Below are 56,304 nucleotides of genomic sequence, written 5' to 3' on the forward strand. Positions count from 1 at the left end.
CCCGCCGCCCCCCCCCCCGCGGGCGGGGGGGGGGGGCGGGGTACCCCCCCCCGCCGCCCGACCCGGCCGCGTTCGTGCGTATCGGCGTGCGTATCGGCGGCTGCCGGTCGCGCGCCGGTCAGCCCGTGATGGAGTCCAGTTGCTCCGCCGCCGGGCGCAGGGCCCACAGGTCGCCGCCCGGTGGCTCCTCCAGCGAGCGGACGGCCCGCTGCGCCTGCCGGTCGCCCGCGTCGGCGGCCGCGTGCACCACGTCGGTTGCCGCGTACCGGTGGAACTCAAGCTCCGGATGCGGCCAGGCGCCAGCCGCCGTCGCGGCGGGCAGCAGGTAGTCCACCGCCTTGAACAGGCTCTGTCCGTCGGGGCCCCGGTACTTCCACAGGTTCACGCCGACGTGCTCGCCGATGGCCGCGAGCCGGGTGTAGGCGACCAGGTCGAAGGTCGAGTAGTGCCAACTGCGCGTCCGCGCCAGTTCCTGGGGCTGGCTGCCGTCGGCGGCGATCTGCGGGGCGATGCGCGTGCTCCCCGCGTTCAGGACCGTTCGCCGGGCCAGTTTCCGGTCGCCGGTCGCGTAGGCGAGGGCGGCGACCTGCATGTCGTAGAAGGTGCCGTGGTTGTTCGCCGCGGCGGCCTCCTGCTTGCCGAAGTCGCTGTTCCTGAGCCAGTCGAGGAAGCCGGTGTTCCACCTCGCCATGCCGGAGCGGTCCGTCCTCGTCCAGCCGGTGGCGCCGGTGTCCAGGATGGCGAGTGCGTCGAGAACGCTGGTGTAGGACTGTGAGAAGTCGATGATGCCGATGGCGCGGCCGTCGTACTTGCAGGGGATGAACTGCGCGTGGTTCAGGTTCGGGTTCATCCTCGTGTCGGGGTCGAGAAACCAGGTGCGCAGGATCTGCCCGGCCTTTTCGGCGTACCGCTTCTCGCCGGTGTAGTACCAGGCGAGGGAGAGGTCGTACGCGGAGTCGAAGACCTTCTCGACGTCCTGGCGGTCGGTGCCGGTGTCGACCTCGGGGTTGCGTTCTCCGTCGCGCTGCACATACGGGCAGCCCCACGGGTTGTCGGCGGTCGGCGACGTGGAGGGCCACCAGTACGGGGCCTGACTGAGGTAGTCGTGGATGTCGCCACCGGGGGCCGGCCTGGGTTTGTCGACGACCGTCCAGGGGCCCTGGTTCAGCCATGTGTCGGCGCGGGCCGTCAACGCCCGGGCGGCTCGGCGCAGTCGCTGGTCGCCGTGGTCCAGGCGGATTTTTGCCTGTTGCAGTCGGGCGCCGTCGAGGACGGCGGTGTCCGGGGCTCTGGGCACCGGGTGCGCCGCCCCCGCCGAGGCGGTGGGTACGACAGCCCCGGCGATGAACGCGGCCAGGGCCGCCAGGAGGACACCCAACCGGTGGCGAGCGTTCATGGGTCAGCTCCGATCATGTAGGTGACTTCAGGAGGCCCGCCGCAACGGCAGGACAGCGGGCCGGGATCGTCCGCCGTCCCGCCGTTACGGCAGCCCCCGTTACGGCAGGCCCCAGGCCGCACCCGGTTCGCTGACGGCGACGGGCGCGATGACGAGGTCGGGCCGTGAGCCGGAGTGGACGAGCACCTCACGGCCCTTGGGCAGGTCGATGGAGAGGGTGCCGTCGCCCAGGTCGCGGGTGCGGGCCGGCGTGCCGTCGTCCAGCAGCACGGTGAGGCGCCCACTGAGGCCGTGGCGGAGTTCGAGGGGCTCGCCCGCCAGGCTCCTGATCCGGATGAACCGGGTCACCCCCGCCTTGCGGACGGCGCTGACCAGGAAGGCACCCTGGGTACGGAAGTCGTGCAGGGTGAGGTCGGCCCAGGCGGTCGGGACGGCCGGGAAGACGCGGATCACGCCGCCCCAGCTCTGGCAGAACATGTCGTGCAGGGATTGGGAGGCGGACAGCGGGGTCTCGATGACCGGGCCGGCCTCGGTGTAGTGCGTGTTGGGGCGGCAGGGGTACCGGGTGGTGGTGTCGAAGAACTTCCGCAGATACGTGATCGAGGTGTCGCCGTCGCCGGTCATCGCGTACATCGAGGCGGCCCCGGTGTAGCTGTAGCCCCGGTGGGCACCGGTCACCGCGTGCCAGCGGGTCACCGACTTCGTGATCAGTTCGCGGTTCTCCGGCTGGTCCCAGTTGACGAGGTACAGCGGATACACCATCAGCATGTGCGAATAGTGCCGGTGCGACACCGCGTACGGGGTGTCCGCGCCGATCATGAAGCCGTTGTCGTCGACCGGGTACGGCGTGAGCTTGGCCAGCACCTCCTGCCAACGCGGGGTCAACTCATCCTCGATGTCGAGGAGTTCGGCGGACTCGATGAGTGTCTGGCAGCCCCAGCGGATGAGAGCCAGGTCGTAGTTGGTGTCCTGCGGCGGCACGACGGGGTATTCGGGCGAGAGGGTGCTCGGCAGGTGGAGCTTTCCGTCGCTGCCCGGGGTGAGGAAGTGCAGGTAGTAGTTGATGGCCCGGCGCAGCACCGGGAAGATCGTGTCGCGCAGCAGTGACTTGTCCATGGAGTGGCGGTAGGACAGCCACACGTTGTGCAGCGCCCAGGTGAGGTCGCCGGTCTCGGCGCCGGTGCCCGGCCGCCCGACGCCGCGGTTGGCGAACATGTCGGAGCTGCGGCCGACGCCGGCGCTGTCGGAGCGGTAGGCGGCGGGCACGTTGGCGGTGAGCTGTTCCTGGTTCTGCCGCAGCGTGGTGGCGAGCGAGTCGAGTTCCGGGTGGTTGGACCCGTGGATGAGCCAGTACTCCAGCTGGACATTGAGGTTCCACCAGACCGCGGGCCAGGGCGTGGGCTCCAGCCACGGCCCGGAGGTGGCCATGACGGGGCCGCCCGCACGGCTGGCGGAGGCGACCTTGTAGAGCTGGATCCAGTGGAAACTCTGCAGCCGCTGGTCGGGGAACGAGACGAAGCTCTTGCGGTAGAACTCGTGCCACCAGCGGGTGTGCTTTCGTCTGAGGGCGCCGTACGACGTCGTGCGCCTGAGGTTGCGCAGCGAGTCGGCCTCGGCGGCGGTGTCGGAGGGCGAGCTGTGTCCGACGCTGAGCAGCAGCTCGTCCCCGGTGCGGCGGTACGCGGTGGCGGTCTGGCCGCCGCCGGTGAGGGACTGGAGCACCTGCTCGGTACCGTCGGCCTTGGTCCGAGTGGTCCAGGGCGGGTTGGCGGTGTAGTCGGCGGGCGGGGCCTCGCTCACGCGCCGGGGACTGATGGCCTCTTCGGGATGGAACGTCCAGGTGACCTGTTCGCCGCCCTTGGCCGTCACACGGGCGGCGAACACCTCGTCGTGGATGAGGGCGCTGAGGGTGAGCGTGCCCGCGGTCGTGGTGACGGTGCCGGTGAGTTCGGCGTTCCACAGGCTCAGCCGCCAGTCGACGGCCGTGATGGTGCCGACCGGGTCGAGCGTGAGGCGTCCGACGGGCAGTCGGCAGGTGCCCCAGCCGCTGCCGAACTCGGGCCGGTGGTCCTGGACGCGGCCGTGCTGGACGGTGAAGCGGATCCGGTTGGTGCCCGGCTCCTGGTAGATCATGCTGCCGAGCTGCCCGTCGCCGAGGAACGGGCCTTCGTACCAGAGGGTGGGCAGCTTGGTCCACAGCAGGTCCTGGCCGCGTAAAAAGCGTTCCCAGGCACCGTCGGTGGTCATCGTGTCGCGGAGTTTCCAGGGGCGTTTGCCGCCCCCGGCGACCGACTTGGTGCCGGCTGACGGTACTGACTGCGCGGGCTGTTCGGCGTGGGCGGTACCGGGCAGGGCCGCCGCGGCCGCTCCGCCCATCGCGGTGCCGAGTACGGCTCGGCGGGGCATCGGCGGGCGCTTCTGCTGTGAGGTCATTATCGTCCTCCAGGCCTGACGGATCGTCGATACATCGGGTGTATTGAGGAACCTAGGGACGCTACGTGCACCTGTCAATGATGTTGACGACCGTGAAGTCCGGTCCTGATTGGGCTATTTGTGAGCGGACCAGGTCTACGCGCTCGCGCCATGCCCACGTCAGCAACCTTGGCTGAAGTCCTTGACTCCTCCGATGTATTGAGGTTCTCTGCATCGCGCTCAGCTACCGCACCCCTTCACCTCTCCCTCACCCCTTCCCTCCCTCGCTCCCGCATCGGAAAGGACCACACGATGAACAGGAGAACCCTCTTACAGGCCGGGGCCGGCCTGCTGGCCGGTAGCGCCGCACTCGCCCTGCCCCGGTCCCCGCTCGCCGGCACGGCATCGGCCGTGTCGGCCGCCGACCCGACCGACGGCTGGACGCAGACCTCCTTCACGTACAGCTGGCAGAAACCCTGGAACCTGGACCTGAGCGACCGGCACAGCTCCGCCGGCGGCGTCGACCGCATGTGGGTGTACGCCACCGACGAGCCGTTCGAGGAGGACAGCTCCACCGACCCGCGCACCGAGATGCGCTGGAAGAACGACTACAAGACCGGCAACCGCATGTGGGACGCCGACGTCTACCTCCCGTCCGGCACCGACGGCGCTTCCTTCGTCCAGATCCTGCGGGGCGTCCACCCCTCGGGCACCCCCGCCACCGACATCATGCTCAACGTCTACAACACGGGCGGTGGCACCGTGCGGCGCTACGACGGCACGGTGCTCAAGACAGGGGCGTACAACAGCTGGTTCAACGTGAAGATCGCACACCAGGCGACCAGCGGGACCGGGACCATCAAGGTCTACTTCGACGACTCCCTCGTCCTGACGGTCGACGACCGGGGCCCCGCCACGCGCTACTTCAAGAACGGTGTGTACAACCACGGTTCCGGTCGCGTCGAGGCCCGTTTCCGCAACATCCGCTACTGGACGAGGTGACCGCGCTCCTGACGTCCGTCATCGGCGACGAGATCCGCTTCGGCGGCTCCGGCGGCTCCGGCGGAATCAGCGGAATCAAGGGCACGGTCGGCTCCATCCCTGTGGCCCCTGCCCCCTAGTGTGCAGCCCTAGGTGTGCAGCCCAAGCGGCTTTGCGGCCAGGTACATGCACACCCGGGGCCAGCGGTCCAGGCCGTGCTCGGCCTCCGCGGCACGGATCCTCCGTAGACCCGGGGTGAGTTCGCGCTCGCCCAGGACGCGGAAGCCGAGGCGCTCGTAGTAGGGCGCGTTCCAGGGAACCTCCGCGAAGGTAGTCAGCGTGAGACCGGTCAGACCCTGCCTGCGTGCGCGCTCGGCCGCGTACGTGATCAGGGTCCGACCCACTCCCTGGTGCGCGGCGTCCGGATGGACGGAGACCTGCTCGATGTGGAAGGCGCCGTCCAGGAGCTCACCGATCAGGTATGCGACGGGCCGGCCGGCGGCGTCGTCGGCGACCCAGGCATGGCCCGCTTTCCGGAAGCGCTCCAGAAGGCCGAGCGCGGGGGGCTCGTCGTCGGCGATCTCCGGCATCCCGAAGATGCGGAACGGCTCGCCCGCGGCACGTTCGATGTCCTGGAGCACGGGAAGGTCGGCGGAAGTGGCCGCTCTGACGGTCATACGGTCAAGTATGCGTCCCCTGGAACGAGTTGGGGCGGTCAGGCGCCGTCCGCCACGAGTTCGTCGGCGAGGCTGTTCGCCGGCTGCGGGGTGCCGGTGAGGTCCAGCACGAAGAGCGGGACGCCCAGCGAGTCGGCGCAGGCGCGGGCGTCCCGCTCGTAGCCGGCCAGCGAGAAGTAGACACAGCCCGCGGATTCCGTCATCGCCGTCAGCCACAGGCACTCCACGTCCCGGAGGGAGGCCGGGCGCACGGTCGGATCCACCTGGGCGATGATTCCGCGGGCCGCGAGACCGATCCCGGTGGGCGGCCGCTGGTCGGCCCGCCGGATGTCCCGGTACCCGAGCCAGCGCAGATAGAGCGCGGCGGCGGTCACGGCGTCCCGGGCCGTCCGGATGGTCACCGGCTGGAACGCGGCGCGGGGTGCCGGTTCGGTACGGGGGAGCGGAACGGCAGCGGGGAGGCGCTGGCGCCGGGGCCTGGGCGGCGGATGATGACCCGCCTCCTCAAGTGCGGCCTCCGAGTCCTCTGCACCGGAATCGGGACCCGAATCGGGGCCGGGGTCTGGGCCGGGGCCGAGGTCGGGATCGGCGGCGCCGACGGAGGCGGGCGGTGCGTCGTGGGCGCCCCGGCTCGTGTCGCTGTCGCTGCCGCTGCCGGCTCCCGGGCCGGCGTCTGTGCCGGGCTCGTCGCGCCCGGCCTCTACCACCGGTACTCGCAGCACCGTCCCGCACGGGCAGCCGAGTTCCGGCCGAGGCCACTGGTCCGCGCGTCCGCAGGCCACGCAGGTAATCGTCACCCAGCCCTCGTCCCAGGTGTGGTGGGTGACGGACTCGGGGCGTGCCCGCGGGTCGAGGACGGGTGCGACCGGCGCGCCGCACGCGCACGGATACGTCGGCGCCGCATAGACATGCTCGCGCCGACAGGCCGGACACCTCACCGGCACGCTCTCGGGCATGACCTCTCCAGAACACATGAACACGTGACACCGACATCGAAACGAACACAGAGACCAACTGAGGCACAGAAACCAAAACAGGCGCCGACACCACACGGGGACGGCCCCTCCATCGTCCTCCGGAACACCGCCCTCCGGCAGTCGATCGGTCGGACACCCCGCGATCGCTCCGTCCGCGCGCCGGCTTCCCGCTCTTGACGCCCTCCGGCCCCCCACTTACATTGCTTCCAGATAGTAGAAGTTACTTTCCGTATGGTGGAATTACGGCACGGAGTTCGAAGCTCTCCGCGGGGCGCGACGGAGGGACCGAATCCGACAGTCGACGGCTGACAGCTGCCAGCTGATCGCCGAAGCCGAAGTCGAAGCAGGAGTGCCCAATGGCTCGTATGACCGCTGCCCGCGCGGCAGTTGAGATCCTCAAGCGTGAGGGCGTCACCAACGCGTTCGGTGTTCCGGGCGCGGCGATCAACCCCTTCTACGCGGCGCTCAAGGCCGCAGGTGGCATCGGCCACACCCTTGCCCGCCATGTCGAGGGCGCAGCCCATATGGCGGAGGGCTACACCCGCACCGCGCCCGGCAACATCGGTGTCTGTATCGGGACCTCGGGCCCCGCCGGCACCGACATGATCACCGGTCTGTACTCCGCGACCGGCGACTCCATCCCGATCCTGTGTGTCACGGGCCAGGCCCCGACCGCTGTGATCCACAAGGAGGACTTCCAGGCCGTCGACATCGCGTCGATCGCCAAGCCGGTGGCCAAGATGGCGGTCACCGTGCTGGAGGCCGCCCAGGTGCCGGGCGTCTTTCAGCAGGCCTTCCACCTGATGCGCTCGGCCCGCCCGGGACCGGTCCTCATCGACCTGCCCATCGATGTCCAGCTCACGGAGATCGAGTTCGACCCGGAGACGTACGAGCCGCTGCCGGTCTACAAGCCGGCCGCGACCCGTGCCCAGGTCGAGAAGGCGTTCACGCTCCTCAACGAGTCCGAGCGGCCGCTGATCGTCGCGGGCGGGGGCATCATCAATGCCGACGCCTGCGAACTCCTCGTCGAACTGGCCGAGTTGACCGGCGTCCCGGTCGTCCCCACCCTCATGGGCTGGGGCATCATCCCCGACGACCACGAGCTGAACGCCGGCATGGTCGGCCTGCAGACCTCGCACCGCTACGGGAACGCGACCTTCCTGGAGTCCGACTTCGTCCTCGGTGTCGGTAACCGCTGGGCCAACCGGCACACCGGCAAGCTGGACGTCTACACGGCCGGACGGAAGTTCGTGCACGTCGATATCGAGCCCACCCAGATCGGCAGGATCTTCGCCCCGGACTACGGCATCGCATCCGACGCGAAGGCCGCGCTGGAGCTGTTCGTCGAGGTGGCGCGGGAGTCGAAGGCCGCGGGCAGGCTGCCGAACCGGTCCGCCTGGGCCCGGTCGGCCCAGGAGAAGAAGGCGTCCCTCCAGCGCCGTACGCACTTCGACGACATCCCCATCAAGCCGCAGCGCGTCTATGAGGAGATGAACAAGGCCTTCGGCCCCGAAACGCGGTACGTCACCACCATCGGGCTCTCGCAGATCGCCGGCGCACAGATGCTGCACGTCTACCGGCCGCGGCACTGGATCAACTGCGGTCAGGCGGGCCCGCTCGGCTGGACCGTCCCGGCCGCGCTCGGCGTCGCCAAGGCCGACCCCGACGCGCAGGTGGTCGCGCTCTCCGGCGACTACGACTTCCAGTTCATGATCGAGGAACTGGCCGTCGGGGCCCAGCACCGGATCCCGTATGTCCACGTACTGGTCAACAACGCCTACCTGGGCCTCATTCGCCAGGCCCAGCGGGCGTTCGACATCGACTTCCAGGTCAATCTGGAGTTCGAGAACGTCAACTCGCCAGAGCTGGGCGTGTACGGGGTCGACCACGTCAAGGTCGTCGAGGGGCTCGGCTGCAAGGCGATCCGCGTCACCGACCCGGCTGAGCTGGGCGCCGCCTTCGAGCAGGCGAAGAAGCTCGCGGCGGAGTTCCGGGTCCCGGTGGTGGTGGAGGCGGTCCTGGAGCGCGTCACCAACATCTCGATGTCCACGACCAACGACATCGGCAACGTCGTGGAGTTCGAAGAGATCGCGACCGAGCCGGGCCACGCACCCACGTCCATCAGGCCCCTGAAGGTCTGACCGGACGCAAAGCCGAGGCCCCGTCCTGACGAACCAGGACGGGGCCTCGCGTCGTGCTCAGTTCCAGCCGCCCCCGCCGCGGCCAGGACCGAACCCGGCGCCCCCGTGCTTTCCCCCGATCCGTGCGCCCGGCAGGGCGAACGTCACCGCGGAAACTGGTCCGCCCGGCGGCATGGCCGCCGCGTGCAGCCTGTGCCGAAGCGTCGTCAGACCAATGCTCATGCGTCCCACCCCCGTTTCAGGCCCAGCCCGCGGTGTCCCCCGTCATGGGGCCCGCCGCCCCCGTGCCGGCGGGCCCCATGTGTTGAGAATGTGCCCTGGAACACGGCGAGTTGAAGCCCCAGGGGTCATGTTCAGAGGTTGATTTGAGGGTTCCGTAGCTGACGTACGCATACAGACGTACGCCCGTATACGCACGTTCACAGACACACGCTCATAGACGTATGTGACGTATGTAGGGACGGCGGCATGTGCAGGGACAGCGACACATTCATGGACGGCGACACATCCAGAGACGGCGAAGAGCGCCGGGTACGGGACGCTCGGTCCGTACCCGGCGCTCTTCGCCCGGAGCCCCGGGTCCGGGGCCGTTGGTGCCGGGCGGCGCCGCCGCCTGGGCGCGACATGACAGGTGTCAGCGCCGGCGCCGCCCGGGATCTGGGGGGGGGAGGGCGGTCAGACCTGCGCGCCGGAGAGGCGCTCGACCGCCCGTAGCAGCGCGGAGTGGTCCAGGTCACCGTCGCCCTGCGTGCGCAGGGAGGCGACGAGCTGCGCGACCACGGCGCCGACGGGCAGCGCGGCGCCGACCGTGCGGGCGGCGTCCGTGACGATGCCCATGTCCTTGTGGTGCAGGTCGATACGGAAGCCCGGCCTGAAGTCGCGGTTCAGGAAGTTGTCCTTCTTGCGCGTCAGCACGGTCGAGCCGGCCAGGCCACCGTTCAGGACGTCGAGGGCTGCCTTCAGGTCGACGCCCGACTTCTCCAGGAAGACCACGGCCTCGGCGCACGCCTGGATGTTCACGGCGACGATCAGCTGGTTCGCGGCCTTCACGGTCTGGCCGGAGCCGTGCGGACCGCACAGCACGATGGTCCTGCCGAGTGCTTCGAAGATCGGCTCGGCCTGGTCGAAGTCGGCCTGCTCGCCGCCGACCATGATGGACAGTACGGCCTCGACCGCGCCGGCCTCACCACCGGACACCGGGGCGTCCAGGACTCGGATGCCCCGGCCCCTGCCTGCCTTCGCCAGGTCCACTGAGGTCTGCGGGGTGATGGAGGACATGTCGATCAGGAGCGCGCCGGACTTCGCGTTCTCAAGGATGCCGTCGGGTCCGTACGCGATGGCCTCGACCTGCGGGGAGGCGGGCACCATCGTGATCACGACGTCGGCGTCCCGAACGGCCTCGGCGATCGAGCCCGCCGCCGTGCCGCCCGCGGCGGTCAGCCGCTCCAGCTTGTCCTGCTCCAGCGTGAACCCGGTGACGTCGTATCCGGCCTTGACCAGGTTCTCCGACATGGGGGACCCCATGATGCCGAGACCGATCCAGGCGATCGTGGGGCGGGGCGTGCCGGCACTGTCGGCAGCGTTGCTCATGGTAGTGACGCCTCTCTAACTGCTGTGCTACATCGGGGAGTTGCCGCTCAGTGAGCGGCGCGGGCCTCGCGCGGGAGCCAGTCGAATGTCTCGGCGCTCGGCCGGTCGCCCGGCTTGTACTCCAGGCCGACCCAGCCCTCGTAGCCCTGTTTGCGCAGCAGGCCGAGCAGTTCTTCCAGCGGGAGCGAGCCGGTGCCGGGGGCGCCACGGCCAGGGTTGTCGGCGATCTGGACGTGGCCGGTCTGCGCGGCGTACCGCTCGATCACCGACGGGAGGTCCTCGCCGTTCATGGACAGGTGGTAGAGGTCCATCAGGAACCTGGCGTTGCCGAGCCCCGTCGCCTCGTTGACCTTGTCGACGACGGCGATTCCGGCCGGGGCGCTCACCAGCGGATAGAGCGGAGACTCCGGCCTGTTGAGGGTCTCGATCAGCAGGACCGCCCCGACCCGGTCGGCCGCACGGGCCGCCAGAACGAGGTTCTCCAGGGCGAGTTCGTCCTGTTCGGCCGGATCGACGCCCTCGACGCGGTTGCCGTACAGGGCGTTGAGAGCTGTGCACCCCAGAGACCGCGCGAAGTCCGCGGTCACGTCGATGTTCGCGCGGAACCGCTCGGACTCCTGACCGGGGATCGACAATGCGCCCCGGTCCGGGCCCGGCAGCTGTCCGGCGTAGAAGTTCAGGCCCGTGAGCTGTACGCCCGCGTCCTCGATCGCCTTCTTCAGGGCGTCGAGCTTCGCGGCACCGGGAGCGGGGGTGTCGGTCCAGGGCCACCAGAGCTCGACCGCGGTGAAGCCCGCCGCGGCGGCGGCCGCGGGGCGCTCCAGGAGCGGGAGCTCGGTGAAGAGGATCGACAGGTTGACGTTGAAGCGCTGCTCTGCGGCTGCGTCCATCGAGAAACCGGGCATATGGGTCGGCGCTCCCTTCCGTGGCGATCAATTCCGTATTGCGGAAGTTAGTTTCTGCTTTACGGAAAGGCTGCCTGTGTGGGGAGATCCTGTCAAGAGGGGGCGGCGGGAAAAGCACCCGAGCGCGCGGGCGGTCCTGGCGGGCATCCAGAAGGTGCCTCCAGTAGGCGAGGAGCGACGCGTCGATGATGGAGAAGTGCGAGGCGAAGTAGACGAGCAATCGTGCGTAGTTCCCAGGAGACCTGCTGCACCGCGACGCAATACGTGCCGTTCTCGTCCGCGTGAACGTGTTGAACGCCTGCGCCCTTGTGAAAGGGCGGTTGGGTCGGTGCGGGGTTCGCGCGCTGTCGCAGTGATGTGTCCACGTGGTTGTCCGCGCCAGGGCTCGCGCCAGGGCTCGTCTCGTGCACGGGCGGCGTCGGCCTGTGGGCCGGCGGGGGAAGCTTGCCAGGGCCTGCCTGAGGTGGGTGAGAGCAGCTTGGGACTTGGCGAGGCGAGTGTGTGTGAGGGCGCGGGCCCGGCGTTCGTCGTCCTCTCTGTGCTGCAGGGCCGATTCCCCGAAACGGCCCGCCGAAGAAACCGACGCACCGTCACCAAAGATCGAGGCCGAGCTCCTTTCCTGCGGGGTGAGGTGTGCCCCATGCGGCACGTTCTCCGTGCGATGTGGTGCGCGTCGGATTGGTACCCCGACGGTTTTGCGCGAAGGTGGAGGCGGGAAGGCTACATACTTGCCTGTAAAAGTCAGTGGCGCCTGCTCGGAGAGCCTCTTTGAACTCTTGCAGGATTGGCGGAGGTGGGGACGGCCGCGGCGATTGACGATATTCGATTTCTGTCTGCATCGGGCTCTGTGGAAGACCCGCCAGAACTTCAGACGGGTCACGCCTCGCTGCGCCGGTCTCCGTGTCGCCGAGCGCGCGCGGCTGACCGTTCGCTGAGTCGGCGACAAGTTGCGGCCGGGCGTGCGCCCAATCGGTTCTGTCACCCACCGCTCGGAGCCCAGGCAGGTGTGGTCGGCACGTTCCGGAACGCCTTGGCGTTCGCGGATCCGGACGACTCTCGCGTGTCAATCGACCTTGTTCCCTGGTCTTACCCAGGACATTACGAGAATCGGTCACCGTGCGGGAACCGACCTCAGCAGGCATGTTCGCGAGGACCTCGCTGCCGTCGTCGACTCCGTGGTGGGACAGGCCACTTCCTACCCGTCGAATGCAAGAGCACCTACTGCTTCACCACTATGAAACCCCAGGTCACGACCACGAATTGAGATCTCCAACGCACCCGGAGCGATTCAGCCTGAGTTACGGCTCCGGCGCCGTCGAGGGCCCACAACAATAAGATCAAGGTGCTGATGCGCCAGAAGTTCGGCTCGGCCAATTTTCACCTTCTGCGAAAACACGTCCTTTGCGCCCTGTAGAGTCGGTCGTTGTAGCGGCCTGAACGGTTACCAGATCGCGGATTCCTGATCGCGGTTGCGGTGGCCCGCCGTGGTCTTGGCACGGAAAGTGATCCAGAAAAACGATTCACTCGTCGACGACACTTTGTCTGCTGTGCTGCGGCCGCAGAGATGGTCATGCTGGCTGGCCGTCGCACCGACGTTGTGCGGCAGGCGGCCCAACGAAAGAGCGTTTTTTGGTATTGATCGACAATCGGTGAGCGTGTCGCTCCGGAACGCTCACTGTGTTCGGAGATGGTTCCGCAATGGAAGACCCTTTCGCTTTGTGTGCTGCCGCCCTCGCGGGGCCGCCGCACGAGACCAGGCAGCAGCCCCTCATCAACCGCGCGGAGGAGATGAGTGAGCTTCGTCCTGAGGAGGGTTTCGAGCAACTGGAAGCCCAAGCAAAAATCCCCGCCCCGGGCCCTACTGACGTTTCCCCAAGGTCGGGGAGTTAGCATTTCTGCAGGTCGCGCATGGGACTCGTCTGCGGCCCCGGCCTCGTGCGCCGATGGCGCCGTCCGGCATCGCGACGGCGTTGTCGAAGCAGCTCTCGGTCCGGCCCAGGCTTTGCCTGTGCCCTGACATGCCAATTCGCTCGCGCAGTTGGCGGAAGGCGCACTCCGGGCCGCGGTCGTTGTGGTCAGGCAGCCGTGCTCCAGGTGGCTCAGCGCCGTAGCCATGTTCTTCCTCGACATCGGATACGCCACCGGACGCATCACCCTGACCGGGCTCACCGCCCGGCTCGCTGTCCGCTGGGCCGGGGCTCATCGGCACCTCCAAACAGCGGACGGCGGGCCCCGAACACGGAAGGATGGCCGACATGACACTGCCTGCCCTTCCCGAGGAGTCCTTCCAGCGTGTGCTCTGCGTCGTCGCGCACCCTGACGACATGGAGTACGGCACGTCCGCGGCCGTCGCTCGCTGGACCGCGCGCGGCATCGAGGTCGGTTACCTCCTGCTCACCCGCGGCGAGGCCGGTATGCCGAACCCTCCCGAGGAGACGGCACGCCTGCGCGTCGCCGAGCAGCAGGCCGCCTGCACCGTCGTCGGCGTCAAGCACCTGACCGTCCTCGAACACCCGGACGGCGTGCTTGTCTACGGCCTCGACCTGCGCCGGGACATCTGCCGGGAGATCCGCCGGTTCAAGCCCGACGTCGTACTCGGCACCGGTTACGAGATCGAGACGCCCTATGGCTTCGACCAGGCCGACCACCGCGCGACCGGGCTCGCAACGCTCGACGCGGTGCGCGACGCGGGCAACCGGTGGGTCTTCCCGGAGCAGGTCGACGACGAGGACCTCGAACCGCACTCCGTGCGCTGGCTCATCGTCCCCGGACTCGCCGGCTCCGGCGCGACCCACGGCGTCGAGGTCACGGGTGAGCCGCTGCGCCGCGGCGTCGCCTCGCTCCAGGCGCACGCCGCGTACCTGGCCGCGCTCCCGGACCACCCCGCCCCCGAGGACCTCATCCCGATGTTCACCGCGATGAGCGGCAAGGCCATGGGCGTTGAGCACGCCGTCCTGTTCCGCGCCCACGATCTGCAGGCACCGCCGGAGTTCTTCACCGAGGCTGTGCAGGACTGACTCGGCGTCACCCGGTGACGATCTGCCCGTAGATCTTGAGTCGGAGGCGCCGTAGTTCCACCGGAAGACGGGGCGGCGGATCGGCGTGATCTCGTGCGCGAGGGCCTCATCGGCTCGCTGCCCTCGCTGCCCTCGCTGCCCTCTCGCCCCGCCGCCCCCGCACGCCCCGCCGCACACGTCGCCCCCGCACGCCTCGCCGGCCTGTGCCGCCCGCGGCGAGCCGCCGGGGCCGACCGTGTGGCCTGTTCGGGCCCCGTCGGCCCGCACCCAGTTCCGTGGCGTCTCCCCGGTTGATCCTCAGATCCTTGCCGACACCTTCCACAAGGTGTCCACGCTCAGTGGGGCAGGCTCCCGCCCCCGGTCGCGGGACAACCCGCCCCCGATCGCGAGATCAGGAGACAAGAGGCGGCAGGTCGGCACGCATTCACAACTGCACAAGGTTTCACCCTGTTCATGGATCGACCTCTCCTGAAGGTGGCCGGAGCAGCCGGGGTCGGTATGTGATGGAGAGGAAGCGCCGCGATGAGCCCCGCTGGGCGTTGAGCAGTTCGGCCGGGCCAGTGGTCACATCCTGCTCGGTAGACGCTGCCCCCACGAATCGAGGTATCACGCCATGCCGTCTCGCACTGTCTCCGGTCCGAATGCTCGTCCTCAGGACGTCGAACTGCTGCAGGAATCGGCGAGGTTGACGCGCGCTGCGTTACGCGACTGGGTGAACCGTCTGCCCGACGAGATGGCCCGAGTCGCCGGGTATCACCTGGGCTGGCTCGACGCGAGGGGCGAACCGGTGCATGCGCGCCATGCCGGCAAGTCCGTGCGCCCGGCGCTGGTGTACGCCTGTGCCAGGGCGGTGGGTGGCCGGCCCCAGGACGCCGTGCCCGCCGCAGTCGCTGTGGAGTTGGTACACAACTTCTCCCTGATCCACGACGACGTCATTGACCGGGACCGGCTGCGTCGCCATCGGCCCACGGTGTGGGCGGCTCTGGGGACTCCGGCGGCGCTGCTGGGCGGAGACGCCTTGCTGGCCCTGGCCTCGCGTGTACTGGCCGAGACTTCCGGCCGGAACAGCGCGCGCATGACCGCCGTTCTCACCCGGTCGACGTTGGACCTGATCGAGGGAGAGGCGGCTGACTCCGCGTTCGAACAACGAGACGCCATCGACGAGGCCGACTATCGCGCGATGGCCGCCGGCAAGACCGGTGCGCTGATGGGCGCGGCGTGTGCCTTGGGTGTGTTGGCGGCGGGCGGGTCGGAGGACCGCGCGCGGCATCTGACGCGGTTCGGAGTCTGCCTCGGGGTGGCCTTCCAGATAGCTGATGACCTGCTCGGACTGTTCGGCAGCCCGGGCCGCACCGGCAAGCCCGTGGGTAATGACCTGGCCGCACGGAAGAAGTCCCACCCCATCGTGGCCGCCTTGAATTCGTCCACCTCGGCGGGGCGGGAACTGGCCGCACTGTATGCCCGTACCGAGCGGCTCACGGACGAACAGGTGGCCAGGGCGGTGGACCTGGTCGTGCTGGCCGACGGGGAGCGAATGGCCCGGCAGGCCATCGAAGCCGAACTGCGGCAGGCCTTCCAGGCGCTGGCCCGCGCCGAACCCTCCGCCGAGGCGCTGGAGGACCTGACGACGCTTGCCCAGTTGATGACCAACCGCAGCCACTGACCGCGGCAGACGCTCCGCATGGTCGTCGAAGCAAAGGGAGTCAGAAGTGAACGAGGTGCAAGAGGACCGCGAAGCACCTGTCGCCGCGTTGGGCCGCGGGCCCAGTGCCGGGTCGCCATCGTCGGTGTCGGCGCCTACCGGCCCGTGGCCGTAGTGACGAACGAAGAGGCGGCCACCTCCGCCGGGGTGAGCGCCGACTGGATCTCCCAGCGGGTCGGCGTCGAGGAGCGGCGTCACGCGGACGGTGACGAGACAGTGGTGGCGATGGCCGTCGAGGCCGCCAGGGAGGCACTCGCCGATGGCGGGCGCACCGCCGACGACATCGACGTCGTACTGCTCGCCACGTGTTCGATGCCGTCCCCCATGCCCAACGGCGCGGCCTCCGTCGCCTCGGGCCTGGGGTGTCCTGCGGCGGCCGCGTTCGACCTGAACGCGGCTTGCTCGGGCTTCTGCCATGGTCTTGCCGTCGCGGACGCGTTGATCCGAGCGGGAACCGCCCGTGGCGTCATGGTGATCGGCTCGGAACGGATGACCGACTGGGTCTCGGCCGAAGACCGCAGCACCGGACCGATCTTCGCCGATGGTGCGGCCGCGGCGCTGGTCGTGCCATCGGCCGAGCCGGCGATCTTCCCTGTCGCCTGGGGCAGCGACGGCCGGAACGCCGACCTCATCAAGATCCCCGGAAACACGGGTGAGATGGAGATGGTGGGGCGCAAGGTGTTCCGCTGGACCACCACCGCGCTCGCCGAAGTCGCGAAGACCGCCTGTGAACGAGCAGGGATGGTGCCCGCGAACCTCAAGGCCTTCGTCCCGCACCAGGCCAATCTGCGCATCATCGAACATCTGAGCCGCGCCATCGACGCCCCCGGCCTGGTGACCGCCAATGATGTGGTCAGCGCGGGAAACACCTCCGCCGCCTCCGTACCGCTGGCCCTGCACATGTTGCGTCAGCGAGGCGAGGTCGGCAGTGGCGACCCCGTCCTGCTCTTCGGGTTCGGCGCAGGGCTGACGTACGCGGCACAGGTCGTCCTCTGTCCGTGACCCGTCCGGCGAACACACGTATCGATGACCCGTCCGGCGAACGAACGTATCGGTCGAACAACCCCTCAAGGAGAGCCCCATGCCCGTGGAACAGGACACGCTGAAGCACGTTCAGAGCATCATCGCCGTGATCACCAAGAGGGACGCCGAGGACATCAGGCCGGATCACCGGCTGGTGGCGGACCTTGGGCTCGACTCCCTTCAGATCGTGGAAGTCACCACGAAGCTGCAGAAGGCCGTGGGCAAGCTCATTGACGACGATCTCCTGAATGCCGAAGGGGCGACCGTCGGCCGCTGTGCCCAGATCGCACAGCAGGGATGACCAGGCGCCACACCCGAGCCCCGAGCCCCGAGCCCCGAGCACCGCGAACCAAGCACCGCGAACCAAGGCCCGAACCAGGAAGGCGAACAGCATGACCTTTGCCCAGGCCGCCCAGGTAGGGAACGGCTGCCTCGCCGATATCCGCAGCCGTGTCGAAATGACCCGGGAGATCTTCCGTGTCGTCCTGCCCCACGGTCCGGCGGACGACTGCGATTCGCACCCTTGTGACAGCACGCGGGGAACGGACACCACCGCCCGCCACCGCGACCGCGTACCGTCAAGAGACCGGCCGGGCATGACGCGGGAGTTCCATGGCGCCGCGTCCGAGGCGGCGACCACGAGTTCCGAGCCGGCCGCCGGGCGTGTACCGGACACCGGCATGGGCCTCACCGGTGAGGGACGGGCCTGCGGCAAGGTGATCCTGGCGGGGGAGCACGCGGTGGTGTACGGCGCTCCCGCGCTGGCGCTCCCCGTGCCGGCACTGACGTGTCGCGCTCGGATCACCTGCCAGGACCGGGACGGTGACGGGCCGACAGGAGTGCGCTGCACGGCTGTCCCGCTCGCGAGCCCGACCGACGCACCCCAAGTGCAAGACGCACGCCAAGCGCAAGACGCACCCCAAGCGCAAGGACGTGCGCGCGCCACGGGCAACACCCCGCCGGACGGAATGCGCATCCTCGTCGAAGCACTACTGCGGCGTGGGGGTCCGCGCCGCTGGTCCGCCGTGGACATCCTGTTGGAGAGCGGCATCCCCTCGGCCCGCGGCCTCGGTTCCAGTGCGGCGTGCGCCCGTGCTGTCGTACACGCGCTCGACGACGCGCTCGGTCTCGGCCTCAGCGCTGAGGCGGCCTTCCAGTACGTGCAGATGTCCGAGGAAGCGGCGCACGGCAAGGCGAGCGGCATCGATGCGCTCGCCACCGGCAGCAGCGGGCTCGTGCTCCTGGAGAACGGTCGGGTCACCTCACCGCCCGTGGGCCGGAGTTGCTGGATCGTTGTCACGGACAGCGGCAGGGGGGCCGGGACCAAGGAGGCCGTCGCGATGCTGCGCGACGGCTTCGCGGGCCGCCCCGGCCGCCGGGAACACTTCCTGGATCGTTCGACCGTCCTGACGCACGCGGCCCTGAGTGACCTGCGCGGCGGCCGGCTGGAGGCGTTGGGGCGTCGACTGACGGACTGTCACGTCCTGCTCGCTTCACACGGGCTCACCGTCGACCGGACGGACGCCCTGGTGAACTCGGCCGTCCGAGCCGGCGCCCTGGGCGCGAAGATGAGCGGTGGTGGCCTGGGAGGCTGTGTCATCGCCCTGACCGCGACAGCGCGGACCGCCGACGAACTGGCCGACCGGCTCCGGCGGGACCACCACGCGGGCAGCTGGATCGTGCCCATAGAGGCAAGGGACGGCCATGCGCGGGTCTGAGCCGGCGGAGGCAGTGGCTCACCCGAACATCGCGCTGGTCAAATACTGGGGCAAGCGCGATGACCGACTCGTCATCCCGTACGCCGACAGTCTCTCGATGACGCTGGACGTCTTTCCCACCACCACACAGGTGCGGTTGCAGCCGCACGCCACGCACGACGTGGTGATCATGGACGGTGCCCTCGCCCGGAACAACGCACGGCGCCGGATCGTCGACTTTCTCGACCTGGTGAGGGAACAGGCGGGCCGGTCCGAGTGCGCCGTGGTGAAGACGTGCAACACCGTCCCGGTGGGAGCCGGTCTGGCCTCCTCCGCCAGTGGCTTCGCCGCCCTCGCCCTGGCCTCGACCGCCGCGTACGAGCTGGAGTACGAGCCCGCCGCGCTGTCCCGGCTCGCCCGCCGAGGCTCGGGGTCGGCCGCACGGTCGGTCTTCGGGGGCTTCGTCCGGTGGCATGCCGGGGCACCGGACGCGCCGGACCCGGACCGCGCTTCCTTCGCCGAGCCCCTCACGGGCACGCAACTCGACCTCGCCCTGGTCGCCGTCCTCCTGGAGACGGGCCACAAGTCCGTCTCCAGCCGCGAGGCGATGAGCCGGTCGGCGAGAACGTCGCCCCTCTTCCCCACCTGGCTGGCGCGGACCCGCGCCGAGATAGGGGAGATGTGCGCGGCACTGGACGAGGGCGACCTCGCCACGGTGGGCGCGATCGCGGAGTGCAACGCCCTCGGAATGCACCGGACCATGGAGACGGCCGTGCCGCCGGTGCGCTACCGCACACGGGACTCGCACAGGGTGCTGCAGCAGGTACGCCGTATGCGGCGCGCCGGCTTGCGGGCGTGGTCCACGATGGATGCCGGCCCCAACGTCAAGGTGCTCTGCGCCACAGGCGACGCCCCGCTGGTGGCCGAGGAGCTGAAGCAAGCCACCCGTCGCCGGGTCGTCGTGGCTCGCGGCGGGCCGGGCGCGGTACTGCGCGGGGGGTCGTGATGCCCGACGCTGTCACCTGCCGGGCCCCCGGCAAGCTCTTCGTCGCAGGCGAATACGCCGTTCTGGAACCGGGCGAGCCGGCGGTCGTGGTCGCGGTGGACCGTCATGTCACCGTGTCGGCGACGCGCCCCTCCGGTGCCGAGGTGGTGCTCGCCACCGATCTGCTGGCGCACGAGGTGCGCCTGCGCCGCGGCGCCGCGGGGCTGAGCCCTCTGGACCCCTCGGACCTGCCGCATGCCCGGGGGCCGCTCGCCCACCTCATCTCCGTCATCGAGGTGATCGACGTGCTGCGTGCCGACCGCGGTCTCCCCGCGGTGCCCGTACGGCTCGAAGCCCGCAGCGCGTTGCACGAACAGGGGGTGAAGATCGGCCTGGGGTCGAGTGGCGCGGTGACCGTGGCGGCCGTCGACGCCTTCACAGCGTTGTGCGGCATGGCGACGACGCGGGAGACCCTCTTTCGGCTGGCCCTGCTGGCAAGCGTCCGGGTGGACGCCGGCCCGTCGGGGGCGGACCTGGCCGCGAGCGCCTGGGGAGGCTGGGTCTGCTACCGCTCTCCGGACCGGGACGCCCTTCGGGAAGCGCTGGGCGTCGGCAACGTCGCCGCCACCCTGTGCGCTGCGTGGCCCGGCCTGTCCGTCCGCGGACTGCCGCCCCCCACCCGGCTGGACCTGCATTGTGGCTGGAGCGGCAGCCCGGCCTCCACCCCCGACAGGGTCCGCCGTCTCACGCGCGAGGCGTGGTGGCACAGTGCCGCGCGCGGCCGCTTCCTGACGCGCAGCAGCCGCTGCGTGAGGTCCGCGGTCCGCGCCCTGGAACAGGACGATCCGGCGGGCCTGGTCACCGCCCTGCGCGACTCGCGCCGGCTGCTGGCCGACCTCGACGCCGAGACGAAGCTCGGTATCTTCACCGCGGCCCTCACCGAGTTGTGCGAGGCGGCGGAAGCGTGCGGCGGGGCGGGCAAACCGTCCGGAGCGGGCGGAGGGGACTGCGGTATCGCCCTGCTCCCGGCGGATTCCTCCGCGGGCCTGCTGCGCGGTCGTTGGTCGGGAGCGGGGATCGCGCCGTTGTCGCTGAGCGTCGCCCCCGCCGCCTCCGACAGGGCTCCGCGGCACGAGGCGGGACCGGAGCTCCTCCCTCTGCCCCTCCCCGTCTCCACCGAGCACTCCTCACATCTACGACGAGGACAGCCGCGATGACCGGATCACGCAAGGACGACCATGTGCGCCTGGCCGTAGCCCAGCACGGCGCAGACGGTACGCCGGCACACGGTACGCCGTCCGACGACGACCACCCCACCTACCCGCCCAGCCAGTTCGACGAGGTGCACCTCACACACCACGCCCTCGCCGGCACCGACAGGGAACGGGTTTCCCTGCGCACCCGATGCGACGTGTTCGACTGGCGGGCCCCGCTCTACATCAACGCCATGACCGGTGGCAGCACCATGACCGGCGACATCAACCGCGACCTGGGGATCGTCGCACGGGAGACGGGACTGCCGATCGCCACCGGCTCCATGAGCCCCTACCTGAAGGACCCCTCCACGGCCGGCACCTTCAGAGGCGTGCGAGAACACAACCGCGACGGCTTTGTCATGGCCAACGTCAATGCCCATGCCACCGCCGAACAGGCGCGCCGAGCGGTGGGACTGCTGGAGGCCGACGCCCTGCAGATCCATCTCAACGCGGTCCAGGAGACCGTCATGCCGGAAGGCGACCGCTCCTTCGGCTCGTGGCCCGCCGGTATCGGACGCATCGTCGCGGGGGTCGACGTCCCAGTCATCGTGAAGGAAGTCGGCTTCGGGCTCAGCGGTCGAACGGTGTCCACCCTGGCCGGGCTGGGCGTTCGGGTGGCGGACGTGGCCGGACGTGGAGGCACCGATTTCGCCCGCATCGAGAACGGACGCCGCCCGCACGCCGACTTCGCCTACCTGGACGGCTGGGGGCTGAGCACCCCGGCGGCACTGCTGGACGCACGCGGCCGAGGTCTGCCGCTGCTCGCCTCCGGCGGCGTGCGCCACCCGCTCGACGTCATCCGGGCGCTGGCCCTCGGAGCCCACGCCGTGGGGGTGTCGGGCGGATTCCTCGCCACGCTCCTGCACGGCGGCGTGGACGCGCTCGTGCGGCAGATCACCAGGTGGCTGGACCACCTCACCGGCCTCATGACCCTGCTCGGCGCGACCCGGCCGGGGGAACTGTCCGAGTGCGACGTGCTGGTGACCGGTTCCCTTCGCGAGTTCTGCACCGCGCGGGGCATCGACATCCCCGGCACCCAAGGAGCGTCACGATGACCGACCAAGCCTCGCGGAACCAGGCATGCACCACTTCCGAGCAGCGCTTCGCGGAAATCCCCATGCGCTGGGTCGGGCCCCTGCGGATCTCGGGCAATGTGGCCACCGCCGAAGCCGAGGTGCCGCTGGCGACCTACGAGTCTCCTCTGTGGCCGTCCGTCGGCCGCGGCGCACGGATCTCCCGGATGGTCGAGGGCGGCATCAGAACCACCTTGGTGGACGAGCGTATGACGCGTTCCGTCCTCGTGGAGGCCGAGGACGCCGTGGCCGCCCACGCCGCGGCGCGCGCCGTGCACGGCCGTTTCTCCGAACTCTGCCGGCTCACCCGGTCCACCAGCCGGTCCGCCGAACTCCTGGCCGTACGGGACGAGATCGCCGGCCCTCTGCTCTTTCTGCGCTTCGAGTTCTCCACCGGCGACGCGTCCGGCCACAACATGGTCACCCTGGCTTCCGACGCGCTGCTCACCCACCTGCTCTCCCACATCCCCGGCATCCGTTACGGATCCATCTCGGCCAACTACTGCACCGACAAGAAGGCCACCGCCATCAACGGCATTCTCGGCCGGGGCAAGAACGTGATCGCCGAGATGCACATCCCCGAAGAGATCGTGAGCACCTGCCTGCGCACCACAGCGGCACAGGTCGTGAAACTCAACGTGAACAAGAACCTGGTCGGGACAGCGCTCGCCGGCGGCATCCGCTCGGCCAACGCCCACTACGCGAACATGCTCCTCGCCATCTACCTCGCCACGGGGCAGGACGCCGCCAACATCGTGGAAGGCTCGCAGGGCGTCACCTTCGCCGAGGACCGGGAGGGCGATCTCTACTTCTCCTGCACCTTGCCCAACCTCATCGTCGGCTCGGTCGGCAACGGTAAAGGGCTCGGTTTCATCGAGGAGAACCTCACCCGTCTCGGGTGCCGCGAAGAACGCCCGCCGGGTGAGAACGCGCGCCGCCTCGCCGTGTTCACGGCCGCCACCGTCCTGTGCGGCGAACTGTCCCTCCTGGCCGCCCAGACCAATCCCGGCGAACTGATGAAGGCCCACACCCAATTCGAACGCAGCACGGGAGCCTCGCATGCCCGCTGACACCGCCGTCGGTATTCATGATCTGTCCTTCAGGACCGGCAGCCTCGTGCTGACGCACGAGGAACTCGGCAAGCACACCGGCGCCAGCCTGTCCAAGTACCACGAAGGAATCGGCCAGCGGGCGATGAGCGTGCCGAGTCCGGACGAGGACATCGTCACCATGGCCGCCGACGCGACCCGGCCCGTCATCGAGCGACACGGCGCCGACCGCATCCGAACCCTGCTGTTCGCCACCGAGACGGCCGTCGACCAGTCCAAGGCCGCGGGGATCTATGTCCATTCCCTGCTGGGTCTCCCCTCACAGGTCCGCGTCGTCGAACTCAAGCAGGCCTGTTACGGAGCGACCGCGGCCCTCCAGTTGGCGACCGCGCTGGTCCGGAGCGACCCCACCCAACAAGTGCTCGTCATCGCCAGCGACGTGGCGCGCTATGACCTCGACAGTCCTGGAGAAGCCACCCAGGGAGCCGCCGCGGCGGCCATGCTGGTGTCGGCCGAGCCCGCTCTCGTCGCGATCAACAGTCCGTCCGGCCTGTTCACCCAGGACGTCATGGATTTCTGGCGTCCCAACTACCGGAGTACCGCGGTTGTCGACGGCAGGAAGTCGCTCGGCGCCTATATCCGGGCCGTCGACGCCGCATGGCACGACTACCGGGAACGGGGCGGACTCCCGCTGGAGAAGATCCACACCGTCTGCTACCACCAGCCCTTCACCCGCATAGCGTTCAAGGCCCATCAGCAACTCCTGCAGTCGGCCGGTCTGGATGGCGACGACGAGGCGGCCGTCGACGAGGCGATCGCGCCGACCACTCGTTACAACGAAATCATCGGCAACAGCTACACCGCCTCCATGTACCTCGCACTCGCGTCCCTCCTCGAAACGGGCAGCGCACTCGACGGCGAGACGCTGGGCTTCTTCAGCTACGGCTCGGGCAGTGTCGCCGAGTTCTTCACCGGGCAGGTACGACCCGGCTATCGAGCCGCCCTGCGAACGGACGCCCATCGAGAGGCCGTCGCGCGCCGCCGCCCCATCGACTACGCCACATACCGCCGCCTGCGCGTCCAGGACCTGCCCACCGACGGACAACGCCACGAGCTCACCCACCAGGCTCTGGGCAGCTTCCGCCTGGCCCGCGTCCAAGCACACCAGCGCATCTACGAAGCGGCCGGCCGGCGACCGTGACGCCTGCCCCGGGACACTGTTCCGGTCGCTCCCGGCGCGTGACCGCTCCCGGGCAGCGGCACGCTGGGTGGCCGCAATCCGCGGTGCCGGGGCGCCGCACCGATGCAAACCGGCCAGATCGCGGGCCGGCGCCGCGTCGACAACCCCGGGACACGAAGAGCGCCTCGGTATCCGTTGCCTTCACTCCACAACACAGTGACACCCTGCGTGACGGGCAATCAGGTGTGGTTGCCACAGTAAAGACACGTCAGTGTGAACGGTGCACGGGGGGACCTCCTGGGACCTCCGACTGCGTCAACGCGCCACGGCGGGAAAGAACTTGTCGGTAAGTGTCTTCTTGGCCGGATTTCCGCCCGCCCCACGGAATGAACTCCCTTACATCCCGTGACGGCGGGTACCGGTCTATACAACCCACCAGTGCTGCTCGACTGCCGTCGCGGGCGGCAGCCGGGATAGCTGGCGCGATCCCGCAGAAGGCACTCCAGGGAGACACTGTGGCCTGCAAGACCCCGAACGTCCGTCTCGCCGAGTTACTGAAAGAGGCTGATTGGGGTGGCGCGGACCTGGCACGCGCCATGAACTCCCTGAGCAGCACTCGGCAGTCATGGGTACGCTACGACCGTACGACGGTGGCCCACTGGCTGACCGGATCCCGCCCTCGCCCGCCGGGGCCCGCGTTGCTCGTCGAGGCACTCAGCCGACGTCTGAAGCGTCCCGTCACCGCAGCGGACGCCGGTCTGGCCAAGTCGTATCCGCCGCACACCACTTTGCACCGCCTCACCCTGGACGAGCCGGCCGCCGTACGCACACTGTCCGCACTTCTGCGGGCCGAGACAGCCATCAACCGCCGGCACTCCGCCGACGCCGCCTACATGCCCTTCGCCGTGCCCGCGCTGAAGGCGGCGGTCGGGGACCTGCTCACCAAGGCACCCCACCCGGCACGCCCCGAGGCGACCTCCGCCATGGTCGAGCTTGAGGACATGACGCACACCTTTGCCCGCCTCTTCCACCTGTACGGCAGCGGCCCGGTCCGCAGACTACTGGCCCACTACCTCGACGAGGAGGTCATCCCGCTGCTCACCGAACGGCCCGGCCGGCTCCCTCTGCTGGGTGGCGCGAGCCAGTTGGCGCACCTGCTCGCCGACATGAACGTCGATGCCACCAATGACGCGGCGGCCCAGCGCTACTACCACTTGTCGTACGCGCTGGCCCACCAGGCGGGCAACCGGGTTCAGGCCGCGATCACCCTGCGCGCCCTGAGCGCGCAGGCGTGCCATCTGGGGCACATCGGCTACGCCGCCCAGCTCTCCGACGCGGCGGTCGACGCAGGGGGCGGCGACGCTCCGGCGGGCACCAAGTCCTTTCTGCTCGCACAGCAAGCCCTCATGCAGGCCCGCCAAGGACGGCCCCGCGTCGCGTTGTCGACTCTGGGCACCGCCGAGCGCGCTCACGAGCAGGCCACCAGCATGGACGGGCCGTTCACGGACTACCCACGCCCGGCCCTGGACTATCAACGTGCCCAGGTCTTCTTCGCGCTGGGCGAGGGCCGGCATGTCCAGCAGGCGTTCGAGGCGTCACTGCATCACCGCGAGAACGGCCAGCACCGGGCCCTGGCCCTCACTCAGGCCCGATACGCTCAAACCCTGTTGCACAACGGGTACTTGGAGGCGGCCTCCCGCTACTGGCTGGACTTCCTCGACCACTACCCCCACGTGCGTTCCACACTGGCACGTCAGGAACTCGGTGTCCTGCTCCGGTGCCTGACCCCCCATCGGCGCCAGCGGCAGGCGGCCGATGTCCTGGAACGTGCCAGCCTCTATACGCGGAGCAGCAGGTGACGTCCCCTCTTCCGGTCTTCCGGTCTTCCGGGCGAACAGCAACGGCTGCAACCCCAGCAGTACAGGGCGGAGGGATGCCCTGGTCGGTTAGGGTCGCCTCGTGGCGGACGAAGCGGCTCCGTCCCGGTGAAACTGATTGGCCTGGGGTGCGTCGCGGCTGTGCAGCGGTCGACTGACGCGTCCCCGTTGTGCCCTGATATGCCCCACAGTGGGTAATCTGGGTAATCTGGGTAAACGTGCAGGTCAGAGGCGTGTTCTGGGGGCACAGTGCGATTGAGAGTCGAGTTCACGACCGAACCCTTCGATCTCGACGAGGCGCCGCCGCACGCGGTGGTCGCCCGTGAGGTCATCGAGGCGGCCGAACTGGACGCGGTGGATGTCGGCCCCTTCGGCAACACCGCCGAGGGCAGGGCGGAGGCTGTGCTCACCGCGGTCGACGCGCTGCTGCGCAAGGCCCTGGACGCGGGCGCCACCCGGGTCTCGTTGCAGGTCAACGTGATCGGGGAGGAGAGCCGGTGACCGGATCCGCGAACGACCCCTTCGTCTCGGCCGTCAAGCCGCTGGTCGACGCCATGGGCGCCGAGATGCTGCCGCCCGAGCAGGCCGGACCGGATGACGTGGTGCTCTCCTGGGAGGGCGCGGACGTCGTGGCCGTCCGTCTGCCGCAGCTCGCCGACTCGCTGGACCGCATCCTGGCCGCCCTGGAGCGCAAGCGCGGCAAGCCCCTGGCCGAACTGGACCGCAAGGCCAAGCAGGAGGTCGTGCGGATACTGGAGGCGCGCGGAGCCTTCTCCGTGCGGCACGGCGTGGAGACCGTGGCCGGCGCGCTCGGGGTCAGCCGGTTCACCGTATATAACTACCTGAACCGCGAAAAGGGCGCCTGAGCAGGCGAAACGTGCTCTCTTCCCGGACTCGGCACCCGGATGTGGCACCCAGAATTTTCAACAAAGTGTTGACGTGGTGTTTCCGAGGGCGTTAGCTGGCCGCAGCCCGTCCAGCACAAGGCCACGGAGGCTTCCCGTGACGTCGAGTACGACCCCTGGCGGCCTCGCCCGGTTCAACGCCCTGGAGGAACACGCGGCTTTCGCCGCCCTTCACGAGCTGTGCGCCTCGGCGACGTGGGCGCACAGCCTGCTCGCCCGGCGCCCGTACGCCACCGCGGACGACCTCTTCGCGCGGAGCGACGACGCCATGGCCGGTCTGACCGATGCCGACCTGGCAGAGGCGATGGCCGGGCACCCGCCGATCGGACGCCCCAAGCCCGGTGACCCGGCCTCCTCCCGCGAGCAGCGCGGCATGGCAGGTGCCTCCGACGAACTCAAGGCGGAGATGCTGGAACTGAACCTGGCGTACCAGGAGAGGTTCGGTCATGTCTTCCTGATCTGCGCGACCGGCCTCACGGGCGAGCGGATGCGCGACGCGGTCAAGGAACGGATCGGCAACACGCCGGAGCGGGAGCGCGAGACCGTGCGCACCGAACTGGGCAGGATCAACCGCATCCGGCTAGCCCTACTCGTCGAAGAGGACGCACCCGCATGAGCACCGACACCACCGCTTCCGTGTCCACGCACATTCTGGACACCAGCGTCGGCCGCCCCGCCGGGGAGGTCGCCGTCCGGCTCGCGGCCCGCAACGGCCGGTCCGCCCACTACGGGCAAGGGGGCGACTGGCAGGCGCTCGGCGGCTCCGCGACCGACGCGGACGGGCGGTGCAAGGACCTGCCGGCCCTGCCGGAGGGCACCACACACGTACGGCTCGACTTCGCCGTCGAGGCGTACTTCGAGAAGAAGCAAGCCGATGCGCAGCAGGACGCCCCCGCGAACCGGGACAGCGGTGCCGCACAGGTGTTCTTCCCCGAGGTGGCGATCACCTTCGCCGTCAGCCCGGGCGAGCACTATCACGTACCGCTGCTGCTCAACCCGTTCGGCTACTCCGTTTACCGAGGGAGCTAGCAGACATGACCACCCCTTCCCGTCCTGCCCGCCCGGCGGTGCTGGCCCAGAACCAGTACGGCAAGGCCGAGAACCGAGTTGTCAGGATCACGCGCGACGGCGCCACCCACCACATCAAGGACCTGAACGTCTCCGTCGCCCTGAGCGGTGACATGGACGAGGTCCACTACTCCGGCTCCAACGCGAACGTCCTGCCGACGGACACCACCAAGAACACGGTGTACGCCTTCGCCAAGGAGCACGGCATCGAGTCCGCCGAACAGTTCGGGATCCACCTGGCCCGGCACTTCGTGACCTCGCAGGAGCCGATCAGGACCGCGCGCATCCGCATCGAGGAGTACTCCTGGGAGCGGATCGAGACCTCCGAGGCCACCTCGCGGCCGACCGGGGCCGACGAGGCCAGGCACTCCTTCGCCCGCAAGGGCCAGGAGACCCGCGTCACCCAGATCACGTACGACGGCTCCTCCTGGGAGGTCGTCTCCGGCCTCAAGGACCTGGTCGTGATGAACTCGACGAACTCCGAGTTCTGGGGCTACGTCAAGGACAAGTACACGACGCTCAAGGAGGCGTACGACCGCATCCTCGCCACCGAGGTGTCCAGCCGCTGGCGGTTCAACTGGACCGACGACGAGCAGCGGATGCCCGACTGGGAGGAGTCCTACGAGCAGGTGCGCAGGCACCTGCTCCAGGCCTTCGCGGAGACGTACTCGCTGTCGCTCCAGCAGAGCCTGTACCAGATGGGCTCGCGGATCATCGACAACCGCGGCGAGATCGACGAGGTCCGCTTCTCGCTGCCGAACAAGCACCACTTCCTCGTCGACCTGGAGCCGTTCGGCCTCAAGAACGACAACGAGGTGTACCTGGCCGCCGACCGGCCGTACGGCCTGATCGAGGCCACGGTCCTGCGGGACGGCTGCGAGGCGCGCATCCCGGTGGATCTCACCAACCTCTGACCCCCTTCCTGACCTCTGACGGTCTCCCAAAAGGACGAACCATGGCAGCAGACCGGCGCATCGTCATCGAGAACTGTTCGATCGCGACCGTGGACGCCGACGACACCGAGTACACGTCGGGCCACCTGGTCCTGGCGGGTGACCGCATCGAGTCGCTCGGCGCGGGCAGGGCCCCCGAGGGTCTGGAGAACGTCGTACGCCGGATCGACGCGACCGGCCACCTTGTCACCCCGGGCCTGGTCAACACCCATCACCACTTCTACCAGTGGATCACCCGCGGCCTCGCCACGGACCACAACCTCTTCGACTGGCTCGTCGCCCTGTACCCGACCTGGGCGCGCATCGACGAACGCATGACGTACGCGGCGGCCCAGGGCTCCCTCGGCATGATGGCCCGCGGCGGCGTCACCACCGCCATGGACCACCACTATGTGTTCCCCGAAGGCTCCGGCGACCTGTCTGGTTCGATCATCCGCGCCGCGCGCGAGACGGGCGTCCGCTTCACCCTGGCCCGCGGCTCCATGGACCGCAGCGAGAAGGACGGCGGGCTGCCGCCCGACTTCGCCGTCGAGACCCTCGAAGGCGCCCTCGCCGCCACCGAGGCGACCGTCGACGAACACCACGACGCCTCCTTCGGCGCCATGACCCAGGTGGCCGTCGCCCCCTGCTCACCGTTCTCCGTGTCCACCGAACTCATGCGGCAGGGCGCCGAGTTGGCCCGGCGCAAAGGTGTACGGCTGCACACCCACGGCTCGGAGACGGTCGAGGAGGAGCAGTTCTGCAAGGAACTGTTCGGCATGGGCCCGACCGACTACTTCGAATCGACCGGCTGGCTCGGCGAGGACGTGTGGATGGCGCACTGCGTCCATATGAACGACTCCGACATCACCGCCTTCGCCCGTACGAAGACGGGGGTGGCCCACTGCCCCTCGTCCAACGCCCGGCTGGCGGCCGGGATCGCGCGCGTACCCGACCTGCTCGCGGCCGGTGTCCCGGTCGGCCTCGGCGTCGACGGAACGGCGTCCAACGAGTCCGGCGAACTGCACACCGAACTGCGCAACGCGCTGCTCATCAACCGCCTCGGCGCCCACCGCGAGGCCGCGCTGAACGCCCGTCAGGCGCTGCGGCTCGGCACGTACGGCGGTGCCCAGGTCCTCGGCCGCGCACCGGAGATCGGCTCCCTGGAACCAGGCAAGCTCGCCGACCTGGTGCTGTGGAAGCTGGACACCCTGGCCCACGCGTCGATCGCCGACCCGGTCGCCGCGCTCGTCCTCGGCGCCGCGGCTCCGGTCACCGCCTCCTTCGTGGGCGGTGAGCAGATCGTCGAGAACGGCCGGCTGCTGCATGTCGACGAGGACGCCATCGCCCGCTCCACACGGGACGAGGCGCAGCGTCTCGCGCGGATCGCCGCGCAGGCCTGACCTCGCCGAAGATCTCCGGCTGAGGGGGACGGCCCTCGGCCGGTGGCCGTGAACCCGAGCGGGGTCCACGGCGAACGTCTCCGGGGCGCGCGCACGAACTGCCCGCGCCCCGGAACGGTCTTCCCGGTCTCTCCCGGCCCCTCTCTGTCACGCTTCAGAGGCGGGTCCCTCAGCCGATGTGGAAGCTGTCCCCGTAGACCTTCCAGTCCAGCGGCGGGTCCAGGTTCATGTTCCGGTTCCTGAGGAAGACCCGCTGGGCTGTGTCCACACGACTGGTGTCCTCGTGGGCCTCCTCCTGCTTCATCGCCCAGACGCGGGCGTCGAGGAAGGCGTTGAGGTACGTCACCTCGTCGCCGCCCCGGGCCGGGGGCTTGGCCCGGTCCAGCGCCCGTCTGCGGATGCCGCCGAAACTCGTACCGTCATCGCCGTCGCCGTGCATGACGATGGCGTCGTAGTACGCGAACTGGCCGAGCGTGCCGATGCCGTCGGCCTTGCCCCGCTGTACCGCGGGGTTGAAGTAGACGCGGTCCCGCTCGTCGTTCTGGGCCTGTTTGAAGGCCTGGTCCTGGGCCGCCCGGCGCCAGGCGTCCGGGTAGCCCGGGTCGAGGCCCTGGTGCGAGTCGGTGCCGTCGACGCGGCGCAGTGCGGGGAGATATGCGGCCAGCGCGTTGCCGGGCTTGCGCCGGGTGTACAGCTCGACGAGGTCGAGCATGTCGTGCGTGCCCGAGCAGAACCCGATGATGCCGGCGGTGTAGCCGCGGCCGTCGCGGATGTCCTCGATGTACTTGTACTGCGCCTTCCAGTCCAGCGAGGAGTTCTCCGCGCTGGAGACCAGCTTCATGGCGATCTCCTTCTTCGCCGGGTCGTCGAGTCCGGTGGCTGCGGCCGCGGCTGCGGCGTTTGCGGGGGCGGTGGCGATGGCGGGGCCTGCTACCAGGGATGCTCCGATCAGCGCGAGGACGGTTCGGCGCGAGGAGCGTAGGTGAGGGGTGTGCACGGGACCTCCAATGGGGGTGGGAGTCGCTCGTACTATTAGGAAAGTTTCCTACCAGAGATTACGAGTGACGTATACCCGTCAAAGAGGAAATGCCCGAGCGGCGGCCGCGTGGCGCCGACCGCCCGGCGCCGGTGATCGCGTGGACCGTGATCGTCAGTGCCCCGGTGACCAGGTGCGGCGCCCGGGTGGTCGGCGTCCCTGTCTCAGAGGTCGAGCTGACGGGGGTCGGTGGCCAGCGCGCGGAAGTATTCGCGTGGGTCCGCGACCAGTTTGCGCTCCTTGAGGTCCATCAGCCCGCCGACGGCCGTGATCTCGGCGGCGACCGTACCGTCGGTCTTGCGGATCGTCTGCCGGATCCGGAACGTCTTTCCCTTGCCCTCGCCCCAGTCGAAGACGCAGCTGACCTCGACCTCGTCGCCCGCGCGCAGCTCCCGCAGATAGCGAACGGTCATCTCCAGCGACACGGGACCCACCCCCTTGTCCACCAGACCGGTCTGGCTGATCCCGGCGGCCTGCAGCAGCGACCAGCGGGCGTGCTCCGCGTAGTTCACATAGACAGCCTGGTTCAGGTGCCCCTGGGCATCGGTCTCGTACCCGCGCACGGTCACTGGGACGGCATACGGTTCGGCCACGACTTCCCCTTTCTTCGGCGGTGGACTCCGGACGGTGAAGGCTGTCACGACCGGCGGGGCGAGGCCAGCAGATAGCGCGCGCCCGTGCGCGGCTCCGCGTGCTCGCTGACCTGCCATCCCGCCTTCTCCAGTGTCACCGCGCACTCCTTCAGGGCCCGCGCGTCCGGCTCGCGTACGGCGACGGCCTCCGGCTGGGGTGTCGCACGCACCCGGTAGCCCTCGGTGCCTGTGCCTGTGCCTGTGCCTGTGCCCGTGTCGGCCCCCGCCGGACGGAGCCCCGCCGCCTCCAGTGCGAGAGCGGCGGCCTGTGTCAGATGTGTACGCTCCCACGCGCACGGCCGGTCGACGGCGCCGCCCGTGTTGGTCATCCGCCGCAGCTCCAGCAGCCCCTGCCAGGCGCTGTGCACCTCTCGTACGCGCGACGGGCCGGCGTCGGTGGCCTCCTCGCCGCCGACCCGCGCGGTGAACACCCCGGAGGGCTCGCGAGCGGGCTCGGGGATCTTGGGAGCGGACGGCACGGCTGCGATCGGCGCCTCGCGTATCCGGTGCCCGGCCGGGGTGAGGAAGTGGTCGTGCGGCGGACGCGAGTGCCGGAAGGCCAGTCCGTGCCTCACCAGCGCCGCGAGCTGGCTCTCCGTACCCCTGAGGCGTCCGGTCACGGAGTCCGCGGCGTCGATGACGCGCCGCTGCGCGGCGGTCGGCGGTCGGGTCACGGGGCGCTCCTTCCCCTTCGGGCGACGGCTCCGGGTCCTGGCTTCGGGTCCCGGCTTCGGGTCACGGCGGACCCGATCCGCTCCCAGGTCGGCCGGCGGGCCCGATCGAAGACTACGACCCGGGTCCGACATCCCCGCCGCCTACTGCCGATAGCCGCTCAGGAACCGCCCGATCCGGCTGATCGCCGCGTCGAGGTCGTCGGCGTACGGAAGGGTGAGGATGCGGAAGTGGTCGGGCCGGGGCCAGTTGAATCCGGTGCCCTGGACCACCTGGATCTTCTCGCGCAGCAGCAGGTCGAGCACGAACTTCTCGTCGTCGTGGATCTTGTGCACCGAGGGGTCGATGCGCGGGAACGCGTACAGCGCGCCCTTCGGTTTCACGCACGAGACGCCGGGGATCTCGTTCAGCTTCTCCCACGCGCGGTCGCGCTGTTCGTGCAACCGGCCGCCCGGCGCGGTGAGTTCGTGGATGGACTGCCGGCCGCCGAGCGCCGCCTGGATGGCGTACTGGGCGGGCGCGTTGGCGCACAACCGCATGGAGGCCAGCATGGTGAGCCCCTCCAGGTAGTTCTTCGCATGCTGGCGCGGGCCTGTGACGACCAGCCAGCCGGAGCGGAAGCCCGCCACGCGGTACGTCTTCGACAGGCCGCAGAAGGTGAGGACCACCAGGTCCGGGGCGAGCGCGGCAGCCGAGTGGTGCACGGCGTCGTCGTACAGGATCTGGTCGTAGATCTCGTCCGCGAACACCATCAGGCCGTGCCGGCGGGCCAGGTCGAGGATGCCCTCGATGATCTCCTTCGGGTAGACCGCGCCGGTGGGGTTGTTCGGGTTGATGATGACGACGGCGCGTGTGCGGTCCGTGATCTTCGATGCCATGTCGTCCAGGTCCGGGTACCACTCGGCTTGCTCGTCGCACAGATAGTGCACGGCCTTGCCGCCCGCGAGCGTCGTCACCGCCGTCCAGAGCGGGAAGTCCGGGGCGGGGATGAGGACTTCGTCGCCGTCCTCGACGAGCGCCTGGACTGCCATCGAGACCAGCTCGGAGACGCCGTTGCCGAGGAAGACGTCGTCCACGTCGACTTCGAGACCCCGCTCCTGGTAGCGCTGCGCCACGGCCCGGCGGGCCGAGAGGATGCCGCGCGAGTCCGTGTAACCCTGTGCCTGGGGGAGCATCCGGATCATGTCCTGGAGAATCTCCGCCGGTGCCTCGAAGCCGAAAGCCGCGGGGTTGCCGGTGTTGAGGCGCAGCACGCTGTGGCCTGCCTCCTCCAGGGCGTTCGCCTGCTCGATGACCGGGCCCCGGATCTCGTAACAGACCTCGCTGAGCTTGCTCGACTGCCGGAACTCCATGCGGTGCGCACCTCCAGGTTGTGGTGTTGCTTGGTTTTACCAAGTACTCGCTTGGAAAGTCCAACAAGTTGTCTAGACTGCGTCGCATGTCACCTCGCCGAAGCTACGACCAGTACTGTTCCGCTGCCCGGGCCCTCGACGCCGTGGGTGACCGCTGGACTCTCCTGATCGTCCGCGAGCTGCTCGCCGGTCCGCGCCGCTACACCGACCTGCACGCCGACCTGCCCGGTGTGAGCACGGACGTGCTCGCCTCCCGGCTCAAGGACATGGAGCGGGACGGCCTGGCGACCCGGCGCCGGATGCCGCCGCCGGGCGCGGTGTACGTGTACGAACTCACAGGACGCGGACGCGAGTTGCTGCCCGTGCTCCAGGCGCTGGGCGAGTGGGGCGCGCCGCTGCTGGCGGAGCGGCGGCCCACCGACGCGGTGCGCGCCCACTGGTTCGCGCTGCCGCTGCTGCGGTCGCTGGCGGAGCTGGGCGACGGGATCGTCCAAGTGCGGCTGGACGAGGGCGAGTTCCACGTACGGCTGGGCGCGGCGGACGGGCCGGTGTACGAGGAGGGCCCCGCCCCCGGGGAACCCGATGCCTGCCTCACGCTCGACACCGAGACGTGCACCGCACTCGGCCGAGGAGACCTGACACTGCTGGACGCGGTCCGGGGCGGCCGGATCGCGGTCACGGGCGAGGGCCCCCTGGCCAAGGCCCTGCGAGAGCCCTGACCGCCCCCGATGCGTCTGTGGCCCGGCGCGCAGTTCCCCGTGCCCCGGAACAGGCCCTGGCGGGCCTGGACGGGGACCGGCTCAGGATGCGCCCCCAAGGGGCGCGGGGAACCGCGCGACCAGCCACGGCGGACCCGCAGACAAAAAACGCAGCCAGGCGGAGCCCTACGGGGAGCGACCTACGGGGAGCGCTACGGCCGGGGCCGCCCCGCTCCCCGGGTCAGCGCGTACCCGCCGATCCCCGCGAGCGCGGCCAGCACGCCGCCGATGCCCGTCCACACCCAGCGGTCGGACCACCAGCCGGAGGCCCAGCCGTCATCGGGCTCGATGCTGGACAGCACGGCGGTCGTTCCCGAGTCCTCGTCGTCCTCCTTCGCCGTCACCGCGACACCCGGAACCAACGGCTCGCCCAGCGAGCCGTCCACCGCGGCCGACCCGCCGATGTTCTTGGAGTCGACCTGGACCTCGGCGCTCACCGGCAGCCCGAGATCGGCCGCCGCCAAGCCGACCGTGGTCAGCCGGATGTAGTACGTGCCCGGCAGCGGATCCTCGGACCACGGCTCCGACCAGGCGCGGACCGTACGCAGGGTGCAGGACAGCTCCACGGAAGCCGCGTCCTGGGCGGCCGTCCGCGTCTGCGCCCCGTACTGGCACGCCTGGCGGCGCCGCAGTCCGTCGTACACGTCGATCTGCCAGGTCGCGGAGGCGTGCTTGTCCGGCAGCTTCACCTTCGCCTGCACGGTGGGCCGCTGTCCGGAGTCGGCGGGGAACGACCAGTAGAGGTAGTCGCCCGTGGACGCGCTCGCGGTCGCCCGCTGCCCCTGGTCGACCTCGGTCGCCGTACGGAAGGACGTCCCCGCCGAGGTGGGCGCCGCGCTGTCGCCCGACGGGCTCGCGGACGGCGAGGCGTCGGCCGCCGCGGGAACCGCGGCGACCCCGAGCAGCAGCAGCCCGGCACTCACCACACGGACGGCGCCTGCGACGCTCATCACACGGTTGCTACGCATCAGTTGCTCCTCCAGACCGCGACACGCCAGCGTGAGACCCAGCCCCACAGCACACCCGCGAGGAAGCCGGTGAGCACCAGTGCGCCGAGCAGCCACCAGCCGCGCCCGAGGCCGAACGAGGCCACATCGCTCGATGTGCCGGGTCCGTCCACGACGTCGACGGTCAGTTCGAGCGGCAGGCCGGGTGTGGTCTTCACGCCGGAGGCCGGCGAGAAGGAGTTGGCGACCTGGAGACACACGACCTCCGTCGTGGTCTCGTCATCGTCGGAGTCGTCGTCGCTCTCCGCCTTGGGGTAGCGCAGACCGGCCGACATGACGTCGGTCCGGCCGGTGCCGGTCGTCTCGCCGCGCACGATCTCACGGCCGTTCGCGGTCACCGCCCGCAGCGACACCCCGTAGTCCCGGTCGACCCGGCGGTCGGCCGCCACGCTCACCGAGGCACGCAACTCGGAGCCGGCCGGGACGTCCACGCGGTACCAGCGGTGTTGGCCGAACTCCTCGCGGTCGGTGTAGAGCCCGGACTTGATCGCGGGTGCTTTCGTGCACGCGTCGGCGCCCTCCACGGCGACCGGTGTCACCACCGGGTCGGCGGCACGGTCCACCAACTGGTTGACCTTGTCGGTGAGTTCGTCGGTGTGCTCGACGGAGGTGTACGTCCCGCCCGTCGCCTCCGCGATGCAGCTCAGCTGCTGGCGCAGTTTGGTGTTGGGCACAAGGCCGAGGGTGTCGATGGTGAGGCCGATCCCCTTGGCGGCGATCTCGCGTGCCACCTCGCAGGGGTCCAGCGGGGCGCAGGTGTCCTCGCCGTCGCTGATGAGGACGATACGGCGGGAGCCGCCCTCGTCGCCCTCGCCGGTTTCGAGGTCGTCGGCGGCCTTGAGGAGCGCGGGGCCGATCGGGGTCCAGCCGGTGGGAGACAGGGTCGCGACCGCTGTCTTCGCCTCGGTGCGGTCCAACGGCCCCACGGGGTAGAGCTGTTCGGTGTCCTTGCAGCCTGTCTTGCGGTCGTCGCCGCGGTAGTTGGCGCCGAGTGTCCGTATGCCGAGCTGGACCTCTTCGGGGGTTGCGTCGAGGACCTCGTTGAAGGCCTGCTTCGCAGCCGCCATCCGGCTCTGGCCGTCGATGTCCCGCGCCCGCATCGAGCCGCTGACGTCGAGGACGAGGTTCACCCTGGGCGCGGCAGCCCCCGTGGGTTCGTCCGCGACGGCGTCGGCCGGGAGTGTGATCCCGGCCGTCAGGGCGGCGAGCAGGGCGCAGGCGCCCGCCGCCAGCCGTTGTCTTGTGATCATCGACGGATCCTATTGACCAAAGGCACCCCGCTTCAAAACGAGCGTCCGGAAGGCTTCAAAACGAGCGGCCGGAAAAAGGGGCGGCCGGCGGGCCGTCCGGGTCGGCGAAGGGGTTGGGCAGCCGGGCCCAGATGTCACCGGGCCGGTCGGGCGACAGCCTCATCAGCGTCAACGCCTTGGCGGGCAGCGGCTCTTCGAGCAGCGCCGTGAGGTCCGGGGTGCACGGCAGGTCCCGTACCGCTGTGGACAGTGCCTCGTGCAGCGCGGTCGCCGAACCCGCCGTCGCCGCCAGTGTGCCCGCGACGAGTGAGCCGAAGAGCTTGCCGCGCAGGACCGATTCGTCGTCCGTGACGATACGGCCCGTCAGGGCGGGGGCCGGGATGCCGTGGCGGGCCAGCCGGGCCGGGCTGATCCGGATGTCCGCCAGATCGCGGTACACGAGCCGGACCGGGGCACCGGTGGGGGAGAGCACCACGAGCAGGTTCTGGCCGTGCGCCTCCAGGGCGACGCCCAGTTCGAGCAGACGCAGCCCCACGGTGAGCGCGAGCCGGCTGAACTGCGCAAGCCAGCCCGGGGGACGGGGCAGGGTGCTCGCGGCGAGGGCGGCCACCGGGACGACCTGCTCGCCCGCCCCCGCGTACAGGTCCGGGGCCTCCCGTGAAACGGCGGCCAGATCGGGGGAGTTGGCGGTGACCGCGCCGAGCGTCCGGGTGATGTGCAGCAACCCGTCCAGGCGCTCGGCCATCGACTCCATGAACGCCGTCACCGTCGCCGCCGAGGTGATCGAGTACACCGAGATGTCCCGCACGGAGGAGGTCAGCCGGGCGCTGAGCGCGGTCTTGACATGCGGTCCGCCCGGCACGGCCAGGGTGCGCAGCGACATCAGCGGATGAGCGGCCATTTGGTCCCCGACGGGCTTCTCGTCCTTCAGCACATGCCGCACCTGCCACGGATGTACGGGGATGAGCATCCGCCCCGCTTCCCGGTACGGCCACTCGCCCGTCGACCGGCAGTCGTCCTCCCGTACGGCGACCATGCCCAGCCCGACCACCGGCCGGTGCTCCGGGGCGTACGCCAGTTGCTCAGCCACCGAGAACCCGGGCCGTGAACGGCAGTTGGGATGGAAGGGATGGCCGTCGACGACCCGCTGTTCCCACTCCCAGAGCGCGCAGGGCGCCTCGGCCGGCACCTGGTCGGCGCGCGACAGGGCCAACGAGGCGACACTGTCGGCGAGTTCGACGGCGAAGGACCGGCCGTGCGGGAGCCCGAGCGCTGTCATCAGCGAGGCCGGGTGGTCGTACGCCGTCCCGTCCAGCTCGACCTCCGTGACGGTCGCGGCCGTCGCGTACGCGTCCGGGCGCGGCCCGTGCAGCCGACGGCCGTCGGTCAGCCGGAGCGTCAGCCCGTCGTACCCGGCCACGCGACGGGTGACCCACGGCAGCGGCTCATGGGCGAGCCCACGCCACAGTCGGGACAGCACGGCCGACCGGGCACCGGGGAGTTCGGCCGTGTACGGGGACAGCAGGGCGGGGCGCACGGTGCGCAGTTCGGCGGCGAAAGCGGTCTCGGTCTCGGCCGGGGTGCCGGGAGGATGCACGGGGACTCCTTGGGTGCGGGGTGCGGGGTGCGGGGTGCGGGGTGCGGGGTGCGGGGTGCGGACACGGACGCGTACGCGGACGCGGGTCCGGCGTCACGTCCGGGTACGACGCCGGACATCCGGACATACTGAGCGCAAGTGCACCGTATGCAACGAACGGATCACGTGGATCTCATGCGCTCCATGCCGCCCATCCCACCCATGGCCCCGTCCGTCCCGCGCAGCCGATGCAGCCGATGCAGCCGATGAGGCCGGTGCGGCCCAGTGACAGCGGCGCCGAAGCAGCCGACGTGTACGCGTCGGCGCCGCTGCTCAATTGTCTGCTGCGGGAGATCGGCGAGCCCGAGCCGGGGCCGGCCGGGCCGGGCCGACGGCGGGTGTACCGGTTGCCGGCCGGGGGGCGGCTCCTGCGGGTGCGCGACGGGCGCAGGCCCCGTGATCCGGAGCTGTTCGCCGACGGCGCCTGGCAGCCGCTCGGCCACGCCGAACTGGTCGGGCTCACCGCCGATGAACTGCGTCTGCGCACCGGCCTGTCCAACTCCGAACTCCCCGCCGAGATGACCGACAGCCGGGACGCGGTGGCGGCGATCCTGGCGGCCAGGAAGGGCGTCGTCCCGCCTGCCGACCCGTACCGGCGCTCCGAGCAGTCCCTGATCACAGGGCATCCCCACCACCCCGCCCCCAAGGCGCGCGGCGGCGGCCCGGTCACCGGCTGGCTCCCGTACGCCCCGGAGGCGTACGCCCACTTCCCGCTGGTACTGCTGGGCCTGCGCGAGGACGCCTGCGTGGAGGACGGCGACACCAGGGCCCTGGACGCGCTGGGCGAAGCTCCCGACGGCTACCGCCTCCTTCCCGCCCACCCGTGGCAACTCGACCTCGTCGGTACCCGCCCGGAGATCCGCGAGGCGTTCGCCGACGGCCGCCTCGTACGACTCGGTCCCTCCACGGGGACCGCCTGGCCGACGGCGGCCGTCCGCACCCTGTACGTCCCCGGCGCCGACCTCTTCGTGAAGTTCAGCCTCGACGTCCGCATCACCAACGACATCCGGCGTCTCTGGCGTCACGATCTGCTCGCACTGCGCCGTACGGACGCCGCGGTGACGTCGGCCTTCCGTGCCCTGGTCGGTGGTGCGGCCTGGCTGAGCGACCGCGGCTACCGCACGGCGGACTTCGCCTTCGAGGAGCTGGCCGTCCTCGTGCGTGACGGCCTGGGCGAGCATGTGACCCCCGGTTCGACTCCCTTTCTGGCGGCCGCGCTGACGGAGGGTACGGGAGGTCCCCACGAACCCGACGGCATGGCGGGCTTCGACGGCAACCCCCTGGACACGCTCGCCGATCCGGCCGCCTGGTGGACGGCCTATCTGCGCCAAGTCGTGCCACCCGCACTGGAGTTGTTCGCCCGCTACGGGGTCGTACTCGAAGCGCATCTGCAGAACACCGTGGTGGCCGAGGACGGCGACGGTATGCCGGTGCAGGCGTTGTTCCGGGACGCCGAGGGCGTGAAGCTGTTGCCGGACGTGACACGGGCGGCCGGCTGGGAGCGGCTGGTGTACTGCCTGGTCGTGAACAACCTGCTGGAGATCGCGGAGGCGCTACGGGAGCGGCACCCGTGGCTGGACCCGTGGGGCCCCGTGCGGCGGGAACTGACGCGGTACGCCGCGGAACTGCCCGAGACGGCGGAACTTCTCCGGGCCCCGACCCTGCCCGGCAAGACGAATCTGCTGCTGCGCTGGACGGGAGCGGACGGCGCGGACGCACGCTATCTGCCCGTCCCGAACCCCCTGCGCGTGCCGGACGCCTGATCGGGACTCCGAGCGGAGGATTTGTCGCCGGCGGCACTAGCGACGATTCTCCCGGCGGCTCCCGGCGGGAGGGCGAGGTGGAAGGCCTGCTCCACTGTCGCTCGCGGCGAAGCACAGCGGGTCGGAGCGGGTCGAGGTCCGGCTCACCCGCACGTCCGGCGGGCTGACGGTCTGTGTCCGGGACGAGGGCAGGGGCGGGGCCGACGTCATCGTCCCTGCTGCCGACTCCGTGACGGCGGCGAGTGGGTCCGGCGTGCTCGGTATGCGCCGCCGGGTCGCCGCGCTCGATGGAACGCTGCTGCTCACCAGTCCCGTAGGGGGGCCGACCGTGATTGAAGTGGAGCTGCCGTGCGTGTGGTGATTGCCGAGGACAACGCCCTGCTCAGGGAGGGCCTGGTGCTGTTGTTGACATCGGCCGGGCACGAGGTGGTGGCCGTGGCGGGCAGCGGCCCCGAGGTGCTGCCCGCACTGCTCCTCCACCGCCAGCACTCTGGTGGTCACGGAACGCTCGGTCGGCAAACACATCGGCAACGAGTTCCTGAAGCTGGGCCTGCCGCCGAGCGAAAGCGGGCACCGCAGGGTGCTGGCGGTGTTGGCGTATCTGAACAACTCGTAGGTGTGCGTGTCGTCGCGGCGACGGCCCGTCAGCTGATCAGCGGCAGCGCGCGGAAGGTGTGGGCGTGCCAGAGGCGTCGGGAGGTTTCCTCCGGATAGGTGGTGACCTGCGGCTCGGCGTCGAGGACCTGGACCAGCCGCTGCTCGGTGTCGTACGAGGGCCAGCCCGGGTCGCCGGTCGTGGCGAACGCGGTCCAGGCAGCACGGAAGCGGGACGACAGCGACCTGGCCTCCGGCGAGGGCTCGGAGCCGGCGAACAGCAGCGCGCCGAGGTCGGCGTCGAACGTGCCGAACAGCAGCGGTATGTCAAGGCCGTGGCAGGCGCCCAGGACGCCGCCGTTGCCCGGGGCCGGCCAGGTCAGCTCGTACACGTGCGCGCGACCGCCCCCGGCGACCTGGGCCTCGGCCAGGTGCAGCGAGGGCATGTTGAACAGCCAGTCGGTATGGACCCGTTCGTACAGCTCGCCGGGCGAGGCGTCCGGGAAGGCTGCGCGATAGGCCCGTTCACCGTCCGGCCCCGGTCCGAACGTGCGCAGTGCCGCCGCCGCTTCCTCGTCGGTGATCTTCCCGAGCTGCCCGCCGAGCGCGACGAACAGCCGGAACTCGTCCTTGTTGTGCCCGGCGATCAGCTCCACGTCCCGTGCCGAGCCGGCCGCCAGAGCCTGCCAGGGAGTGGTCGGCAGCACCTCGCCGTCGACGACGGGGGAGAAGGGGGTCTGGGTGGGGGCGGCCTGCCCCCACCTTTCCTGGTACTGGTGCATCTTGGTGCCCAACGCCTCTCCGGCGGCGGGCAGTTGGCGTGGGTCCACGGTGGACAGGTCGGCGACCGTCGGTCGCAGGCCCGCCTCGGCGGCGATGGCGGCCGCGATGTCCCGGGCCAGCTCGTCCGAGAAGTACGTGCCGGGCACGCTCTGCGCGATGGCCCGCCGGAACAGTCCCGCCGCGCTCGGCATGGCCAGCAGCGAGGCGACCGATCCGGCTCCGGCCGACTCGCCGAAGACGGTGACCTGACCGGCGTCGCCGCCGAACGCCGTGATGTTCTCCCGTACCCACTCCAGGGCCGCGACCTGGTCGAGCAGGCCACGGTTGGCGGGCGCCCCGTCGATGCGGGCGAAGCCTTCGACGCCGACCCGGTAGTTGAGAGTGACCACGACCACACCGCCGTCGCGGGCGATGCGCCGGGCGTCGTAGCCGGGGCTGCCGGAATGGCCGAGTTTGTAGGCGCCGCCGTAGATCCACACCATCACCGGGCGTCGGGCGGCCGGGTCCGGGGCGGGTGTCCAGACGTTGACCGTCAGCCAGTCGTCGCCCGTGGGCGCGTCCAGCAAGAGGGCGCGGCCCTGGATTCCCGCCTCCTGCGGGGGCGGCGGACCGAAGGCGAACGCGTCCCGTGTCCCGTCCCAGGCGCGCGCGGGGCGAGGCGCCTGGAACCGCGCGTCCCCCACCGGCGGCTCGGCGAACGGGATGCCGCGGAAGACGGCCAGGCCGCCTTCCCGGCGCCCGCGCACCGCACCGGCGTGGGTCCGCGCTATGGGCTCGGCGGAGCCGTCTGCCGACTCGCGTGACGTGGCTGTCGTCATCGATGACTCCTCAATGGCTGCTGGTGGAACAGTGAAACGGAGCGGGTGCACAGGCGCCAGGTGGTCGCCTCCCGCGAGAGCGGGACGGTGACCACCTGGCGGTGGGTGACGGGCGGGCAGTCGGTGACGGGCGGGCGTCCGGCGCGCGGGGCATTATGCCTTCGCGTCGGACACCTGCGCGATTTCGGTCTGCTCGGCCGCATCCGCGGCCGGCGAGACCAGGCCCATGCCGACGGCGGTTGCGATCCCCTTCACGTCGTCCATGGCCAGGTAGCAGACCGTCGCCACGACACCGTTGAACAGGAACAAGAACCAGAGCGTCGACGACTTCGACAGGAACGCCTTGATCGTCGGCTTCTTCGCAATGCGAGAGCCCGCCAGCATGGAGACGGCGATACCGGTGTAGGTAGCCACGTCCTTCTGCGTGCCGTCGAGGACGGTACCGGAGGTGGTGCTTGCGACGAGGCCACCCACGAACTTTTTCTTCGGGCTGGGGACGACTGGTGTCTTGCGATCTCTGCCGACCACGATCCCGTCGCCCGCTCGCCGACACGAGGGAACGTCCTCCCGAACCCGTGGTGTAGCGGGCTACACCACGGCCACGGTTCGGCAACGCCACTGCGGTCGGGCACTCCTCGTCGGCGATCACCCTCGGTTACTATGCTCACTTCATGCCAGAGGCCGTCCGGAAGCACCGGAAGCACCGGAAGCACCGGAAGCACCGGAAGCAAGGAGTGCAAGGTCTATGAGGCAGGTGGCTTGAGAAGATGCTGAGAGAAGTCACCGCAACCCGCTACATCGAACCTCTGCGAGCAGGCGGCTCCGTCCCGGGGATCGTGGAAGCCGACGACCTGGGCACCTACGTCGTGAAGTTCACCGGCTCCGCGCAAGGGCGCAAGGCGCTGGTCGCCGAGGTGATCGTGGGCGAGCTTGCGCGCGCTCTGGGGCTGCGGTTTCCCGAGCTGGTGCTGGTGCACTTCGATCCCGCGATCGCCGAGCACGAACCGCACCAGGAGGTCCAGGACCTGCTCCGGGCCAGCGCCGGGCTCAACCTCGGCATGGACTATCTGTCGGGCGCCCGGGACTTCACACCGGAGGTCGCGAAGGCGTTCGACGTGGACCCGCTGGAGGCGGGCCGGATCGTCTGGCTGGACGCGCTGACGGTCAACGTGGACCGCACGACGCACAGCTCGAACCTGATGATCTGGCCCACGCTCGGCGTCGCGCCTGCGAAGCTCTGGCTGATCGACCACGGCGCCGCCCTGGTCTTCCACCATCGCTGGGACGCGTCGTCGCCGCAGAAGGCGTACGACTTCCGGCGGCACGCGCTCGGCGGCCACACTCCCGACACACGCGCGGCGGACGCCGAACTCGCGCCCAGGGTGACGGAGGAACTGCTGCGCGCGATCACCGCGCAGGTGCCCGACGCCTGGCTCGCCGACGAGCCGGGTCACGCGACCCCCGACGAGGTCCGCGAGGCGTACGTCGGCTACCTTCTCGCCCGGGTCAGGGCCTCCGCGGACTGGCTTCCCACGGACTTCCCCACCCGTGAACAGCTCGCGGACGAGGACGTCCACCGGGCCGCGAAGACCCGGCAGGGCCGGCCGAACTGGCTCAAGCGGGTCCCCGACCTGCACGGACAGCCGGCGGCGGAACAGGATTGGTCGGCACACCTCGGATGACGGCCGCGAAGCGTCCGGTACGCGACCGGGTGGCCCGGGGAAAATCGCTGGGCCACCCGGAGAGGTAATGCGTGCGGCGCGGCCCGCTCAGCCGGCCAGCTGCTCGTACGCCGGCAGCGTCAGGAAGTCCGCGTAGTCCTCGTCGAGCGCGACCGTCAGCAGCAGGTCGTGAGCCTGCTGCCAGCGGCCGGCCGCGAAGGCCTCCTCGCCCAGCTCGGCGCGGAGGTCCGCCAGCTCCCGGGCCGCGATCTCGCGGGTCAGCTCGGGTGTGGCCTTCACGGTGCTCCCGTCGTGCTCGAACTCGACGCCCGCGTTGATCCACTGCCAGATCTGCGAGCGCGAGATCTCCGCCGTGGCCGCGTCCTCCATCAGGTTGAAGATCGCGACGGCACCGAGACCGCGCAGCCAGGCCTCGATGTAACGGATGCCGACCTGGACGGCGTTGACGAGTCCGTCGTACGTGGGCCTGGCGTCGAGGGAGTCGACGGCGATGAGGTCGGCGGCCTTCACGTCGACGTCCTCGCGCAGCCGGTCCTTCTGGTTCGGCCGGTCGCCCAGGACCGAGTCGAACGAGGCCATCGCGATGGGCACCAGGTCCGGGTGCGCGACCCAGGAGCCGTCGAAGCCGTCGCCCGCCTCACGGTCCTTGTCGGCCTTGACCTTCTCGAAGGCGACCTTGTTGACCTCCTCGTCCCGCCGGGACGGGATGAACGCCGCCATGCCGCCTATCGCGTGCGCCCCGCGCTTGTGGCAGGTGCGGACGAGCAGTTCGGTGTACGCGCGCATGAACGGGGCCGTCATCGTCACCGCGTTGCGGTCCGGCAGGACGAACTTCCGCCCGCCGTCACGGAAGTTCTTGACGATGGAGAAGAGGTAGTCCCAGCGGCCCGCGTTCAACCCCGAGGCGTGGTCGCGGAGTTCGTAGAGGATCTCCTCCATCTCGTACGCCGCCGTGATCGTCTCGATCAGGACGGTCGCGCGGACGGTGCCCTGCGGGATGCCGACGTAGTCCTGTGCGAAGACGAACACCTCGTTCCAGAGGCGGGCCTCCAGGTGCGACTCCGTCTTCGGGAGGTAGAAGTACGGGCCCTTGCCGAGGTCCAGCAGCCGCTGCGCCTGGTGGAAGAAGTACAGGCCGAAGTCGACGAGCGCGCCCGGGACCGGAGCGCCGTCGGCGTCGACGAGATGGCGCTCGTTGAGGTGCCAGCCGCGCGGGCGCATCACGACCGTCGCCAGTTCCTCCGGCGCCTTCAGCGCGTACGACTTGCCGGTGCGCTCGTCCGTGAAGTCGATGGAGCGGGTGTAGGCGTCGCCCAGGTTCACCTGGCCGAGGATCACGTTCTCCCAGGTGGGCGCGGAGGCGTCCTCGAAGTCCGCGAGCCACACCCTGGCGCCCGAGTTGAGGGCGTTGATGGTCATCTTGCGGTCGGTGGGCCCGGTGATCTCGACACGGCGGTCGTTCAGTGCCTCGGGCGACGGGGCCACGCGCCAGGAGTCGTCCGCGCGGACGGCGGCGGTCTCCGGGAGGAAGTCGAGCGTGGAGGTACGGGCGATCTCGGCGCGGCGCTCGGCGCGCCGGGCGAGAAGCTCGTCACGCCGGGGTGTGAACCGCCGGTGCAACTCGGCGACGAAGGCGAGGGCCTCGTCGCTGAGGACCTCCTCCTGCCGGGGCAGGGGCTCGGCGTCGACGATGGCCAGCGGGGACGGCGCTGGTGCGGACATGAGCTGTCACTTCCTTCAGCGAGCGTGGCACGGGGTGCCAGTCGACCGGGTGCGGCGGTGAGCGTCTGTGGAGAGGTGAGACGCTTCTGAGCAGTGGATAGTAGTTTCCTCATGGTGGAAGTTCAATGATTTGTTGACGTCGAGATTCTCTGTATCGAGCAAAAGTGGCGCTCAGTGCCGTTCGAGGTGGACGAGGTCCGCCACCGTGTCGATGTCGAAGGGCCGCGCCACGTCCGCGCACTCGACCAGCGTGATCGCGTCCGCGTGCGCCTTCAGATAGGCGCGTGCCCCCCGGTCGCCGGTCGCAGTCGCGGCGATGGCCGTCCAGTGGTCGGCGCCGAGCAGGACGGGGTGGCCGCGCCTCCCTTCGTAGGAGGCCGAGGCGAGCGTCGCGGGGGACCGGTAGGCGGCAAGGAGCCGGGCCGCCGCCTCGGGGCCGATGCCGGGCTGGTCGACCAGTGAGACCAGGGCGGCCCGGGCTCCCGTGTCCCGCAGGGACTCCAGGCCGGCTCGCAGCGAGGAGCCCATGCCCTCCTCCCAGTCCCGGTTGTCCACCAGCACGCATCCCGGCAGGACCGCCCGCTCCCGTACGGTGTCGGCCCGCGCCCCCAGGACCACGTGGACGCGGGTGCACCCGGCCGTGCGCAGAACTCCGGCCGCGTACTCCACCAGGGGGCGCCCCCGGTGTTCGAGGAGGGCCTTGGGTCGTCCGCCGAGGCGCCGGCCGCCGCCGGCGGCGAGGAGCAGTCCGGCCACTTGTTCGTGGTTGTCCGTCATTCCTCCTGCATACCGGACCCGTGAGCGAGAACGGGATGTCTGCGGACTGAATTTCGGCCCTCGGAGTGGCGCCCACCGCGCGAGGTGGCGTTTACTGGCCCGCGTCCCCGGCGTCCGACCAGCGCCATGGGACGGTCGGGCGGGGTAGTGGCGATGGGGTGCGCGCAGCGGCGTGCGAGGGGGAGAGCTGTGTTGCGGAGCTTGGGGCAGAGGCCAGTGACCGGCAGTGACGAGGATCCGAGGGTGGCGGAGCTGAAGACCGCCGTGTCCAGGCTGCGGCGTGAACTCGCCGCGCATCCGGCCGAGTTCCCGGACCGCTGCATCGCGGAGGACGAACTCGCGGCGCTCGCCGCGATGGCAGGCGGCGGAACCCCCGAGATTCCGCGCCTGCGTCGCTCGCTTCTCCTGGTCGCCGGTGCGATCGGCTCGGTCAGCGCGCTGACCGCGGCGCTCGCCGCCGTACGCGGCGCGGTCGAGCTCTTCGGAGAGTCGCCGCACCACTGAGTCCGCCGGACAGTTCTCTCGCCGAGCAGACCGAGCGGGCCGGTCGGATGGAGCGGGCCGAGCGGGCCGGTCGTCGAGCGGTGTCGCTCAGGCCGCCGGGCCGGAACTCGCCAGTACCTCCGACAGTTCCACCGCGACCTGCTGGAGCACGGGCACGATGCGCTCCGTGGCCGTCTCCGTGACACGACCCGCCGGTCCGGAGATCGAGATCGCCGCGGCGGTGGGGGAGTTGGGGACAGGGACGGCGAGGCAGCGGACCCCGATCTCCTGCTCGTTGTCGTCCACCGCGTAGCCGGTGCGGCGTACCTCTTCGAGCGCGCTGAGGAAGCCGTCCGGAGTCGTGATCGTCTTGTCCGTCGCGGCGGGCATGCCCGTGCGGGCGAGCAGGGCGCGCACCTCGTCGGCCGGGATGTGGGCGAGCAGGGCCTTGCCCACGCCCGTGGAGTGCGGCAGTACCCGGCGGCCCACCTCGGTGAACATCCGCATCGAGTGCTTGGACGGCACCTGTGCCACGTACACGATCTCGTCGCCGTCGAGCAGTGCCATGTTCGCCGTCTCGCCGGTCTCCTCGACCAGGCGGGCCAGATAGGGGCGGGCCCAGGTGCCGAGCAGTCGACTCGCCGTCTCGCCGAGACGGATCAGTCGCGGACCGAGCGCGTACCGCCGATTGGTCTGCTGGCGTACGTAACCGCAGGTCACGAGCGTGCGCATCAGGCGGTGGATGGTGGGCAGCGGCAGCCCGCTGCTCGCGGACAGCTCGCTCAGGCCGACCTCACCGCCGGCGTCCGCCATCCTCTCCAGCAGGTCGAAGGCGCGCTCAAGAGACTGGACGCCACCGCTGGCGGCAGCCGGCTTGGCGGCGACATCGGCAGGGGTGTCGCTGGCGCTGGACGTCGGCACGGGCGCGGTCCTTTCAGGCGGGCAGGCAGGTGGGAAGCCTACCCGGCAGTTGGTTGACTGCACGGTCGCGTGTGGCTAAGTTCTGCCTTACGGAAGTATATTTCCGCTGAGTGGAAAAAGATAGTGGGAGTCGCCCGCAGGGGCGTTGGAAGGGTCACCTCTTGACGGCGCGGAGTGTGGAGTGAAGACTCCTTCAACAGAACGTTGAATTCCGTTACGTGGAGGTAAACGGCGGGAGGAGGCGTCCGGCATGGCGACAGACGTGGCATCCGGCATGGCGTCCGGCATGGAAAGGGGTCCCGGTGTCCGGCGACGGCTTGGTCGAACTGGTTCTGCGCTCGACGCGCGTCATCACTCCTGAGGGAACGCGCGCGGCCTCGGTCGCCGTCACCCGGGGGAAGATCACGGCCGTGCTCGCGCACGACGCCGAGGTGCCGGCCGGGGCCCGGCTGGAGGACTTCGGTGACGACGTCCTGCTGCCCGGGCTCGTCGACACCCACGTACACGTCAATGATCCGGGCCGCGCGGAGTGGGAGGGTTTCTGGACCGCCACCCGCGCCGCGGCGGCCGGCGGCATCACGACGCTGGTCGACATGCCGCTCAACTCCCTTCCGCCGACCACGACGGTCGACCACCTCCGTACCAAGGAGGACGCCGCCCGCTCCAAGGCCCACATCGACGTCGGCTTCTGGGGCGGCGCACTGCCCGACAACGTCAAGGACCTGCGGCCGCTGCACGACGCGGGAGTCTTCGGCTTCAAGGCGTTCCTGTCACCCTCCGGGGTCGACGAGTTCCCCGAGCTGGACCAGGACCGGCTCGCCCGGTCCCTCACGGAGATCGCCGGATTCGGCGGGCTGCTGATCGTGCACGCCGAGGATCCGCACGACCTCGCGTCTGCCCCCCAGAAGAGCGGCCAGAAGTACGCCGACTTCCTCGCCTCGCGGCCACGCGGCGCCGAGAACACCGCCATCGCGAACCTCATCGCGCAGGCCAAGCGCCTCGACGCACGTGTGCACGTCCTGCATCTGTCGTCCAGCGACGCGCTGCCGCTGATCGCGGCCGCCAAGCGCGAGGGTGTACGCGTCACGGCGGAGACCTGTCCGCACTATCTGACCCTCACCGCCGAGGAAGTCCCGGACGGGGCGAGCGAGTTCAAGTGCTGCCCGCCCATCCGTGAGGCCGCGAACCAGGACCTGCTGTGGCAGGCGCTGGCCGACGGCACGATCGACTGCGTGGTCACAGACCACTCACCGTCGACCGCCGAGCTGAAGACCGACGACTTCGCCACCGCGTGGGGCGGCATCTCCGGGCTCCAGCTCAGCCTGTCGGCCGTCTGGACCGAGGCCCGTAGGCGCGGACACGGACTGGAGGACGTGGTCCGCTGGATGTCCTCGCGCACGGCGCAGCTGGTCGGCCTCGACGATCGCAAGGGCGCCATCGAGGCCGGCCGGGACGCGGACTTCGCGGTCCTCGCACCCGACGAGACCTTCACCGTCGATCCCGCCGCACTCCAGCACCGTAACCGGATCACCGCGTACGCGGGCCGGACCCTGCACGGCGTCGTGAGGTCCACCTGGCTGCGCGGCGAACGGGTCATGACCGGGGGCGAGTTCGCCGCGCCGACCGGCCGACTCCTGTCCCGTCGACGGTAGGCAGGCAGCAGTCCCTGAACGCCCCGGCCCCGACCTCCGGCCCCGCCCCCGCAGAGACCGACCTCGAAAGGAAGACCTGATCACAGTGACGGAGCAGCATCGACCCGCTTTGGCTCGTTTCACCGGCGACGCGAACCCCTACGGAGGCGGCGACCCGTACGCGGACCACCGCACCGCCGACTTCCCCTTCACCCGGTACGCCAACCTCGCCGACCGGCAGCTCGGCGCAGGGGTCATCGCTGCCAACGACGAGTTCTTCGCCCAGCGCGAGAACCTGCTGCTGCCCGGGCGGGCCGAGTTCGACCCCGAGCGCTTCGGGCACAAGGGCAAGATCATGGACGGCTGGGAGACCCGGCGCCGACGTGGTTCCTCCGCCAGACGCCCGTGGCCCACCGCCGACGACCACGACTGGGCCCTCGTGCGCCTCGGCGCCCCCGGCGTCGTACGCGGCATCGTCGTCGACACCGCCCACTTCCGCGGCAACCACCCGCAGGCCGTGTCCGTCGAGGGGGCCTCGATGACCGGTTCCCCGTCGCCCGAGCAACTCCTCGCGGACGACACCAAGTGGACAACCCTGGTGCCGCGCACGGAGGTTGGCGGCCACGCGGCCAACGGGTTCGCCGTCGACGTGGAGCAGCGCATCACCCATGTCCGGGTCAACCAGCACCCCGACGGCGGCATCGCGCGCCTTCGTGTGTACGGCGAGGTCGTACCGGACCCACGGTGGCTGTCGGTCCTCGGCACCTTCGACGTGGTCGCCCTGGAGAACGGCGGCCAGGTCGAGGACGCGTCCAACCGCTTCTACTCGCCCGCCACCAACACCATCCGGCCCGGGCGTTCCCACACGATGGACGAGGGCTGGGAGACACGGCGGCGGCGCGACCAGGGCCACGACTGGATCCGCTACCAGCTCGTCGCCCGGTCCGAGATCCGCGCGATCGAGATCGACACGGCCTGTCTGAAGGGCAACGCGGCCGGCTGGGCGTCCGTTTCCGTGCGCGACGGCTCGGACGGCGAGTGGACGCAGGCCGTGCCCCGGACTCGTCTCCAGCCCGACACGAACCACCGGTTCGTCCTCACCTCCCCGGCTGTGGCCACGCACGCGCGCGTGGACATCTTCCCGGACGGCGGCATCTCCCGCCTGAGGCTCTTCGGCGCCCTGACGGAGGACGGTGCGGCACGGCTGGCCGCCCGGCATCAGGAACTCGGCGGCTGAGCTTTCAGCCCGTCCGCGGTTCACCCGTCCGCGGTTCACCCTTCCAGGGTTCGCCCGTCCATCGTTCGCCCGTCCGGCGGGGGTGGAAACCCTTCGGGCGGGTCAGGCCGCATGCCCCCCGTCCACGGAGAACTCCGCCCCGGTGACGTATCCGGCATCCGTCCCCGCCAGATACGCCACCGCGGACGCCACCTCCTCCGCCCTCCCGAACCGGCCCAGCGCGGTCATCGCGGCCTGCCCGGCCGCGTACGGCCCGTCCGCCGGATTCATGTCGGTGTCCACCGGCCCGGGGTGGACGATGTTCGCCGTGATCCCGCGCCCGCCCAACTCCCGCGCGAGGGCCTTCGTCAGCCCGATGAGGGCCGACTTCCCGGTGGCGTACAGCGTGCCGCCGGGCCCCGGCACGCGCTGCGTCATGCACGAACCGATGGTGATGATCCGCCCGCCGCGCCCCATCCGGGCTGCCGCCGCCTGCGAGGCGAGGAAGACACCGCGTACGTTCACGGCGAGAACCCGGTCGATCTCGGCGAGGGAGAGGCTCTCCAGCGGGCCGAGCAGCCCGACGCCCGCGTTGTTCACCAGTACGTCGAGGCGGCCGCCGAGCCCCTCCGCGGCACGGTCCACGGCCTCCGCCGCCTCCTGCGCGTCGGCGGAGTCCGCGCGCAGGACGAGCGCCCGCCGCCCCAGCGCCCGGATACGGCCCGCGACCTCGTCCGCGGCGTCCTTGTCGCTCACATAGGTGAGCGCCACGTCCGCACCCTCCCGGGCGAGCCGTACGGCCGTTGCCGCACCGATCCCGCGACTGCCGCCGGTCACCAGGGCCACCGTTGCGTTCATCGTCATGTGTGTCGTCACTTGTGCCGTCATCTGTGAGGTCATGGGTCCATTCCAGCGGCCCCGGCCCAGGGACGCTGGCGGCAAATGGACACGGAACTCACGGATGAGTGACGAGTACGGACATCACCGATGAGTTGCGGGCGTCCGGAGAGTCGGAACTGATGGCAGGACACCTCATCGCGACAGAAGGAACCCGTCATGGGCAAGCTCACTCTTACTTCGTTCCTCACCCTCGACGGCGTCCACCAGGCGCCGGGCGGCCCCGACGAGGACCGCGGCGGCGGCTTCGAGCACGGCGGCTGGAGCGTCCCGTACGGCGACGAGGACTTCATGGAGTTCATGACCGAGGTCTTCGCCGGCGTGGGCGCCTTCCTGCTCGGCCGCCGCACCTACGAGATCTTCGCCGGGCACTGGCCCAAGGTGACCGACCCGGCCGACCCGGTCGCCAACAAGCTCAACTCCCTGCCCAAATACGTCGCCTCGTCGAGCCTCACGGAGCCCGGCTGGACCGGCACCACCGTGATCGGCGGCGACCTCGCCAAGGAGGTCACCGAGATCAAGGAGAGGACCGAGGGGGAGCTCCAGATCCACGGCAGCGCCGCCCTCGCGCAGTCCCTCCTGGCGCTCGACCTCATCGACACCGTGCACCTGCTGTCGTTCCCCGTCGTCCTCGGCACGGGCCGCCGCCTCTTCGCCGACGGCGGCCTGCCGACCGCTTTCAAGCACACCGCGGCGCGCGTCACGAGCACGGGCGTGGCCATCCACACGTACGACCTGGCCGGCCGCCCGGAGTACGGCACGTACGAACTCCCCGACGAGAGCGCGTAGAGGCCGCGCAGGAGCGTGCCCTGCTCCGACCGCCCCGCGGGTGGCGAGGCAGCGCGCGCCGCTCAGCCGGACTTCCGGCTCTCGGCTGCCGCGAACAGCGCGAACGACAGCACCAGCAACGCCGCGCTCCCGTAGATCTCGCGGCCGTCGAGGAAGCCGAGTCGTTGTACGAGGCCCCAGTCACGCATCCGGCCGGTGAACTGGTGCACCAGCCCGACCACGCCCTGCACGAGGGCGATCACACCGAGGAACTCCAGAACTCGCTTCATACGAGGATGCTCGCCCCGGACACTCCCGCGTTCATCGGCCGCGGGGCGAGGCCCGACCGACGGAAGTCCTCGGTGGTGGCCAGGGCCGCGTCGAAAGTCTGGTGTGTCCCTGACTTTGGTAGCTGATCGGGCGACAGGAGCGGCGCGGGCGGGCGACGATACGTAGATTTGCCGACTGTGAGCAATGCCGTGCCGCCGCCGAATTCCGCGAGCCCCCTGGTGCGCCGGTGGTTTCTGCCCTCGGCAGTCACCTCGGAGCTCGACCCGGACCACACCGACCGTAAGGGCCGCCCCCGGCGCACCGCGCGGGACTGGGCCGTCGACTTCGCCTGTTTCCTGCTCGCCGTCGGGGTGGGCCTGCTCGGCGCGGACCAGACGGACGGCGACCCGAACATCCCGTACGCCCTGGAGGCCCTCGACCAGTGGCTCGGCGCCTTCGCCTGCGCGGCCGTCTGGCTCCGGAGGCGCTGGCCGGTGGGCCTCGCCGTGGCGATGGTTCCGGTCTGCTTCATCTCGAACACCGCGGGTGGCGCGGGACTGGTCGCCCTGTTCACGCTCGCCGTGCACAGACCCTTCAAGTACGTCGCCTGGACGGGCGGCGCGAATCTCGCGCTGCTCCCCGTCTTCTCCTGGCTGCGGCCCGACTCCGACCTCCCGTACATCGTGGTCGTGGGTCTCGGCGTGCTGCTGACCGCCGCGGTGGCCGGCTGGGGGATGCTCGCGCGATCCAAGCGGCAGCTCATGCTCAGCCTGCGCGACCGTGCGCGGCGGGCGGAGACGGAGGCGGCGCTGCGGGCCGAGCAGGCCCAGATACTGGCCCGGGAGGCGATCGCGCGCGAGATGCACGACGTCCTCGCCCACCGGCTGACCCTGCTCAGCGTGCACGCCGGCGCGTTGGAGATCCGGCCGGACGCCCCACGGGCGGAGGTGGCGCGGGCCGCCGGGGTGATCCGCGAGAGCGCGCACGAGGCCCTGCAGGATCTGCGGGAGATCATCGGGGTGCTCCGGGCCGCCGGGGACGACGACGAGTCGGGGCGGCCACAGCCGACCCTCGCCGCCCTGGAGGGACTGATCTCCGAGAGCCGGGCGGCCGGCATGAAGGTCACGTTCGACAACCGGGTCTTCGACGCGGCGGCCGTCCCCGCCTCGGTGGGCCGCACCACGTACCGCATCGCCCAGGAGTGCCTGACCAACGCCCGCAAACACGCCCCTGGCGCGGAGGTCACGGTCACCGTGTCCGGGGGACCGGGCACCGGGCTCACCATCTCCGTACGCAACCCGGCGCCGCCCGGCGAAGTCCCCCATGTCCCGGGCTCGGGGCAAGGTCTCATCGGGCTCACCGAGCGGGCCACACTCGCGGGCGGGCACCTGCGGCACGGGCCCGACAAGGACGGCGGCTTCCTCGTACACGCGTGGCTGCTCTGGGACTGAGAGCCTGTGGACCTAGCCGTAGCCGGGCACGCCGGAGCCCGGGCGGGGCGCGAGCCGCGTCGTGCTCCGGCGCGCGAGCCGGGGAAAAGGGTGCGGTCCGGTGGGCAAGCGTCACTACGGTAGGCGCATGACTCCGATCCGTCTGCTCCTCGTCGACGACGACCCGCTGGTCAGAGCCGGCCTCTCGTTCATGCTGGGCGGCGCCGAAGACCTCGAGATCGTGGGCGAGGCCGCGGACGGCAGCGAGGTCGAGGCACTCGTGGACCGCACCCGCCCCGACGTCGTGCTCATGGACATCAGGATGCCGACGGTGGACGGACTGGCCGCCACGGAACGGCTCCGGGGCCGCAAGGAGGCGCCCCAGGTCATCGTGCTCACCACGTTCCACGCCGACGACCAGGTGCTTCGGGCATTGCGCGCGGGCGCCGCCGGGTTCGTCCTCAAGGACACCCCGCCCGCGCAGATCCTGCACGCCGTGCGCCGGGTCGCGGCCGGCGATCCCGTGCTGTCGCCCACCGTGACCCGGCAGTTGATGGAACACGCCGCGGGCGCCGCGCCCGACACCCGGCGCACGACTGCCCGTACGCGCGTCGCCGCGCTCAACGACCGCGAACGCGAAGTCGCCGTGGCCGTCGGCCGCGGGTGCTCGAACGCCGAGATCGCGGCCGGACTCTTCATGAGCGTGGCCACGGTCAAGACGCACGTCTCCCGCATCCTCGCCAAGCTCGACCTCAACAACCGCGTGCAGATTGCCCTGTTGACGTATGACGCGGGGTTTCTGGAGGAGGACGACCGCTGAGTGCTGTACCGGGGCGCAGCCCCGGCCTTCAGGGGCGCGGGGCTGCGACATGTGCGGCTCCGCCGCGTGGGCGCCACCAGCCACGACGGCGCCGCGGACGGCCACGCACCCGTAGGCAGCCCTCCACCAGGTGGGGGCGTCAGTCCCGGCCGCCCGGGATCTCGGCCAGAGGGACCGACCGGCGCCCGCGCCGTGAAAGCTCGCAGGCCTCCGCGATCCGCAGCGCGTGCAGCGCCTCGCGTCCGTCGCACGGGTTGGCCCGCTCCCCGCGCACCACCTCGACGAACGCGTGCAGCTCGGCCTCGTACGCGGGCCCGAACCGTTCGAGGAACCCCGTCCACGGCTTGGTCGCGGCGGGCGGCCCCGCCGGTTCCGTGGAGGCGATCGGTGTGCGGTCGTCGAGCCCGCACCCGATCTGGTCCAGCTCCCCGGCCAGCTCCATGCGTACGTCGTATCCGGCGCCGTTCAGCCGGGTCGCCGTCGCCGTGGCGAGCGTGCCGTCGTCCAGTGTGAGGACCGCTGCCGCCGTGTCGATGTCGCCGGCCTGGCGGAACATCTCGGGCCCGGCGTCCGACCCCATCGCGTAGACCTCGGTGATCTCACGCCCGGTGACCCACCGCAGCATGTCGAAGTCGTGCACGAGGGTGTCCCGGTACAGCCCGCCGGAGAGCGGCAGATACGCGGCCGACGGCGGCGACTGGTCGGAGGTCATCGCGCGCACGGTGTGCAGCCGGCCGAGCCGGCCGGAGCGCACCGCTTCGCGCGCGGCCGTGTAGCCGATGTCGAAGCGTCGCTGGAAACCCATCTGCAGGATCGTTCCGGCGGCTTCGACCTCCGCGATGGCCGTGAGGGTGCCCGCCAGATCGAGGGCTATGGGTTTCTCGCAGAACACGGGCAGTCCGGCCCGGGCCGCCCGGCCGATCAGTTCGCCGTGTGCCGAGGTCGCCGCGGTGATGACCACGGCGTCCACACCCCAGGTGAAGATCTCGTCCACGCCTGGTGCCGCGGTGGCACCTAAACGGTCCGCGAGCCGGCGGGCTCGTGCGGGGTCCGCGTCCGTGACGATGAGGGAGCCGCCCACCTCGCGGTGGCGGCTGAGGGCGGTCGCATGAAATGTACCGATACGACCCGTCCCGATGA

52 protein-coding genes and 2 pseudogenes (1 of these 54 only partly in view) are annotated in these 56,304 nt (G+C 70.2%); 32 read left to right on the forward strand and 22 right to left on the reverse strand.

All coding sequences use genetic code 11. The annotated features are described in order from the left end of the window. Positions 1-118: 118 nt before the first annotated feature. Positions 119-1,396 (reverse strand): alginate lyase family protein, encoded by a 1,278-nt coding sequence (locus tag AB0D14_RS06250; RefSeq protein WP_362775387.1) that lies wholly within the window; start codon positions 1,394-1,396, stop codon positions 119-121. A 99-nt stretch (positions 1,397-1,495) separates the two neighbouring features. After that, complete coding sequence (locus AB0D14_RS06255) at positions 1,496-3,829, reverse strand: Tat pathway signal sequence domain protein (protein ID WP_362775389.1); 2,334 nt, start codon at positions 3,827-3,829, stop codon at positions 1,496-1,498. Between the two features lie 291 nt (positions 3,830-4,120). Here AB0D14_RS06255 and AB0D14_RS06260 point away from each other — a divergent pair, with 291 nt between their 5' ends. Both AB0D14_RS06260 and AB0D14_RS06265 read left to right on the forward strand, forming a co-directional pair. Beyond that, positions 4,121-4,810 carry a polysaccharide lyase family 7 protein gene (locus tag AB0D14_RS06260; RefSeq protein ID WP_362775391.1) on the forward strand — a complete coding sequence of 230 codons (690 nt, stop codon included), beginning with the start codon at positions 4,121-4,123 and terminating at the stop codon, positions 4,808-4,810. After that, positions 4,807-4,929, forward strand: a complete 123-nt coding sequence (locus AB0D14_RS06265; RefSeq protein ID WP_362775393.1) for a hypothetical protein — start codon at positions 4,807-4,809, stop codon at positions 4,927-4,929. Before AB0D14_RS06260 ends, AB0D14_RS06265 begins: the two co-directional genes overlap by 4 nt. A 9-nt stretch (positions 4,930-4,938) precedes the next feature. On the opposite strand, the gene AB0D14_RS06270 is transcribed toward AB0D14_RS06265, so the two are convergent. Both AB0D14_RS06270 and AB0D14_RS06275 read right to left on the reverse strand, forming a co-directional pair. Further along, positions 4,939-5,466 carry a GNAT family N-acetyltransferase gene (locus AB0D14_RS06270; protein ID WP_362775395.1) on the reverse strand — a complete coding sequence of 176 codons (528 nt, stop codon included), beginning with the start codon at positions 5,464-5,466 and terminating at the stop codon, positions 4,939-4,941. 38 nt (positions 5,467-5,504) lie between these two features. After that, positions 5,505-6,422, reverse strand: coding sequence for a hypothetical protein (locus AB0D14_RS06275; RefSeq protein ID WP_362775397.1), 918 nt, complete (start codon positions 6,420-6,422; stop codon positions 5,505-5,507). A 377-nt stretch (positions 6,423-6,799) separates the two neighbouring features. Between AB0D14_RS06275 and gcl the strand changes: the two genes are divergently transcribed. Beyond that, positions 6,800-8,584 (forward strand): glyoxylate carboligase, encoded by a 1,785-nt coding sequence (gene gcl, locus AB0D14_RS06280; protein WP_362775399.1) that lies wholly within the window; start codon positions 6,800-6,802, stop codon positions 8,582-8,584. Between the two features lie 57 nt (positions 8,585-8,641). Here gcl and AB0D14_RS06285 read toward each other — a convergent pair whose 3' ends face one another. The 3 genes from AB0D14_RS06285 to AB0D14_RS06295 form a co-directional block, all read right to left on the reverse strand. Next, positions 8,642-8,806, reverse strand: coding sequence for a hypothetical protein (locus AB0D14_RS06285; RefSeq protein WP_362775401.1), 165 nt, complete (start codon positions 8,804-8,806; stop codon positions 8,642-8,644). 453 nt (positions 8,807-9,259) lie between these two features. Continuing rightward, on the reverse strand, positions 9,260-10,174 hold the full coding sequence (locus AB0D14_RS06290; RefSeq protein ID WP_362775403.1) for a 2-hydroxy-3-oxopropionate reductase: 915 nt from the start codon (positions 10,172-10,174) through the stop codon (positions 9,260-9,262). Positions 10,175-10,221: 47 nt separating this feature from the next. Next, positions 10,222-11,079 carry a TIM barrel protein gene (locus tag AB0D14_RS06295; RefSeq protein ID WP_362775405.1) on the reverse strand — a complete coding sequence of 286 codons (858 nt, stop codon included), beginning with the start codon at positions 11,077-11,079 and terminating at the stop codon, positions 10,222-10,224. A gap of 2,255 nt (positions 11,080-13,334) precedes the next feature. Between AB0D14_RS06295 and AB0D14_RS06300 the strand changes: the two genes are divergently transcribed. The 17 genes from AB0D14_RS06300 (at position 13,335) to AB0D14_RS06380 (ending at position 30,246) form a co-directional block, all read left to right on the forward strand. After that, the gene (locus AB0D14_RS06300; RefSeq protein WP_362775407.1) at positions 13,335-14,096 is read left to right on the forward strand and encodes a PIG-L deacetylase family protein; all 762 of its coding nucleotides are present in this window, start codon (positions 13,335-13,337) and stop codon (positions 14,094-14,096) included. Between the two features lie 613 nt (positions 14,097-14,709). After that, on the forward strand, positions 14,710-15,759 hold the full coding sequence (locus AB0D14_RS06305) for a polyprenyl synthetase family protein (protein ID WP_362775409.1): 1,050 nt from the start codon (positions 14,710-14,712) through the stop codon (positions 15,757-15,759). Positions 15,760-15,876: 117 nt separating this feature from the next. Continuing rightward, complete coding sequence (locus AB0D14_RS06310; RefSeq protein WP_362775795.1) at positions 15,877-16,800, forward strand: beta-ketoacyl-ACP synthase 3; 924 nt, start codon at positions 15,877-15,879, stop codon at positions 16,798-16,800. A gap of 79 nt (positions 16,801-16,879) precedes the next feature. Continuing rightward, a complete protein-coding gene (locus tag AB0D14_RS06315) occupies positions 16,880-17,122 on the forward strand; it encodes an acyl carrier protein (protein WP_362775411.1) in 243 nt (80 codons plus the stop codon). 91 nt (positions 17,123-17,213) lie between these two features. Beyond that, on the forward strand, positions 17,214-18,539 hold the full coding sequence (mvk, locus tag AB0D14_RS06320) for a mevalonate kinase (protein WP_362775413.1): 1,326 nt from the start codon (positions 17,214-17,216) through the stop codon (positions 18,537-18,539). After that, positions 18,526-19,524: a diphosphomevalonate decarboxylase gene (mvaD, locus tag AB0D14_RS06325; protein WP_362775415.1), complete on the forward strand. Its 999-nt coding sequence runs from the start codon at positions 18,526-18,528 to the stop codon at positions 19,522-19,524. Before mvk ends, mvaD begins: the two co-directional genes overlap by 14 nt. Further along, positions 19,524-20,720: a phosphomevalonate kinase gene (locus AB0D14_RS06330; protein ID WP_362775417.1), complete on the forward strand. Its 1,197-nt coding sequence runs from the start codon at positions 19,524-19,526 to the stop codon at positions 20,718-20,720. Before mvaD ends, AB0D14_RS06330 begins: the two co-directional genes overlap by 1 nt. Next, positions 20,717-21,814, forward strand: a complete 1,098-nt coding sequence (gene fni / locus AB0D14_RS06335) for a type 2 isopentenyl-diphosphate Delta-isomerase (protein WP_362775419.1) — start codon at positions 20,717-20,719, stop codon at positions 21,812-21,814. The genes AB0D14_RS06330 and fni overlap by 4 nt, the downstream gene beginning before the upstream one ends. Further along, positions 21,811-22,902, forward strand: coding sequence for a hydroxymethylglutaryl-CoA reductase (locus tag AB0D14_RS06340; protein WP_362775421.1), 1,092 nt, complete (start codon positions 21,811-21,813; stop codon positions 22,900-22,902). Before fni ends, AB0D14_RS06340 begins: the two co-directional genes overlap by 4 nt. Continuing rightward, complete coding sequence (locus AB0D14_RS06345) at positions 22,892-24,082, forward strand: hydroxymethylglutaryl-CoA synthase (protein ID WP_362775423.1); 1,191 nt, start codon at positions 22,892-22,894, stop codon at positions 24,080-24,082. The genes AB0D14_RS06340 and AB0D14_RS06345 overlap by 11 nt, the downstream gene beginning before the upstream one ends. A 494-nt stretch (positions 24,083-24,576) precedes the next feature. Then, positions 24,577-25,920: a hypothetical protein gene (locus tag AB0D14_RS06350; protein WP_362775425.1), complete on the forward strand. Its 1,344-nt coding sequence runs from the start codon at positions 24,577-24,579 to the stop codon at positions 25,918-25,920. A gap of 267 nt (positions 25,921-26,187) precedes the next feature. After that, positions 26,188-26,439, forward strand: coding sequence for a hypothetical protein (locus AB0D14_RS06355; RefSeq protein ID WP_362775427.1), 252 nt, complete (start codon positions 26,188-26,190; stop codon positions 26,437-26,439). After that, entirely contained in the window at positions 26,436-26,804 is a 369-nt protein-coding gene (locus AB0D14_RS06360; RefSeq protein ID WP_362775429.1) for a helix-turn-helix domain-containing protein, read from the forward strand. The genes AB0D14_RS06355 and AB0D14_RS06360 overlap by 4 nt, the downstream gene beginning before the upstream one ends. Before the next feature lie 136 nt (positions 26,805-26,940). Beyond that, positions 26,941-27,459, forward strand: coding sequence for a 2-oxo-4-hydroxy-4-carboxy-5-ureidoimidazoline decarboxylase (gene uraD / locus AB0D14_RS06365; protein WP_362775431.1), 519 nt, complete (start codon positions 26,941-26,943; stop codon positions 27,457-27,459). Then, a complete protein-coding gene (gene uraH / locus AB0D14_RS06370) occupies positions 27,456-27,872 on the forward strand; it encodes a hydroxyisourate hydrolase (RefSeq protein WP_362775433.1) in 417 nt (138 codons plus the stop codon). The genes uraD and uraH overlap by 4 nt, the downstream gene beginning before the upstream one ends. A 5-nt stretch (positions 27,873-27,877) precedes the next feature. After that, a complete protein-coding gene (gene pucL / locus AB0D14_RS06375) occupies positions 27,878-28,825 on the forward strand; it encodes a factor-independent urate hydroxylase (RefSeq protein ID WP_362775435.1) in 948 nt (315 codons plus the stop codon). Between the two features lie 41 nt (positions 28,826-28,866). Then, a complete protein-coding gene (locus tag AB0D14_RS06380; RefSeq protein WP_362775437.1) occupies positions 28,867-30,246 on the forward strand; it encodes an 8-oxoguanine deaminase in 1,380 nt (459 codons plus the stop codon). Between the two features lie 169 nt (positions 30,247-30,415). On the opposite strand, the gene AB0D14_RS06385 is transcribed toward AB0D14_RS06380, so the two are convergent. From AB0D14_RS06385 to AB0D14_RS06400, 4 genes are all read right to left on the reverse strand, one after another. Beyond that, on the reverse strand, positions 30,416-31,243 hold the full coding sequence (locus AB0D14_RS06385; RefSeq protein WP_362775439.1) for a chitosanase: 828 nt from the start codon (positions 31,241-31,243) through the stop codon (positions 30,416-30,418). 203 nt (positions 31,244-31,446) lie between these two features. Continuing rightward, positions 31,447-31,875: an acyl-CoA thioesterase gene (locus AB0D14_RS06390; RefSeq protein ID WP_362775441.1), complete on the reverse strand. Its 429-nt coding sequence runs from the start codon at positions 31,873-31,875 to the stop codon at positions 31,447-31,449. A gap of 44 nt (positions 31,876-31,919) precedes the next feature. Next, positions 31,920-32,588, reverse strand: coding sequence for a hypothetical protein (locus tag AB0D14_RS06395; protein ID WP_362775443.1), 669 nt, complete (start codon positions 32,586-32,588; stop codon positions 31,920-31,922). A gap of 141 nt (positions 32,589-32,729) precedes the next feature. Further along, the gene (locus AB0D14_RS06400; RefSeq protein ID WP_362775444.1) at positions 32,730-33,938 is read right to left on the reverse strand and encodes a pyridoxal phosphate-dependent aminotransferase; all 1,209 of its coding nucleotides are present in this window, start codon (positions 33,936-33,938) and stop codon (positions 32,730-32,732) included. A gap of 86 nt (positions 33,939-34,024) precedes the next feature. On the opposite strand from AB0D14_RS06400, the gene AB0D14_RS06405 reads away from it, so the two are divergent. Beyond that, positions 34,025-34,657, forward strand: a complete 633-nt coding sequence (locus tag AB0D14_RS06405; protein WP_362775446.1) for a helix-turn-helix domain-containing protein — start codon at positions 34,025-34,027, stop codon at positions 34,655-34,657. Positions 34,658-34,848: 191 nt separating this feature from the next. Here the strand turns inward: AB0D14_RS06405 and AB0D14_RS06410 are convergent, their stop codons facing one another. From AB0D14_RS06410 to AB0D14_RS06420, 3 genes are read right to left on the reverse strand one after another with little or no spacing between them, the layout of a single operon-like run. Further along, the gene (locus tag AB0D14_RS06410) at positions 34,849-35,664 is read right to left on the reverse strand and encodes a hypothetical protein (protein WP_362775448.1); all 816 of its coding nucleotides are present in this window, start codon (positions 35,662-35,664) and stop codon (positions 34,849-34,851) included. Beyond that, a complete protein-coding gene (locus AB0D14_RS06415; protein WP_362775450.1) occupies positions 35,664-36,953 on the reverse strand; it encodes a VWA domain-containing protein in 1,290 nt (429 codons plus the stop codon). The genes AB0D14_RS06410 and AB0D14_RS06415 overlap by 1 nt, the downstream gene beginning before the upstream one ends. A 55-nt stretch (positions 36,954-37,008) precedes the next feature. Continuing rightward, complete coding sequence (locus AB0D14_RS06420) at positions 37,009-38,550, reverse strand: IucA/IucC family protein (RefSeq protein ID WP_362775452.1); 1,542 nt, start codon at positions 38,548-38,550, stop codon at positions 37,009-37,011. Positions 38,551-38,786: 236 nt separating this feature from the next. Here AB0D14_RS06420 and AB0D14_RS06425 point away from each other — a divergent pair, with 236 nt between their 5' ends. The 4 genes and pseudogenes from AB0D14_RS06425 (at position 38,787) to AB0D14_RS06440 (ending at position 40,968) form a co-directional block, all read left to right on the forward strand. Next, the gene (locus tag AB0D14_RS06425) at positions 38,787-40,352 is read left to right on the forward strand and encodes an IucA/IucC family protein (RefSeq protein ID WP_362775454.1); all 1,566 of its coding nucleotides are present in this window, start codon (positions 38,787-38,789) and stop codon (positions 40,350-40,352) included. 94 nt (positions 40,353-40,446) lie between these two features. After that, positions 40,447-40,713 (forward strand): annotated as a pseudogene (locus AB0D14_RS06430) (ATP-binding protein); the annotation flags it as partial. Further along, positions 40,701-40,787 (forward strand): annotated as a pseudogene (locus AB0D14_RS06435) (DNA-binding response regulator); the annotation flags it as partial. The pseudogenes AB0D14_RS06430 and AB0D14_RS06435, both read left to right, overlap by 13 nt. 58 nt (positions 40,788-40,845) lie before the next feature. Continuing rightward, positions 40,846-40,968, forward strand: a complete 123-nt coding sequence (locus AB0D14_RS06440; protein ID WP_362775824.1) for a hypothetical protein — start codon at positions 40,846-40,848, stop codon at positions 40,966-40,968. A gap of 28 nt (positions 40,969-40,996) precedes the next feature. Here AB0D14_RS06440 and AB0D14_RS06445 read toward each other — a convergent pair whose 3' ends face one another. Together AB0D14_RS06445 and AB0D14_RS06450 are read right to left on the reverse strand one after the other, a co-directional pair. Continuing rightward, entirely contained in the window at positions 40,997-42,547 is a 1,551-nt protein-coding gene (locus AB0D14_RS06445; RefSeq protein WP_362775456.1) for a carboxylesterase family protein, read from the reverse strand. Positions 42,548-42,700: 153 nt separating this feature from the next. Then, positions 42,701-43,021 (reverse strand): hypothetical protein, encoded by a 321-nt coding sequence (locus tag AB0D14_RS06450; RefSeq protein ID WP_362775457.1) that lies wholly within the window; start codon positions 43,019-43,021, stop codon positions 42,701-42,703. A gap of 293 nt (positions 43,022-43,314) precedes the next feature. On the opposite strand from AB0D14_RS06450, the gene AB0D14_RS06455 reads away from it, so the two are divergent. Further along, complete coding sequence (locus tag AB0D14_RS06455) at positions 43,315-44,229, forward strand: HipA family kinase (protein ID WP_362775459.1); 915 nt, start codon at positions 43,315-43,317, stop codon at positions 44,227-44,229. 87 nt (positions 44,230-44,316) lie between these two features. Here the strand turns inward: AB0D14_RS06455 and aceB are convergent, their stop codons facing one another. Next, positions 44,317-45,951, reverse strand: a complete 1,635-nt coding sequence (gene aceB, locus AB0D14_RS06460) for a malate synthase A (RefSeq protein ID WP_362775461.1) — start codon at positions 45,949-45,951, stop codon at positions 44,317-44,319. A 171-nt stretch (positions 45,952-46,122) separates the two neighbouring features. Next, complete coding sequence (locus AB0D14_RS06465; RefSeq protein ID WP_362775462.1) at positions 46,123-46,728, reverse strand: nucleotidyltransferase family protein; 606 nt, start codon at positions 46,726-46,728, stop codon at positions 46,123-46,125. 189 nt (positions 46,729-46,917) lie between these two features. Between AB0D14_RS06465 and AB0D14_RS06470 the strand changes: the two genes are divergently transcribed. Then, positions 46,918-47,232, forward strand: a complete 315-nt coding sequence (locus tag AB0D14_RS06470) for a DUF5955 family protein (protein ID WP_362775464.1) — start codon at positions 46,918-46,920, stop codon at positions 47,230-47,232. Positions 47,233-47,319: 87 nt separating this feature from the next. Here AB0D14_RS06470 and AB0D14_RS06475 read toward each other — a convergent pair whose 3' ends face one another. Further along, positions 47,320-48,132 (reverse strand): IclR family transcriptional regulator, encoded by an 813-nt coding sequence (locus AB0D14_RS06475; RefSeq protein ID WP_362775466.1) that lies wholly within the window; start codon positions 48,130-48,132, stop codon positions 47,320-47,322. Between the two features lie 302 nt (positions 48,133-48,434). On the opposite strand from AB0D14_RS06475, the gene allB reads away from it, so the two are divergent. Then, entirely contained in the window at positions 48,435-49,784 is a 1,350-nt protein-coding gene (gene allB, locus AB0D14_RS06480; RefSeq protein WP_362775467.1) for an allantoinase AllB, read from the forward strand. Positions 49,785-49,893: 109 nt separating this feature from the next. Further along, positions 49,894-51,000, forward strand: a complete 1,107-nt coding sequence (alc, locus tag AB0D14_RS06485; protein WP_362775469.1) for an allantoicase — start codon at positions 49,894-49,896, stop codon at positions 50,998-51,000. A gap of 102 nt (positions 51,001-51,102) precedes the next feature. Here alc and AB0D14_RS06490 read toward each other — a convergent pair whose 3' ends face one another. Beyond that, positions 51,103-51,843, reverse strand: coding sequence for a 3-oxoacyl-ACP reductase family protein (locus AB0D14_RS06490; protein ID WP_362775471.1), 741 nt, complete (start codon positions 51,841-51,843; stop codon positions 51,103-51,105). A gap of 192 nt (positions 51,844-52,035) precedes the next feature. On the opposite strand from AB0D14_RS06490, the gene AB0D14_RS06495 reads away from it, so the two are divergent. Further along, on the forward strand, positions 52,036-52,665 hold the full coding sequence (locus tag AB0D14_RS06495; protein WP_362775472.1) for a dihydrofolate reductase family protein: 630 nt from the start codon (positions 52,036-52,038) through the stop codon (positions 52,663-52,665). A gap of 62 nt (positions 52,666-52,727) precedes the next feature. On the opposite strand, the gene AB0D14_RS06500 is transcribed toward AB0D14_RS06495, so the two are convergent. Further along, positions 52,728-52,934, reverse strand: a complete 207-nt coding sequence (locus AB0D14_RS06500) for a hypothetical protein (protein WP_362775474.1) — start codon at positions 52,932-52,934, stop codon at positions 52,728-52,730. Positions 52,935-53,111: 177 nt separating this feature from the next. Between AB0D14_RS06500 and AB0D14_RS06505 the strand changes: the two genes are divergently transcribed. Together AB0D14_RS06505 and AB0D14_RS06510 are read left to right on the forward strand one after the other, a co-directional pair. Continuing rightward, positions 53,112-54,365 (forward strand): histidine kinase, encoded by a 1,254-nt coding sequence (locus tag AB0D14_RS06505; RefSeq protein ID WP_362775476.1) that lies wholly within the window; start codon positions 53,112-53,114, stop codon positions 54,363-54,365. Between the two features lie 127 nt (positions 54,366-54,492). Next, positions 54,493-55,164 carry a response regulator transcription factor gene (locus tag AB0D14_RS06510; protein WP_362775478.1) on the forward strand — a complete coding sequence of 224 codons (672 nt, stop codon included), beginning with the start codon at positions 54,493-54,495 and terminating at the stop codon, positions 55,162-55,164. Positions 55,165-55,303: 139 nt separating this feature from the next. Here AB0D14_RS06510 and AB0D14_RS06515 read toward each other — a convergent pair whose 3' ends face one another. After that, positions 55,304-56,304, reverse strand: the 3' portion of a protein-coding gene (locus AB0D14_RS06515) for a Gfo/Idh/MocA family oxidoreductase (protein WP_362775480.1). Its footprint extends 13 nt past the window's final position; the window shows 1,001 of its 1,014 coding nt (coding positions 14-1,014); its start codon lies beyond the right edge, outside the window — the gene reads right to left on this strand; its stop codon occupies positions 55,304-55,306.

Source organism: Streptomyces sp. NPDC048484 (genome assembly GCF_040651415.1).
Classification (GTDB): Bacteria; Actinomycetota; Actinomycetes; order Streptomycetales; family Streptomycetaceae; genus Streptomyces.

Bases quoted from the DNA above. Each gene is read 5' to 3' on its own strand.
- AB0D14_RS06340 (WP_362775421.1), top strand. From the start codon at position 21,811: ATGACCGACCAAGCCTCGCGGAACCAGGCATGCACCACTTCCGAGCAG.
- AB0D14_RS06380 (WP_362775437.1), top strand. From the start codon at position 28,867: ATGGCAGCAGACCGGCGCATCGTCATCGAGAACTGTTCGATCGCGACC.
- AB0D14_RS06270 (WP_362775395.1), bottom strand. From the start codon at position 5,466: ATGACCGTCAGAGCGGCCACTTCCGCCGACCTTCCCGTGCTCCAGGAC.
- AB0D14_RS06260 (WP_362775391.1), top strand. From the start codon at position 4,121: ATGAACAGGAGAACCCTCTTACAGGCCGGGGCCGGCCTGCTGGCCGGT.
- AB0D14_RS06445 (WP_362775456.1), bottom strand. From the start codon at position 42,547: ATGACGACAGCCACGTCACGCGAGTCGGCAGACGGCTCCGCCGAGCCC.
- AB0D14_RS06285 (WP_362775401.1), bottom strand. From the start codon at position 8,806: ATGAGCATTGGTCTGACGACGCTTCGGCACAGGCTGCACGCGGCGGCC.
- AB0D14_RS06425 (WP_362775454.1), top strand. From the start codon at position 38,787: ATGCAGCCGATGAGGCCGGTGCGGCCCAGTGACAGCGGCGCCGAAGCA.
- pucL (WP_362775435.1), top strand. From the start codon at position 27,878: ATGACCACCCCTTCCCGTCCTGCCCGCCCGGCGGTGCTGGCCCAGAAC.
- AB0D14_RS06330 (WP_362775417.1), top strand. From the start codon at position 19,524: ATGCCCGACGCTGTCACCTGCCGGGCCCCCGGCAAGCTCTTCGTCGCA.
- uraH (WP_362775433.1), top strand. From the start codon at position 27,456: ATGAGCACCGACACCACCGCTTCCGTGTCCACGCACATTCTGGACACC.
- aceB (WP_362775461.1), bottom strand. From the start codon at position 45,951: ATGTCCGCACCAGCGCCGTCCCCGCTGGCCATCGTCGACGCCGAGCCC.
- AB0D14_RS06300 (WP_362775407.1), top strand. From the start codon at position 13,335: ATGACACTGCCTGCCCTTCCCGAGGAGTCCTTCCAGCGTGTGCTCTGC.
- fni (WP_362775419.1), top strand. From the start codon at position 20,717: ATGACCGGATCACGCAAGGACGACCATGTGCGCCTGGCCGTAGCCCAG.
- AB0D14_RS06490 (WP_362775471.1), bottom strand. From the start codon at position 51,843: ATGACGATGAACGCAACGGTGGCCCTGGTGACCGGCGGCAGTCGCGGG.
- AB0D14_RS06275 (WP_362775397.1), bottom strand. From the start codon at position 6,422: ATGCCCGAGAGCGTGCCGGTGAGGTGTCCGGCCTGTCGGCGCGAGCAT.
- AB0D14_RS06305 (WP_362775409.1), top strand. From the start codon at position 14,710: ATGCCGTCTCGCACTGTCTCCGGTCCGAATGCTCGTCCTCAGGACGTC.
- AB0D14_RS06455 (WP_362775459.1), top strand. From the start codon at position 43,315: ATGCTGAGAGAAGTCACCGCAACCCGCTACATCGAACCTCTGCGAGCA.
- AB0D14_RS06410 (WP_362775448.1), bottom strand. From the start codon at position 35,664: ATGCGTAGCAACCGTGTGATGAGCGTCGCAGGCGCCGTCCGTGTGGTG.
- AB0D14_RS06255 (WP_362775389.1), bottom strand. From the start codon at position 3,829: ATGACCTCACAGCAGAAGCGCCCGCCGATGCCCCGCCGAGCCGTACTC.
- AB0D14_RS06400 (WP_362775444.1), bottom strand. From the start codon at position 33,938: ATGGAGTTCCGGCAGTCGAGCAAGCTCAGCGAGGTCTGTTACGAGATC.
- AB0D14_RS06495 (WP_362775472.1), top strand. From the start codon at position 52,036: ATGGGCAAGCTCACTCTTACTTCGTTCCTCACCCTCGACGGCGTCCAC.
- AB0D14_RS06500 (WP_362775474.1), bottom strand. From the start codon at position 52,934: ATGAAGCGAGTTCTGGAGTTCCTCGGTGTGATCGCCCTCGTGCAGGGC.
- AB0D14_RS06250 (WP_362775387.1), bottom strand. From the start codon at position 1,396: ATGAACGCTCGCCACCGGTTGGGTGTCCTCCTGGCGGCCCTGGCCGCG.
- AB0D14_RS06295 (WP_362775405.1), bottom strand. From the start codon at position 11,079: ATGCCCGGTTTCTCGATGGACGCAGCCGCAGAGCAGCGCTTCAACGTC.
- mvk (WP_362775413.1), top strand. From the start codon at position 17,214: ATGACCTTTGCCCAGGCCGCCCAGGTAGGGAACGGCTGCCTCGCCGAT.
- AB0D14_RS06315 (WP_362775411.1), top strand. From the start codon at position 16,880: ATGCCCGTGGAACAGGACACGCTGAAGCACGTTCAGAGCATCATCGCC.
- AB0D14_RS06405 (WP_362775446.1), top strand. From the start codon at position 34,025: ATGTCACCTCGCCGAAGCTACGACCAGTACTGTTCCGCTGCCCGGGCC.
- AB0D14_RS06415 (WP_362775450.1), bottom strand. From the start codon at position 36,953: ATGATCACAAGACAACGGCTGGCGGCGGGCGCCTGCGCCCTGCTCGCC.
- gcl (WP_362775399.1), top strand. From the start codon at position 6,800: ATGGCTCGTATGACCGCTGCCCGCGCGGCAGTTGAGATCCTCAAGCGT.
- AB0D14_RS06465 (WP_362775462.1), bottom strand. From the start codon at position 46,728: ATGACGGACAACCACGAACAAGTGGCCGGACTGCTCCTCGCCGCCGGC.
- AB0D14_RS06510 (WP_362775478.1), top strand. From the start codon at position 54,493: ATGACTCCGATCCGTCTGCTCCTCGTCGACGACGACCCGCTGGTCAGA.
- mvaD (WP_362775415.1), top strand. From the start codon at position 18,526: ATGCGCGGGTCTGAGCCGGCGGAGGCAGTGGCTCACCCGAACATCGCG.
- AB0D14_RS06345 (WP_362775423.1), top strand. From the start codon at position 22,892: ATGCCCGCTGACACCGCCGTCGGTATTCATGATCTGTCCTTCAGGACC.
- AB0D14_RS06290 (WP_362775403.1), bottom strand. From the start codon at position 10,174: ATGAGCAACGCTGCCGACAGTGCCGGCACGCCCCGCCCCACGATCGCC.